The following is a 57671-nucleotide window of genomic DNA, read 5'->3' on the forward strand; positions in this document are numbered from 1 at the left end:
TATATGCACTTGGTTCGTCCGGTGACGATAGCAAGAGGGACACACCTGTACCCATGCCGAACACAGAAGTTAAGCCTCTTAACGCCGATGGTACTTGGTTGGTAACGACCTGGGAGAGTAGGAAATTGCCGGGCAGAAGATTTTTCTTCTGAATTAGATTGAATAGAATGCTTATCGACCGGATGGCCGGTAAGTTCTTCTTTATTCACTTGTGTATTCTTAGGTAGCTCAATGGTGGAGCAACCGGCTGTTAACCGGTAGGTTGTGGGTTCGAGTCCCACCCTGAGAGCCATAAGCCGGGGTGGCGGAACTGGCAGACGCACAGGACTTAAAATCCTGCGGTCGTTGAGATCGTACCGGTTCGATTCCGGTCCTCGGCACCACCATGGATAGTGTGTCCATCAGCAATATGTATCGCGGGATGGAGCAGTCTGGTAGCTCGTCGGGCTCATAACCCGAAGGTCGTAGGTTCAAATCCTGCTCCCGCTACCATTATTTTTTTGAGGCGATTCGCATTGGTTTCAAAGCGAAGGACCATATTATGGCGGTGTAGCTCAGTTGGCTAGAGCATACGGTTCATACCCGTAGTGTCAGCAGTTCAAATCTGTTCACCGCTACCAAATGGCCCCGTGGTCAAGCGGTTAAGACACCGCCCTTTCACGGCGGTTACCCGGGTTCGAATCCCGGCGGGGTCACCATATAAGGGCGCATAGCTCAGTTGGGAGAGCATCTGCCTTACAAGCAGGGGGTCATAGGTTCGAGCCCTATTGCGCCCACCAACCTGGCCTGGTAGTTCAGTTGGTTAGAATGCCAGCCTGTCACGCTGGAGGTCGTCGGTTCGAGTCCGATCCAGGTCGCCATTTTTACTTAAAGCATACAATCACATAGGGAGGAGTTCCCGAGTTGGCCAAAGGGGACGGACTGTAAATCCGTTAGCTCAGCTTTCAGTGGTTCGAATCCACTCTCCTCCACCATTTGCGGAAGTGGCTCAGTGGTAGAGCATCGCCTTGCCAAGGCGAGGGTCGCGAGTTCGAATCTCGTCTTCCGCTCCACTTGTACCGCTAGCTCAGCTGGATAGAGCGTCTGGCTACGGACCAGAAGGTCGAGGGTTCGAATCCTTTGCGGTACGCCAAAGCAAGTTTACTTTTGTAAGCTTAGCAAAATACGCATTTGTTGCGTTTTTAGATTTAAATAACTTACTTTATATCCGAATTCTTTTAACCTCTAACTATTGGAGTATGAAAAGAGGGTGATATGAAGAAAAGTCAATTTAAACTAGACACGTTACAGATGCGTTTTTTGTTGTCTAAAAAAGTGAATGGCATTAAAGAAATTACTCTGGAAGGCTATCGCAAAATATTCATGAACTTTGAACACCAAACTGAAAGGCCTATGGATTATGATAATCTTCTAGAGCAAACAGCGGACTTCTTCTATAAGATCAATTGGTATTCTGATATGGCGTTCAATAACCAACGAGCACACTTGAATTGTTATTTTAATTTTCTTGTTGAGGAAGAAATACTGGAAGCAAATCCAATCAAGGAACTTAAGATCACAAGACGAAAAGAAGATGATCAACCGAAGCCTACCTGTATTGAAGAACTGGAAGCCTTGTTGGCGGTTATACCCACTTACAGTTATGTAGGCAAGCGAGATAGAACAATGATTCTGCTAATGGCAGATACAGGGATAAGACCGGCGGAAGTGGTACGCCTTAAGGTGAGTCATGTAGACTTGCAGAAGGGATATATCTTCCTCACAAAAGACATTACAAAAACGAAAAAAGATAGGATCACGCCTATATCCAATGAAGTGAAGAACAGCCTTGTCGATCTTCGGGAAATCGTCTTAAGTCAATGGGAGAACAAAGACCATCTATTCTTAACGGAAGACGGCGAAGAAATGGAAACCCACGTCCTAAGAAATAACATGAAGCGATATTCAAAGTTAGCAGGCGTAAAGGTAACACCTTATCAACTACGCCACTTCTTCGGAACAGAATACCTTCGCCATGAAGGGAATCTTCTCTATCTTCAAAAGGTCATGGGGCATAGCAATCTAAACACGACAAAAAAATATATTCAGATCGATGAAAATGACCTGTTACGTTCGCACAAGACCGCTTCGCCTATAAAAGGGCTTATACGGAAGAAGAATACAGATAATCAACGCTTGAGGATTAGAAATAAGGATAATATCACTATATAAGGCTACACAATCAAATATAAGGCGTTATAGATAAATAGGAATAGAATTCCATCTATAAAAGATTAAAACGCCTTAAAATGGACGTGAGAGCCTCAAATAAGAAGAAGTAACAAAAAAAGAAGCATGAAAGGTAGGAATTGGAATGAATTATAGAGAATTTGAAGAGTGTATGGAATTTTGCGGCTGTGAAACAACCTTCGAAGAGGACACCATTACCGTTAGCGAAGGTGGAGATGTAAGTATTTTAGCAGAGATTGATACGTCGTCGGGTTCACCGGCACAAGTACAATTCAACATTGATAACCTTCGGGATTATTACTATTCACAAGTCAATACAGACGGCGAGCGGAAACAAGATTGGCATATACCCGTTCACCAATTCGCAAACTTAGTATTTACTTTTGTTCTTACGAATCAAGATGCTAAATACGATCCGCCAATTGATTGTGAAGAAGTGGAACCGTTCTTTGATTATGAAGATATTGATTTAGAAGATTTTTTAACGGACTATTAAGGAAGAAGCCCTAACGCTTATGTTAGGGCTTTTAATTTAGATCATGATAGCGACCGGGAAAAACGGGAAAACAAGCACAAAAAACGAATCAATGTTCTTATATTACGATTCTATTACAAATATAAACGGCTTAACCATGCGGGTTATAGAAGCTAAGAAATTTGAAAAAGGTTGTTAACGCTTGCCCAAATGGGTATAATATAAGTGAAAAGAGAATAAGAGATAGTGATGTTCACAAAAATAGATCAAATTAGGAAGGTGATGTTACTAAAGTTACTTAGAAAATAGTGCGAGCCATAAGCAACCCAACTGATTCATAAAGGCGAAGCCTACATATTGTTCCACTACAAGGCAAGCCGGATAGACGAAACATAAAGCAGAAAATAACCTGCTTAGGCGATGAACATCATTCGATACTCAACTTCTTTTTTCGATGAACCATAACAAATTCATAAGGCTATTGTGCTAAACAGCAATAGCCTTTTTCTATTTTTAGGCAAGTGTAACTATCAATAAAAATTTAAAACGCCTTAAATTAGATCCTAGAGCCTTAGAATAGATATAGAACTAGAACAATAAAGTTAGGAGAGAAATTATTGGCGATTCAAAACGTAAAAGACTATAAGGGATTAAAGGAAAACATGAACCGTATAGGGCTTCGAAGCAAGGTAGAAGATAGAGGAAGAAAAGTCGTTATTTATTACTTCGATAAGGAAATGAACGAAAATAAAGCGGTCGTTCTTATCCACTTAGCAAGTGAAAAATACTATCCGATGTGCTTCAATATTGATTCTTATGTGGCGTATAGAAAACGATACGCCGAAGCAAAACCGAAGAAATTTAAAAATAGAACAGTACAAGATGATGTGGAAACACTTTATAGAAGCATAGCCACCTATTACCTTAACGCAAAGAAGCTTGTAGATAATCAAAAGGAGAAATAAAAATAGATAAGGAACAAAAGAAAATGAATTGTGGAATTGATTTTGAATATGTGAATGTATTTGTGGATCAGTACTTAAAACTATACGATCAAATGAACCGAATCGGGCTGGACATAAAAACAGAAAATAACGGGAATCGTGTAGTGATTTATCAAAAGAGCAAGAGCAAGAAAACAGATATAGCCATAACTACTATTCACTTAGATGATACGAAACGAGAGGTGGAATTTCACTTCACGCCTTGTCTTCATCGTATGGGGAAGAAGCCCAACCATAAGCGAAACACAAAAAAAGATTGGCGATTCAATATTCAAATCTTAGTGGATAGTGCTTATTACTTTTATGCTAGTATTAAGGACATGAACCGGCGAAAAGAATTAGGTTCGAATCCAATTTCGAGACGATACGATGAGATTTAAAGGCGATTGAGATTTTGATATAATGGTGATTATTCAGGGAAGGAAATTCCTTCCCTGTTTCACTATTAGAGAACGGAATTGCATTTTAGCCTTTATAACGGAGCGGGGAATATGAGTAGAAGAAACACGAAACAATCAGATAATCGCCTTTTTGTTGATGGGGAGCGGTTATTCAAAAAGGTAATGTTCCTTGAAGATAAGGGATTTAAAAATATTTTAGTAACAGCCCCATTAGAAAGCGGAAAAACCAGTTTCGTGTATGACTACTTATTGGGTGCGGGAAAGAAGGTAGCCATTCTTTCGAACCGTTCATTGCTAAAAGACCAAAACAAAAAATATGTGAAACGTACTCAAGCACAAAAAAATAAAAATGAAAGCAATAACCGAGAGATTATAGACAACACATTGATATATTGTTATCAAATAATTGGGAATATTTTATTCGAAACTGATAAAGATAAAAGACGAAAATTCAAAAATAACTTCAAGAAGCGCACGGGATTATCACAACAATTAGTTGATGAGTATTTCCGAAGAACGGAAGAATTCGTAGAGAAAGATATTAAAGAAGTGGATTATCTGATTTTAGATGAAGCCCACTATTTTACAAGTGATTCTGAATTTAATGACAACACTGAAAAAGAATTTGAGTACCTTTTTAGTCATTGTAACGGGGTAAAAGTATTCATGACTGCTACACCCGAAGCGTTTATTGAAGCCGTTAGAGCGTATGAAGAAAAAAACAAGATTGAACATTTTGAGAGAATGAAGGAAGTTGATTTACTAAAACAATTGACACCGGGTATTCAAGACTTAATAGATAATTGCGACAGTGAATACATGACGATACCGGAAGAAAATGATAATATTATTCAACACGTAAACAATCACTTAATATTTAACTACATTCATGAAAAGGATAAGGATAAATTTATTAGCGAACAAGTAAAGTTAAGCAATCCATACAATAAGATGATATACTTCGCCAACAATAAACGATATGCCTTGATTGTTAAGGGAATGGCAGATGGTAAATCCTTATTAGATAAGAAATACAAAGGGGGTGCCTTTCTATGTAGCCTCTATGATACAGACGGGTTCAGTAGATTTATTGACCATGAAGAAAGGGAACGCATTGTAGATAATGAAAAATTCAATAAAGATGTACTGGTTACGACCAAAGTATTAGATAATGGCATTAACATTCGTGATAGGCAGGTAAAGCGTGTAATCATAGATTATGTGAATTACGATTCGGTGGTTCAAATGATCGGGCGAATAAGAACAAAAAACAGAACAGATAAAGAGAAATTAGAGATTACATTAATTGTGCCGGAATTAGGAGACATTAAAAATAAAATCAGAGATTCACAAAGGGCAATAAACGGCGAAGAAGCTAAAAAAAATAATAGCGGCGAAGATTCCGAGCCGAATCTGTTTAGAATTGAGCAGTGTAGATACACAAAAAAAGCCTATGAAGAATTGTTGAAATTTGATAGCTTAGATGGTGAGAATATATTTAACTATCACTTCGGGCACATTTATACACTGCTAACACATTCAGATAATACTGTTCTTCTTCCGCCGGTAAGGGGTTTAGATAAAGTAGAAGAAGAATTTAAAAGGGAAGAAGACCGAATCGAAAGTGAAAAGCGAATTCAAGCAGTACTAAGGGAACAAGAAAATGAAGAAGAGCGAAAACTATTAGCACAAAGAATTCAATCTTGCTTCGCCAAATATGGGAATAGGGAATTACTAAAAGATGAATTTGATATGTTGGCGAAAGACTTGAATTTTAAAAATAAAGACGGTTCCATTTCAAAAACTGCTAATAAGATTAACGATCACTTAGCAGAACATGGTTATAGGGTAGAATCAAGAATTTCTAGAGAAAAAAATACTAGAGATAAAAAGACATACAGAATCGTCAAACGATGTTAAACATTTAACTATGGTGTATGTTTCATGGTTTTCGCCTTATATATACGCATATCATGAAATGCACACCATTTATGCGTTAACTTAATTTTAAATTAAATTAAGGCGATAGAGGGCAGAAAAGCCCCTATTCGCCGTTTTAATTTTATAAAATCGTACAAAGATCGGTGTATTCGCTTCTTTTAAAGAGTAGCAAGATTCTTAACAGAATGCTTTCATTTTCTGAATTGGGCGAATACCTGACGAGGAACGATATTCCCCTCATGAGAAAATTAGAAAAAATTTTCGAATGATTAAATTGTCTTTATTAAGTTTAGTCTATTCCCAAAGTATGTAGGTTCATCAGAGAGTTGATATGACAAGAAGAATGATGGATTTGTTCTTATATCCTGATGGTTCTTCCTGCTTGGGGCTTCCTAAGTTGTAATGGTTCATCTCGTTAAGTTATTTTTTTAGAATTTATCTTTAAATTTATTTTTACAAGAATAGCAGATTAAGAGAGGTTATTCTTAGCCATATATAGAGAACCTATTTACTTGATAGGTTATTAACAATAATCTATTGCTAAACTTTAAAAGATCAAGTCAAACAAATGGCATGAAGTAGGCGTATAGGTTAAGTAATACAGAAAAAGAAATAGATTATATAGTTGACAAAAATATAACATAGAGAAAGTGAATGCTTAAAAGATTAGTCTATGATTGATAGGCATTGAATATGAAGTGAATAAATAGAACGTATGTTCTAAAGGCATTTATTTTTTTCTTAACCACAAACCTTTTATGACTGCTTAACATACAACATTCAAATTCATTTGTGCTAAACATAGAAGTTAGGTCGTGTATGGTGGAAGCATATTTAGTGAAGTACCGGCGAAGGGTAGTAGTGTTGAGGTTAATAGGTTTAATAGGGTAGTGTCAAAACAACACCACCTTGAAGACCAAAGTTCTAAGTTGCTAAGGTGAATCTGCTTACCATGTTTGAATAAGGTAGTTCAGAACGAACCTACTCTATCAAACGTTAGTTCTAAGTCATGATATAGCAACTGAAATAGAATATTACTTTACAGAGCCGTTTTCATTTGTCAAAGTTTCGTAAAACAGGCATAAAAAAGTTAGTGTATAGGCAACCTTGGTGGAGATGAGGAGACAACCCTATTCTTTTTTCTTCGCCAATTTTATGGAAGAGGTTAGGGGGCATATTAGCAATCATCAAAACTTTTCAAAGATTAGTTAACTACCCCCCTTCTAATTCGTTGTGGTGCTAACAGTATGAATCAGATATGAAAGTAGGGGATAATATACTACGACAAATCATAGAGCGTATGAATAGAGAGTGTATAGCTTTCCCCGCCTATCATTTTCTTGTTGCTAATAAATAAGAACGAATAGAATGATCCATAGATTGTAGGTTCAAAACAGAATGGAAATATGATCCATCTTTTTTTGTTGCTAAAGGTTTATCGACCATACATAGAAGGAACAAACGGAAGATATCTATTCATGACCATTTAAAAATATCTGTTTATAAAAGTACACAAAAATAAACAAGGCGAAACAAACGGAAACAATGTTTATAAACATATCAAAAATAATTTACAAATGTTTATAAAAAAGACTGGACATATAAAAACACTTCGGCTAAAATAGAATCACCAAATCAAAAGGGGGTTCTATTATGGCAGATAGTTACACTTACGGTTATGCGAGAGTATCGACGAAAGAACAAAATGCAGATAGGCAAGTAAAAGCGATTTATGATTATTGCAATCAAAAGGGAATTTCCATTGACGAACGCCATATGATTGTTGACAAAGCAAGCGGAAAAGACTTCAAGCGAGAAAACTATTCTGCACTTCGGAACACCATGCTACGTTCCGGCGATACGCTTATTGTGAAGGAACTTGACCGCTTAGGGCGTAACAAGGAAGAAATCAAAAGGGAACTGGAACACTTCAAAGAGCAAGGCATAAGGGTGAAGATACTTAACATTCCAACAACGCTGGTAGACTTAGAGGGCGAACAATCTTCTCAATGGGTCATGGAGATGGTGAATAACATTCTAATCGAAGTATTAGGTGCTATTGCCGAAGAAGAACGATTGAAGATAAGGCAACGCCAAAGGGAAGGAATCGACCTTGCCAAAGCGAAAGGGGTAGAGTTGGGTAGACCGAAGATGAACTATTCCACGCTAACGGATCAACAAAGAGATATTATAGAAGCGAACTATCCAAAGTGGAAAGAGAAGGAAATTACCGCTACAAGGTTTATGGAACTTGTAGGACTAAAGCGTAACACCTTCTATAAGATCATGAAGGAATACGGGGAAGAAGTGTTGTAATTTGAATAGGCTTATGGTATCTTAAGTTAAGGTTCAAAATGAATTCAGATATAAATAAATACAAATCAATGGCGACGGGCTATACGATCAAACGAGAGTTGATGAGGCTTCAAAGATTGAATCTTAAGTGCGTTAGGGTTCGAATCCTTTGCGGTACGCCAAAGCAAGTTTACTTTTGTAAGCTTGCTTTTTTATTGCTTTCATAGAATAATAAAATTGCTGTAAATGATTTTAGAAAGCCGTCGATTGCGCTGCCGATTTCTATGTCGTCAACGTGTAAGAGTTCCGTTGCGGGACCGCTATAAAGGGATTGAGATTAAGAATGATCTCCCGACAAGTAATTTTTTGATCGTAAGGAGGATGGGATGGACGCATCCGTTTTGTTTATCGCTTTACTCGCCATCGCGTTTTTTGCCGTGATTATTTCTTACAATTTAAAACGTCCTTCGGTTCCGGCACATGAAAACAATAGTCCCATTCAACGGCCGACGTCGTCTCCCACGGATAGGGAGCGGATCATTCAGTCATTAGGACTCAATGCCTCCGATGAAGGTGTCGACGAAGTCATCGAAGCGGCGCGCAAAGTTTACAACGACGTATACGACTGCGTCATGACCGCCAACACCGGCGAAGAGGTCGCCGGTTTTTTGGCCCGCCTGATCATAACCAATCCCTATTTGATTCAAAAAAGTCAATTCCAAGCCATACTGGATTTAGAAGTGCTCATGGATAAGGGCGCCGTACACAATGAAGACGGTTCCCTGTGGAATTTGGAGCTTTTAAAAAAAGTATTGGACAGCATGGCCGATTTTTTTCTTGAAAAGGTGGATTCTCATTTCTTTGCCTCCGAGGAGTCTAAGGAGTCCGCGGATTTCGGTGTGAAATTCGGCTTTTTGGAGACGCTGGTAAAAGGAGCCGGGGGAGTGCAGGGATCGGATGCGCCTTCTGAGGCGACGTCAGCTTTTTTAAATGCGAAAGCAGACGAGGAAGAGGCCCGCATCATCGAAGAGGAATATTTTGAATGGTGGCTCGTCCATTGGATAATCGAAGAAGAGGAACGCCGTCGCGAATCACAGCCCGATCGAAGCATCTTTACGCACAAGGAAACCCACGAATCATCCTTCGATGAACAGGATCTTCTGTACGACGAAGCCTATGACGGAGGCGGCGACGTGGAAGAGGTTTACGACGATTACGACAATTATTGGGATCGCTACGATGCGGGGGATGTAGACGATTTGGATTTAGACGATTAATGCCTTATGATGGAATGCTTCGATGCTTATCGGAGCATTTTTTTGGTAAAAACCATCGAATCGTTGACAAAATCAGAGGAAAAGCATATTCTATAAGAAGTGACAAGGTGTCATTAAGGAGGTTATGATGGCGAGAGCGACATTTGAAAATTTAGAGGCGTCGAAAAAAGAGCGACTGCAGAAAGAGCTGCAGACATTTTTTGAAGAGACGCCGATGAAGTCCATAAATGTAACGAATATTGTAAAGGCGCTGGGCATTGCCCGCGGATCATTTTACCAGTATTTCGACGATTTGGACGATTGCTATTTCACCGTGTTGAGAGAGGCCACGGGGCAGGTGCACCACGTGTTCTTCGATTTGTTGGAGAAGAATCATCACGATCCGGAAGCCACCCTCTGGGCCTATCAGGATTTTTTGCTGGAAACTCTTTATGATCACAATTTAAGAAATTTGTATCGGCCACAGTTTTTGGCATTCGAAAAGGCGTCCCTTTCTCACGGAAAGGCTTATATAAAAACGCACTACGGCAAGAGTGAAGCCAATTTGATTTTTTACATGATGGCGGTTTTTCACGAATTGATCAAAGACAGCATGACGGAAGATTATTCGAAGGAAGAATTTAAAGAAACGTCGACGCAGTACATCGAGTATTTGTTGGGAGGTATCGGGGATGAAAGAATTTGAGCTGTTTTTCGACAGCATGTATTTAATTTTCGTCATATTTATCGGCATCCGCCTCTTGCTTTTAAGAAAGGAAAACACCGGCCTCGTCGGGGCCATGGCCATGCTGCTGGGCTTAGGCGACGCCTTCCACTTGATTCCAAGAATCGTCGCCAATGTGGAAGTTAACGGGTTTGAAGTGAACGCGACCGGACTTTTTATCGGCACGCGGGTCTCGGCCATGACCATGTCATTATTTTATCTCTTGTTTTATTACTACATTCGTCGGGAAATGAAGGCGTCCAATCGCACCCTGGACCTGGCCATGCCGGCGCTCTTTCTCATTCGCGTCGTTACGGTGATTTTATCCTTCAACCGGTCCCAAACCATGGACTTGATCTCAAACATTCCCTTCGTGATCATGGGCCTGGTGGATATCGTGCTTCTTTTTAACAGACGAGAAAACACGAACTTAGGCAAGCTTTACCTCTACGTATTCTTCAGCTTCCTCTTCTACGTTCCCGTGGTTTTATTTAAAGAAACCATGCCCACCATCGGCATGTTAATGATGCCGAAGACGGTCATGTACGTCCTCATTGTTTGGAAACTCTACTGTAATTTAAAAGGCGAGTTTAATAGAGACGATCTGCTGCAATTTGCCCTGGCCTATTTATTCTTCGGAATTTTCGCCGGCGCTTTTTATCGGGAAATCGGCAAGATCTATCCCGTGGTCACGAAAATGGCCTTCCTGCACGTCCACTTAATCGTCTTGGGATTCGTCCTCTTAACCATAGCCTATCTGCTTCTTCGGGACCGGGCCTTTGAAAATGCCCGCCTGAAAAAACTGCTCACCATTTACAACTTCGGCATGTTCTTTTCATTCAGCTCCATGTTCCTTCACGGCCTCATCGACAGCTACACCGTCGGCGCCTTCGCGCGAATCGGCATGGTAGCCGTATCGGGTGTGGGGCACATTTTGCTCACCGTAGCTCTCATTTGGGCGGTTGCATCGGGATTGAAATTCGTAGAAGCATAAGACGAATCGGCACAAGAAATTGTGTCGATTTTTTTGTGGGGATTTTCACTTTGGGCAAATCAGCTGAAAACGAATCCTTCGCCGTCTCCGCTTTTTTCCATGCTATAATAAAACTCGGAATCGATACGAACGGATTGAACGCAGCGACTGTAGATTCGTGAAAATCGGGTATAAATTTCATGAGGTGTTTTTTATGAAAAAGACGAATGCGCTCAGGCATTTAGATGCCGAAGGTATCCCTTACGAAACCTTTGAATACGACGCAGATGCCGAGGTAGACGGCGTAAAAATCGCCGAGTTAAATCATTTGCCCGTTGAGGCTGTATTTAAGACATTAATCACCGAGGGAAAAGACAAGGAACATTTCGTCTTCGTCATTCCCGTGGCCGAGGAATTGGATTTAAAAAAGGCGGCCAAAGTGTGCGGAGAGAAAAAAATCGAGATGCTGCACGTAAAAGATCTCTTGCCCCTTACAGGCTATGTGCGCGGTGGTTGCTCGCCGGTCGGGATGAAGAAATTATTTCCCACTTATATTCACGAAACCGCCATTCTATACGACGCGATTTACGTAAGCGCCGGAAAAAAAGGTCTGCAAATGCGCGTGAATCCCGAGGAATTAGGCGAGCTGACGCGTGCCGAATTTGCAGATATTACGAAAGAAGGTTGAATGATGATTCACGATGGATTTAATCAATGGAGAAAACTCGAGACCCTCTGTGACGAAGACCGTAAAAAGCTTCTGAACATGACCGACGAGGAAATGAAGGACAGTTTTTACCAAGAACTTGCCTTCGGAACGGCCGGCCTTCGAGGGAAGATCGGCCCGGGCACCAACCGCATGAACGAGCAGGTCATCGCCCGCGCCACTCGGGGATTGGCCGGTGTCATCGAAAAGCGCGGACAAAAGGCCATGGACCGCGGCGTCGCCATCGCTTGGGACGTGCGGGAAAGAAGTGAGCGCTTTATGGAAGTTGCCGCATCGATGCTGGCCTCCTGCGGCATTCAAGTGCATATTTTCTCGGGGATTCGGCCAACGCCCATGCTGTCCTTTGCCGTAAGGGAGCTTAGGACGCAGGCCGGCATTGTGGTAACGGCCAGCCATAACCCGAAGGAATACAACGGCTACAAGGTCTATTGGAAGGAAGGCTCTCAAATTCGCGACGACATCGCCGATGAAATCTCGCGGGAGATCGCCAAATTCGATTACAGCGTGTGGCCGGAAAAATCCTTCGACGAATACAAAGACGAAGGCTTTATCCACATCATCGACGAAGCCTTGGAAGAAAAATACTACGCCCTCACCTTGGCAAAGGCCGTGGAAGAGGACATCAAAAAAGACATTTCCATCGTCTACACGCCCCTAAACGGCACGGGAAATTTGCCTGTTCGTCGGGTATTCAAGGCGCGGGGTTTCGACATCATTCATTTGGTCGAGGAGCAAACGGAGCCGGACAGCAGCTTTAAATCCGTGGGCTACCCAAATCCGGAAGATTTCAAGGCCTTCGAAAAGGCGTTGGCCCTGGGAAAAGAAGTGGATGCGGATATTTTAATCGCCACGGATCCGGATTGCGACCGCGTGGCCTTGGTGGCAAAGGACGCATCCGGTGAATTTATTCCCTTTACGGGCAATCAGACCGGAGCCCTTCTCTTGGAATATATTTTGTCCCGACGCGAAGTGAAAGGCGATTTGCCGGCAAACGGCGCCGTGGTCAAAAGCATCGTCACCGGAGACATCGGTCGCAGAATCTGCGATCACTTCGGCGTCGCCATGTTCGACGCGTTGACGGGCTTTAAAAACATCTGCGCCCTGGCCAACGAGTGGGACGATACCGGTGCCTATGAATTTTTATTCGGCTACGAAGAAAGCATCGGCTACGTCTACGGCGATCACGTCCGCGACAAAGACGCCGTGGTCACTTCCATGATGGTGGCGGAAATGGCGGCCTATTACCTGAGCATAGACAAGCGCCTGCCGGAGGTCCTTGGGGAAATCTTTAAGGCCTACGGCTACCAAGGCGAAAAACTTCTTTCCGTCGTGAAAGAAGGGCAGGAAGGTCAGGCTTTGATTCAGGGAATCATGGCGGATTTGCGGGAAAACCCCATTTCCTCCGTGGAAAGCCTGAAGGTCGAAAAAGTCGTGGACTATGCCGAGGGCGTGGAAGGCATCGGCACGAGCAATGTGCTGGAATACCATCTGGACGACGGCAGCTGCTTCTTTGTGCGGCCTTCCGGCACGGAACCGAAGATCAAACTGTATATTTACACCAACGACAAAGACGAAGAAAAAGCGAAGGAAAAAATCGAATGGATCGAGTCTGCCGTACTCCGTCGATTTGATCTGAAATGATTCTCTTAGTCGACACCAATCCTCTCTTAGAGCAGCGCTTGAAAGGCGAAAGTTTTCCGAAAGGTGCGCGCGCCCGCGCGACAGAAAAGCAGACCACACCGGCCGGATACGGCGCCCACATGGCGCGGCTCGCGAGAAGCATCAACGAAGATGCGCGGCTTATGGCATTTCTCGGCGGCGACGCCGGGGAGCGCTATAAAAAGCTCATGGAAGCCGAAGGCATCCCCGTAGTGGCGAAGACGATTCGCGACGAAACCGTGGAACGCCTGATTTTAGAGGAAAAAAATCGAAAGACCACCATCGAAACCAAAGCGCCGCGACTCACGCGAGAAGACATGGTGGATTTCTACGACCGCTTTTTAAACGAAGCGGCGGCAGCGGATGCGGTGGTTCTCGCCGAATCTTCGGATGATGACGGAGCCGACGAAATGAAGTTGCCCCTGGTTCGCTATGCCCGCAGACTATCGAAGCCTGTGATTATCATCGCCAATGAAGAGGACGATGTGGAGGAAGTGAAGGAAGCGAAGCCCTTCGGCATCGTCGTCGATCGGGACGTTTTGGCGGCGAAGTTGAACAAGCCCATTCACTTTTTAGGCGAGATCGTCTCGGCCCTGGACGTGCTTTACGGCGGCGAGATCCCCCTGATTCTCGTAACGGGAAGCGAGCGCGGCTCCATACTCTGCGCCCGTGGAAGCTATTATTTCGCGAAAAACGAAGAAAAGGGCGGAGCCTTCGATGCCCACTACGCCGCCGCGGCACTGGCCGCAGGCATCGTGCGTAAATACGACGCTCCCACGGTGTTGAAATTGGCCCACGGGGCGGCATCCACCGAAGGCGACGCGGATTTCGCCGATTTAAAAGGACGCATGAATAAAATAGATGTACAACAAATGGAGGTTTAAAATGAATTTTTGCTTGGATCGAAATAAGGTATTATTTTTATTTATAGATATTCAGGATTCCCTGGCTTCCGCCATTCACGATATTGATAAGGTGAAGAAGTATGCTGACGTCTTGGCCGAAGGGGCCGAAATCATGAACATTCCCGCCGTCTTTACCACCCAATACAAACGGGGACTCGGCGAATTCAACGAAGCTATTCGCGGAAAAGTCTCCGGTGGCGAAGATTTCGACAAAAAAGCCTTCTCTTGCATGTTGGACGAGGAAATCGCCGCCTACATTGAGGAAAAGAAACCGGAACAAGTGGTGGTTTGCGGTATCGAAACCCATATTTGCGTGCTCATGACCGTGCGCGATTTAATCGCCAAGGGCATCGACGTTTACGTCGCCCACGACGCCGTGGGATCCAGAGTGAAGGAAAACGCCCTTTATGCCCTCGAAGAAATGCGGCAAATGGGCGCCTCCGTTCGCTCCACGGAAACCATTCTCTTCGATCTGAACAGCGTCTCCGGTACCGACGAATTTAAAGCGGTACAAAAATTAATCAAGTAATGCGCTTTCTGCACACTGCGGATCTGCATTTAGGACGAAGTTTTCCCTACGAAAGAGAAGAAGACCGCGCCACCGGCCGGAAGGATCGCTTTCGCACCTTTGAGCGCATTTTAAAGCTGGGGATTCAGGAGCAGGTGGACTATCTTTTTCTCGTCGGCGACATTTTCGAACAGGACAAGGTGACTGCCGCCGAGGTGGATTACGTCTTGGCCTGCTTGGATCACGCGCCTTTCACCACCTTGCTTCTGTTGGGCAATCACGATTACAAGCTTTACGACGATGTGGCGGCCCGTTTGCCGGAAAATGTGCGATTGTTTTCCAACGAAACCATGGATCGTTACGAAGATTCCTCGCGGGGCGTGGTCTTTTACGGCACGAGCTGGACCCGGGCGAGCTACAATAAAATCCTGCAGTTTGACGGGGAGTCCGGCGACGAAGGCCTTCACCGCGTCCTCCTCCATCACGGCAACTGGAGCGGCGGCGACGGGTATTTTCCCGTGGACGCGAATCTCCTCCACGCCTTCGACTACGTGGCCTTGGGCCATGTGCACAAGCCGACCATGTACGAGAACAAGCTGCAGATGTGCGGTACGCCGGAGCCTTTGGACCACACGGACCGAGGCAATTTGGGCGTGGTATTAGGGGAGCTCGACGAGGTACTTACCACGCGCTACGTGCCCGTGGCGGCGCGCAGCCTGAAGCAGAAGAATTACCTGCGAAGGGACGCATCGGATGACGAGGCCATCGTGGCCGATGCCAAGGCACTGGTGCGATCCGGAGATTTCATTTACAGCTTTTACCTCGCCGGCGCGTACAGCGGCATATTGGAGAGGGAGCTTCGGAGGCTTTTCGACGAGAAGGGTATTTTGTATGAGCTTCATTGGGAAAAAGATCTGCCGAGAATTATTGAGCGCATGGAAAGAGAACACGAAGGCGATCTGCTCGGCGCCTTTCTGGCGCGGGCGAAGGCCTATGACGGCGACGAAGAGACGCGACTCGCCTTGTGTGATTTAGGTTTGCGCGCCCTTTTGGGGGATGACTATGATTCATAAACTCTATATGCGGGACTTCGGCTGCTTTCACGACACGACGGTTTCTTTTAAAGAGGGCTATCAATGCCTTCCCGGCCCCAACGAATCGGGAAAGACCACGACGGCGGCCTGCATTCAGGCGATTTTATACGGCTTTTCCAAAGACAGCCCGGCCCGAAAGCTCTACACCACGGCCTACGAGGATTACTTTCCCTTGGAAGGACGGGATTTTTCCGCCGCCATGGAACTGGAGGTAGAGGGCAAGCGCTACGTCATCGAGCGAAACTTCATCAAGGAAAAGGAATCGCTGAAAATCTACGACGTGGCGGCCAATCGGCTCTTGCCGGATGATGAAGCCCTCTACACCTTCTCCGGCATCGCCCAACCGGGCGCCCTGTTTTGGCAGCTCTCCCAAGGGGATTTTCTGCGCTTCTTCGCCATGGACGATTTGCAGTCCACGGGATCGGAGGCAATTTTTAAGCGCATTCAGGAAATGAAGAATTTTCTGCGCTCAAACAGCACTGCCCTGGATGTAGAAGGGGCCTTCGACTATTTGGCGAAGGAGAAAAAAGCATTGGGCACGGAACGGGCGAAAAAATCCCCCATTGGAGACAATCGGGAGCGGCTCAAGGGGATGGAGGCGACCTTGGCCGATTACCGGGCGAAGTCCAGGCATTTGAACGAGGATGAGACGGAGCGCGAGGCCCTTCTCGAAGAACTTCGCGTCTTAAAAGGGCGGCAAAAACAGGCTCGGGACAAAGCCGTGCTCTTGCCCCGGCTGGCCGTCGCTACGGAAGAAGTGGAGGCTTGGGACCGGGCTTTGGTTGAAAACGAGGCGAAGATCGAGCGCTATGAAAGAAAGCGGGGCAAGGGTCTCTCAAGAGGCGTTTACTACAAGCTCGCCGGCATCGCGGCCTTTTTGGCAGCGGCCTTGGCCGTGTTTTTCATGACGAGGGACCGCGCGGATTTGGCTTCCCTGTCTGCTCTTGCAGGGGGAGTGGCATTTGTCGTCGCCCTGATCTTCTTTATCTTGCGGCGGCTGACTTTAAAAAATATTCAGCGCTACCACCGGGCCTTTTACGAACGGGATCAACTCCTCGAAAAGAAGAATGCCCGCTTCAACTGGTTTGACGCCTTGGTGGAAGAGGACATTACCATGGAAAATCTCGCCGAGGCCATGAAACGGCGCGCGCGGGAGCTGGAGAAGGCGCCTCTTGAAACGGGCATCGACGAAAAAATAGAAGCCCTGCAGCGGCAAGTGGGCCAAGCCGATGCACGCCGAGAAGAAAAAGATGCTCTGGAGCGAAAAATGCAACAGACGACAAAGGCCTACGAAGACGAGCGCGCCCGCGGCGAAGCGCTGAGTAAAAAGCTGGCGCTTGTTGAAGCCTGCGAAAGCATCCTCAGGGAGCTGGACGACGCGGGAAGAGACGATTTCAATCGAGCCGTTTTAGAGGACGGGTCCCGCTACATGGAAGATCTTTCCGACGGGCGCTACAAAAAAATCGCCCTCTCAGGCGACGGATTCGTCCTTCAAAAATCAGACGGCCGCTGGCTGAAAGAAACACAACTGAGCAGATCCACGGCGGATCTCTTGGTTCTTTCCCTGCGCCTGGCCGCCGTGGAAAAGATGGATCCTTCCATCCCCATGGTCTTCGACGATGGCTTCGTCTACTTGGACGAAGAGAGAAAAGGGCGACTGAAAGATGTATTACAAAAACTGAACCGGCAGGTGATCGAATTTACCACGCCGAAAAGAGAAAGGAGTACCGATTGATCTGGGCGATTGGCGATCTGCATTTGGATCATAAAAAAGAAAAGCCCATGGATGTATTCGGAAAGAAATGGGAAAATCACGAGGAGAAAATTTTCTCCTCCTGGGAAAATTCCGTCGCCGAAGACGATCGGGTCTTGGTCGTCGGCGACATTTCATGGGCCCTGAAACTGGAAGAGGGGGAAGAGGACCTGCGGCGCATCGACGCTCTGCCCGGAAAAAAATTCCTAATTAAGGGCAATCACGATTACTGGTGGTCTTCCATGAACAAATTAAAGGGCTTGGATTTAAAGACCGTGGAGTTTTTACACAACACAGGTGCCGTAGACGGAAACGTGGCCTTTTGCGGCAGCCGCGGCTGGACCGACATCGACGCCACGGGATTCGACGAGCAGGACGAGAAAATCTATAAGCGGGAATTGAATCGCCTGCAGCTCAGCATCGACGATATGGAGAAGAAGGCGAAAGATTCGGTCATCTCCAAGCGAATCGCCCTTTTGCACTACCCGCCTTTTAACGCAAAGGGCGAACCCAACGACTTCGCCGATCTTTTGAGCGCCGCGGGCATCGACATCTGCATCTACGGCCATCTGCATAGCTTCGGCCACAAATTTATCGTTGAAGGAGAAATCAACGGCGTCCGCTACTACTGCGTCTCGTCGGACTACATCGACTTCGAACCGCGAAAGATCGAGGTGTAGGATGGAGCGGGAAATCGAAGTAAAAATACTTCACGTGGATTTAAAGGCCATGGAAGAAAAACTGATTAGGGAAGGCGCCGTAAAAATCGGCGAGGAACATCAGACCAATTACCTCATCGACTCGACGTCAGGGCCCATCCCCGCCGAGCGGGGCTACCTGCGCATTCGTCGGATTAAAAAAGACGACGAAGAGGAGATTCAGTGCACCTTTAAAGAAAAAAAGACGGAAGCGGGCGTTCGGGTCTACGACGAGCACACGGTGCATATCGACAGTGCGGAAGAGATGCTCGCCGTCTTTGCCCTTTTGGGCTACGACGAGGTGGAGGTGGCAAAGAAGCATCGCATCAGCTATGCCTATAAAAATTGCCGACTGGATCTGGACCTGTGGGATCCCGAAAGTTTCCCCGAACCCTATATGGAAATCGAAGGCCCGGACAGAGATGCCATCGAGGCGGTGATTGAGGCCTTAAACATCGACCGTAGTCAGGTGAGCACGAAATCCATCGCCGAGTTAAAAAAATCTCGGAATAAATAGTACAACATATATGGCGAGTATGCTATAATAAATGCCGAGGAGGAATTCTATGACAGGTTTTAAGTACATTCGTTTTTTTCATGAAATCCGCAAAGACAACGTGGACATCGTCGGCGGCAAGGGAGCCAATCTCGGTGAAATGACCAATTTCGGTCTGGACGTACCCCCGGGATTCTGCGTCACATCGAAAGGCTACGACGCCTTTATCGAATACGCCGGCCTCGATGAAAAAGTTCGTTTTTTAATGCAAGATTTAGATGTGGACGACGTGGACATGCTTACAGCAGCATCCAACGACATTCGCAGAAACATCGAACAGGGCGAAATCGATCCGGCTCTGGAAGAAGAAATCATTTTAGCTTATAAAGAATTCAGTCGTTCCATCGACTTGAGAGATCCCCAAGTGGCCGTTCGTTCCTCGGCTACGGCGGAAGACTTGCCCGACGCATCCTTCGCCGGCCAACAAGATACTTATCTGCACATTGCAGGGGAAGAAGAATTAGTACAACACGTACGGAAATGCTGGGCATCTCTGTGGACGCCCCGGGCCATTTACTACAGAGAAAAACAAAAATACGACCACTTCGCCGTATCCTTGGCCGTCGTCGTACAAAAAATGGTCAATTCCGAAAAATCCGGCGTTATGTTTACGGCCAACCCCATTAACAACAGTCGCGACGAAATGATGATTAACGCCAGCTACGGCTTAGGCGAAGCCGTCGTCAGCGGCACCGTCACCCCCGACGAATACGTCATCAAGAAGAGCGACAAGTCGATCCTGGAAAAAGTCATCGCCGACAAGAAGAAAATCGTCGTACAAAACGATTCGGGCATCGGCACCCACGAAGCCGATGTGGAAGATATTTTAGGCGCCGGCGCCGTGAAGGAAGAATGTCTGACGAAAGAAGAGCTGAACACCTTAATCGACGCAGGGCTGAAAATCGAAAGCCTCTACGGCAGCGTGCAAGACATCGAATGGGGCATGGACAGAGACACCAAGGGCCTCTACATTTTACAATCTCGACCCATTACCACACTGGGCGATGCCCCGAGCGCATCGGACAATTCGAAAGAGGAAGGCATGAATCAAGCACCTGAAAAATTAAATCCCCTGGTTCGCGGCTTGGCTGCATCGCCGGGCATCGGACGCGGCAAAGTGAAGAAGATCAAAGACGTCAGTGAAATTAACTTGGTCAAAGAAGGGGACATCCTCGTCACGGCCATGACCAATCCGGACATGGTACCTGCCATGCGTACCGCCGCCGCCGTCGTCACCGACGAAGGGGGCAGAACCTGTCACGCCGCTATCGTTAGCCGGGAATTGGGTATTCCCTGCGTCGTCGGCAGCAACAACGCCACGTCTGTTTTGGAAGAAGGCCAATTCATCACCGTCGATGCCACACGCGGCGTCGTTTACGAAGGCGATGTATTGAAAGACAAGGAAAAGAAGAGCGATGAAGGCGCCGAAAGCACAGGCGCAGGCCTGGGCATTTCCGCCGAAGAACTTCGCAAAATCGTCGCGCCCACCACGGCGACGAAGATCTACATGAACCTCGGCGAACCGGCTCTCATCGAAAAATACAAGAACCTGCCCTTCGACGGCATTGGCCTCATGCGCACGGAATTTATTTTCACCAATAAAATCGGCGCACACCCCATGTACCTGGCAAAAACCGACCAAGGCGACATTCTCATCGACCAATTGGCCGAAGGCATCGCCGAAGTTGCCGGAGCCATCTACCCGAGACAAGTTGTCGTTCGCATGAGCGACTTCCGTACCAACGAATTCCGCGGCCTCAAGGGCGGCGACGAAGTGGAACCCCACGAAGAAAACCCCATGATCGGATGGCGTGGCGTCAGCCGCTACATTTCGCCGGAATACGAAAAAGGCTTCCGTCTGGAATGTAAGGCCATGCGCAAAGTGCGCGAAGACTTCGGTCTGGACAATGTGGTCGCCATGTTGCCCTTCGTCCGTACGCCGGAAGAATTGGTTACCGTCAAAGAAATTATGGCGGAAGAAGGCCTGAAACAATCCAAGAACTTTAAGATCTGGATTATGGCGGAAGTGCCCTCCGTGGTCTTCCAAGCCGAAGAATTTGCGAAATTGGTCGACGGCTTCTCCATCGGCTCCAACGACTTGACCCAACTCACCATGGGCGCCGACCGCGACAGCGGCATCTTGAACCGCATGGGCTACTTCGACGAACGCAACGAAGCCGTGAAGCGCGCCATTAAGATCTTGGTCGATGCGGCCAACAAAGAAGGCATTACCTGCTCCATCTGCGGCCAAGGCCCGAGCCAATACCCTGAATTTGCAGAATTCCTCGTAGAATGCGGCATTACCTCCATGTCCGTTAACCCGGACACCGTCGACTATACCCGTCGTTTAGTCGCCGGCGTAGAACAAAAAATGATTCTGCGCAAATTAAGAGAACAAAAATAACAACATTTCTGAAAAATCCGTCTTTTGAAGGCGGATTTTTTGGTGCAAAGAAACAGGTCCTCGAATAAAAAGGCAAATAAAAAAAGCTCGAGTGGGTGCTCGAACTTTTGATTTTAGAATGAAGTTTAAGGGTGGAATTTGAAATTACAGATCAACGTGAAAGAGCTTCGCGTAGTCGCGGAGGCCGGTTTCGATTTCCTTTAGGGAAAAATCGCCCTTTCGCAATTCTTTTTCGTCGACGCGAAGCAGGGATTCGTAGAAGAGAATGCCCGTGGCGAGATCCGCTTCGCCTTCGTCGAAGGCGTCGAAGAGGGCGTCTTCCGCTTCGCCGTACTTGCCTTCAAGGGCGAGGGCATAGAGTTTTTTCGAAATGGAAGAAGACTGCGTCTCGGTTTTTTTCTCGTCGCTGAAACCCATGGGATAGGCAAGGCCCAAGAGAAATTGGATCAGCTCCTTGATTTGCTGCATGAGAAAGTCGTTTTTTATCATAATATGCTCCCTTTATCTCCGATATCTGCATGGGGAAAACCCGCTGATTTATTTTTCGAGGTCCGCTTCCCGTCGCGAAAGCTTTTCGATGACCGCTTCGCAGAGGGATTCTTGCGTTGCTTTTTCTCCCGTCACAATATTTTCCTCTTTTATGCTGGATTTGACAAGGCTTCCCTTCGTCGTCTCGCCGATGGCAAAGCAGCTTGGAGGAATAGAGGAGAGGCCGTAGGCGGCGATGAAGTGCTTCACGGCGGAAGGAGATAAAAAGACGACTGCATCATAGGCCTCGGGAAGGGGGTGGATGTCTGTGGGTGCCACGCTGCGGTAAATAATGCGATCCGTAGTGCAGGCGATTTCTCGAAGCGTATCCCCTAAATAGGGGTCGCTTCCGGCGGCGTGGGGGTAGTAGATGCGGTTCGATGCATTCACGCGGTTTTTTAAAAATTCCGCTAAATGGCGGCCGTCATAGGTATCCGGATGGCCGTCGGCGCGGAGGCCGTAGCGGGCAAGGGCGCGGGCGGTTTTTTCGCCTACGACGTAAATGGAAGTGCCTGCGAGATCTCGAATATCGCGGTTTTTGAGGAAGGCATCGAAGAAGAAATCCACGGCGTTTTTCGACGTAAAGACCAAGGCATCGTAGGAAAAATCCGCGAGATCTTTTTCGAGCAACGAATGATTCACAGCTTCGGTTTCGATCATGGGGCGGAGAAAAACCCGGGCCCCCACATCCCGCAGGTCCTCGGCCATGGCGTGCTGATCTTCCCCGGTTAAAATAATTTTGCGCCCGGTCAAGGGCAAGTGATTCATCGGCTGCAAATCTTCGTGAAGATCCACTACATCCCCCACGACGATGAGCCCCGGGCTCGTTATGTGCTCGGGCAGGCCGCAGGCGGCGACTTTTTCGAGGCTGCTGTAAAAGGATGTTACCTCGCCGTCGTCGGAAGCCTTCAGCACGGCGAAGGGCGTGCTCGGCTCTTTTCCTCCCGAAAGAAGATCCACCGCGATTTTTTGGGCATTTCTCAGCCCCATGTAAAAGACCAGGGTTCCGGGCACGGCTGCGTAAGTGGAAAAATCATTTTCACCTGTGGCGCGGTGGCCCGTAATAAAGGACACAGAGGTGGCCACATCCCGCTGCGTAACGGGAATGCCCGCCATGGCGGGAACGGCGACGCCGGAGGTGATCCCCGAAATCACCCGAAAGGGAATGGACCGCTCGGAAAGATAGAGGGCCTCCTCGCCGCCGCGGCCGAAGACGTAGGGATCGCCGCCCTTCAGGCGAATCACCCGCTTGCCGGCGCGGTAATAGTTTTCGAGAAGCGTCTGAATATCCTCCTGGGCCATGGTATGCTTCTCTGCGGCTTTTCCGACATAGATCTTTTCCGCATTGGGAGCGAAATCCAATATCGTCGGATCCATGAGGCGGTCATAGACGATGACATCGGCGCGACCGAGGGCTTTAAAAAGGGCGAGAGTGATATTGTCGCGGCCACCGATGCCGGCGCCGGCTAAAATCACGGGATACTTACTCATGGCCTTTCACCTTTCTCACCAATTCAAGGACATCGTTCGAGGCTTTTTCTTTCGTCGTGGTCACCGTGGCATAGATCAAAGGATCCTCGGCGGTTTCTGCGAAGCAGCCGTGGAGAAGGATTTCGCCTTCCCTCTCTTCGATATGAATGCCGATGGGAGATGCGCAGGAGGCACTTAAAGCCCGTTGAAAAGCGCGCTCCACCTTCATGCGAAAGGCGGCGCGGGAATCGGAAGCTTGGGTAAAGACCTTCAAAAGATCCCGCCGGTCCTCGGCGAGCTCGATGCCCAAAAGGCCCTGAGAGGGCGAGGGGATAAAGCGCGTGGGGTCCAGCTCTGCGGTCACCTTGTGGGCAAGCCCCGCCCGCAAAAGGCCGGCGTAGGCGAGAAGGGTGCCGTCGGCCAGGCCGCTTTCCACTTTATTGATGCGGGTTTCCACATTGCCGCGAATGGGCACGATCTTTACGTCCGGGTAGAAGTGCTTCAGCTGGGCGATGCGCCGATTGCTTCCCGTGGCGACCACCATGGAAGCCAAGTCCTCTTCCCTGAACTTGTCGCCCGTTCCTACGAACACATCCACGTCCGCCGGGGCCGCAGGCGGCGGGGCCAGGGTAAAGCCCGGTGCGATTTTTGAAGGCATGTCCTTTAATGAGTGAACGGCAATATCCACCGCCCCCTCCCGAAGGGCACCTTCTAATTCGCCGACGAAGACGCCGTTTTTGCCCACCTTGTGGATGGGAAGGTGTTGGATGCGGTCGCCTTTTGTGGAAATGATCTCGAGCTCCGCGTCCAGGCCCGCCTCCTTAAGAATCTCCACCACTGCCGTGGCTTGAATCTTCGCCAGATTACTGCCCCTCGTTCCTACTTTAAGTTTCATCCAATGACTCCCCGTAATTTTTACTAATTATCTCATCGTTCCATAATTCTTCCATAATTTCCGAAATGTGCGCGCTCTTTCGCTCCACCAAAAGCCTTCGTATGCGGTTCATTTCAAAAAGCTTTTCTTCGTCGTAATTCGAAAGAAATTCCTCCATATCCACCTTCACATACTTGCTCACCGTGGGATTGTCCGCGGAAATGCTCACTGCGAGGGGCCCGCGGCGGAGCACCGAGGCCATGTGAAAATCCGAGGTCTCGGGATCCGAGGTAGAAAGAACCGGCACCGATGCCGCCTTGGCGCGGCGAAGAAGGGCGGCATTTAAGGCTTCGTCGTCTGTGGCGACGATGAAATAGTCGTAGGCGAAAAAGCGGAAATCGCCGTCGACCTTTTTTTCCTTCAGAAAAATTCGCTCCGGATAAGCGTCGGCTAAAGCTATTAGATCGTCGCAAAAGGCGGGAGCTAAACAGTAAAAGAGAAAAGAGGAGTCGACGAGCCCCTGAATCTTTATGGCCGCCGCCTTCCCGCCGCCGACGACGAGCATTTTTTTATCTTGCGTGTCTACCATGAGAGGAAAATATCGCATAAGCCCTCCTAATTGATCAATGCATACTCTCTCTATTATAGCAAAGGAAAGGAGAAACGCCCGCCTATATGAAACAAAAACGTAACAGCGAGGCGCGATTGCCATGTTATAATAGGGACAGGTAGGATTTTTTATAAGAATTCTAGGAGGAAACTATGAAGAAAAACAAGGCAAAAGCAGTGGCCACTCTGGCCTTAGCAGGCGCATTATTGACGACACCTTTTGCGGCACAAGCTGCAAACTTTAAAGACGTCGGCGTAGGTCACTGGGCATACAGCTATATTTCGAAATTAAGTGATTTGAGAATCATTAAAGGCTACGACGACGGCACCTTTAAGCCGTTGCGTAATGTCAGCTATTTGGAAATTCTGGAACTCCTTAAAGGCGTTCAAAATCCAACGAGTACTGAAATGACCTCGGCCATCGCAACGTACGGCTACATCGCCGATGCTTACAAAGTACCGAATTGGGCAAAGCCCGCGGTTTGCATCGCCCTTCAAAACAATGTCATCACCGAAGGCAATTTAAAAGCGGCATACAAACTGAATTACATTAACAATGTACGAAACGCCGATCAATTCCCCAGTCGTGAACTGGCCTTGGTTTACTACGCCAAAGCCCTGCGCATTGAACCGAAGAAAGACACGTCCAATATTAAAGTCACCGACATCGACTCCATCGGCAAAACGTCGAAAGAGCTCATCGGCGACGTGGATGTAAAGGGCCTCTTGGCATCCATGATCGATGCGGGCATCTTCAATGCATTCGGTACCGGCGCTGAATTTAAGGGGAACCTGCCTCTGCAAAGAGACCAAATGGCGAAGATTACGGACACGAGCTACGAATACAAATCCGTCAAATCCTTTGAAGGGGAAGTCGTGGCCATCGTTAAAAATAACGACGTTCCCGCCCTGACCATTAAAGACAAAGACGGAAAGACGCAGGCTTTCGTTCTCTCGAAGGACACCGTCATTACCATTAACGGCAAGAGCGCCAAGGCCGAAGACCTAAATGCAGGCAGCAAGGTAAAAGTAAAAGCCTTCCCCCAAAGCGGCAGCATCGCTCCCTATCAAGCGGTATCCGTCGATGTAATCAGCACCGAGTTGAGCGGCGTCGGAATGGTGGAAAGCGCGAAATTCGATGAAATCAAAATCGCTTATTCCACGAAGAAAGATGCGCCCATAGACGAAAGCTTTAAGGCGGAAAAGACCGAAACCTTTAAATTGGATAAGGACGCCACGATCACCAGCTTCGGCAAGAAGTTTGACTTAAAATCCCTCAGCTCGAGAGATATGGTCGTCTTCAAGGCCCAAGACGGCGTAGTGAAGGAATTGGAAGTTATCCCCAATAATGGCACGGTGGACGGCGAATTTGTCAGCTATACCTACAACGGTTACGGCGAAACCTCTACCTTGGTGTTAAAGCTTGCAAATAAAAAGGAAATCTCCTTTACAGCGAAGGGCGACGATGCTGCGAAGTTATCTGAAGTGACCAAGGGATTAAACAAGGGCTATCCCCTTACCTTGACCACACATTACCTGCAAATTAAAAAAGCCGGCGTTACGGAAGGTAAATTAGAAGGCTTTTTGGTGGATGTCAGCAATAAAACCTACGGCAACGGTACCATTGAAATTCAAAAACAGGATGGTAATAAAGAAACCAAGTTATTGGCTGAAAAAATTGACTTCAAGGGATTGAAAGATAAGCAATCCTCGTCGATCAATGCTTACGATTTACCGGGAAAGTTGATGAATAAAAAAGTCTACTTGGAATTGCAAGTCAAGGGCGAAAATGTCGTCGCAGTTACAGTTAAGTCTGAATTGCTCAAAGAAGACAAAACCGTCAATGTTAAAGAAGTGAAGCGAGTCAATGAGGGCTTCACTTGGAATGGTGGCCCCGTTATCGCTTCGACCGGCAAAACTTACGGCGAATACGAGTTTACCTTAGAAGACGGAGCAACGGACTTCAAGGACAAGAAATTCAGAGGTCTTGTAGAAATTGACGAATTTGACAAGATGAGAGGCACCAACTCGTTAACGGTTGTCTACGATCTTTACAAAGATGAAACGGAAGGCGGTACAATCACGAACCTGCGCGTAATGGGTGGAAGTTCTATCCTCCCCATATATAGAGATAGATAGTGAGTACCTTTCCACTCATACAAAAGGCCCTATGGTTTGTCTCCATAGGGTCTTTTTTGATATAATGAGGTGTTAGTATGGGAGGTAGTTATGGATCCGTTTTTGCGAACGCGTTGGTTGATCGGCTCGGATGCCGTGGATCATCTGCAGAAATCTTGCGTCGCCGTTTTCGGCGTCGGCGGCGTCGGCGGCTTTTGCATCGAGGCATTGGCGCGGGCCGGCGTCGGTCGATTGGACATCGTGGATTACGACCGGGTGGATGTGACGAATATCAATCGCCAGATCATCGCCACCACAGAAACCGTGGGCGAGCTGAAAGTGGATGTTATGAAGGCGCGCATCGCATCCATCGTGCCGGAGACGGAGGTGCGCACCCATCCCATGATGTTTAGCGAAGCCACCGCAGAGAAAATCGACTTCAGGGACTACGACTACGTGGTGGATGCCGTGGACCAGGTGACGGCGAAGCTTTTAATTATCGAAAAGGCCAAGGCCTGTGGCGTACCCGTCCTATCGGCCATGGGCGCGGGAAACAAACTGCATCCGGAAGCCCTCGAGCTCGCCATGCTTTCGGAAACGAAAGTCTGTCCCCTGGCGCGGGTCATGCGCAGGGAAGTGAAGAAGCGGGGCCTCGGCGACATTCCCGTGGTCTATTCTACGGAAGAGCCTAAAAAGATCGAGGGCATGGAAGAACGTTCGCCGGCCAGTATTTCCTTCGTGCCTTCCGCGGCGGGGCTGATTGCGGCGTCGAAGGTGATCCGAGATTTAGTTCAAAGTGAGAAAGAGGATAGTCTTGTTAGAAAATTACAATGATCGTCAGAAAGAAGCCATACTCCACACAGAGGGGCCTCTCTTGGTGCTCGCCGGAGCCGGCAGCGGCAAGACCCGCGTGGTCACGGGAAAAATCGCCTATTTGATCGAAGAGATGGGCGTCTCCCCCTACCGCATTCTCGCCATTACTTTTACGAACAAGGCGGCGAAAGAAATGAAGGAGCGGGTGGCCAAGCAATTGGGCCGCACCATCGAAGGCATGTGGATCAGCACATTCCACTCCATGTGCGTGCGCATTCTTCGCGGCGACATTCATTACCTGGGCTACGACAAAAACTTCGCCATTTACGACAGCGCCGATCAAAAGACCCTCATTAAGGAGTGCATGAAGGAATTAAACATCAGCAAGGAAATGTTTAAGCCCTACGGCCTCTTGAGCCAAATTTCCTCCTGGAAAAACGAAGGCACAGATGCGGATGCCGCCATGAAGGAAAATTTCGGCGATTTCTACGGACGGCAAACGGCGGAGGTCTACCGCCTCTACGAAAAGAAGAAGCGGGAGAATAACGCCCTGGATTTCGACGATCTCTTGGTAAAGACCGTGGAGCTCTTTCAACTGAAGGCCGACGTATTGGCCTATTACCAACAGAAATTCGAATACATTTTCGTGGACGAATACCAAGACACGAACCACATTCAATACTTACTGGTCAAAATGCTCTCGGCCAAGGCGAAAAACCTCACCGTCGTCGGCGATAACGACCAATCCATCTATCGCTGGCGGGGCGCGGACATCGGCAATATTCTTTCCTTCGAGAAAGATTTTCCCGGCGCGAAGACCATTTTACTGGAGCAAAACTACCGTTCCACCACGCCGATTTTGGACTGCGCCAACGCCCTCATCGCCAACAATCCCACGTTGAAAGAAAAGAATTTGTGGACGGCGAAAAGCGGCGGCGATCCCGTAGTCTACCGGGAATTCTACCACAGCTCCGAAGAGGAATTGGCCGTGGTGCAAAAGATGCAGCACTTAAATTACAAGGGCACGGCCTACGGGGACATGGCGATACTGTATCGCACCAACGCCCAGTCGCGGGGCTTTGAGGAAGCCCTTATGCGGGAAGGTATTCCCTACCGCGTCGTGGGCGGCCTACGCTTTTACGACCGAAGGGAAATCAAGGATGTCATCGCCTATTTGGCGGCGGTAAACAATCCGAAAGACGACATCAATATCAGCCGCATCGTGAATGTGCCGAAAAGGGGTATAGGTGATACGACTTTAGAGAAGCTTCGCGCCTTTTCGGCCGAGCGTGGCATGAGCCTCTTCGCCCTCATGGAAGAGTTGGAGTCTTATCCGGAATTGAAAATTCGCGCACAGAAAAACATTCGCGAATTTGTGAATTTAATCCACCTTCTGCAAAACAAGGCGGCGGAGCTCAGCCTGGCGGAGTTGGTGGAAGCGATTTTATTTGAAAGCGGCTATGCCGACGAGCTGAAGCGGGAGGATACGGTGGAATCCCGTACCCGATTGGAAAACGTGGAGGAATTTATCTCCGCGGCGGCGGAATTCGAAGAATCCAATCCGGAAATGAGCCTTACCGATTACCTGGGCAACCTCAGTTTGATTTCCGATAAAAATGAATTGGACGACGAATCCCATGCCGTCAAGCTCATGACCATTCACGGCGCCAAGGGCTTGGAATTTCCCGTGGTCTTCGTGGTGGGCCTTGAAGAGCGACTGTTCCCCACCTCGCGAAGCTACGACGACGAGGAAAGCATGGAGGAGGAACGCAGGCTCATGTACGTGGCGGTGACCCGGGCGGAAGAGAAGCTATTCCTATCTTCGGCCAAGTCCCGCACCCTCTACGGCAAGCGCAACAGCGCCATGAGAAGTCGCTTTGTGGAAGAGATCAAAGAGAATATTACCGTCCACGAAGAAGAGCCGCGGAAGAAGGATTTAAAAAGTCGCCACGACATTTACACCGGGGCGGCAGTGGTTGAGCAAAAGCCCGTGAAAAAACCGGAACCTCTCCCTGAATTAAGCGTCGGCGACACGATCGTTCACAAGAAATGGGGCGAAGGGATGCTCGTGCAGTTAAAAGGCGACGAAGGCGTCATTTCCTTTGAGGGCAAGGGGCTGAAGACCTTGAACCTGAAGGTGGCGCCCATTCGAAAGAAGGAATAAGATGGAGAAGATGCGAGGGATCATCGACCAACTAAATACTTGGGCCCATGCCTACTACACCTTGGACACGCCTTTGGTGGACGACAAAACCTACGACGCCCTCTACGACAAGCTCGTGGCTATGGAGAAGGAGACAGGGGAAGTGGCGAGCGATTCTCCCACTCGTCGTGTCGGCGGGGATCTCTTGGAAGGCTTTGAAAAGTTTACCCACGAAAAGCCCCTCTATTCCCTGGACAAGGCCCAAAGCTATGAGCGGCTCAAGGCCTGGTGCGATCGCATGCATGCAGCCGGGGCCGACGACAAGGGCTATATGGCGGAGCTGAAGTTCGACGGGCTCACCATTTCCCTGACCTACGACGACGGCAAGCTCACCCGCGCCGTCACCCGTGGCAACGGCACCGTGGGCGAAGTGATTACGGAGCAGGTGGTCACCATATCCACCGTGCCCTTAAGCATTCCCTTTACGGGCCATTTGGTGGTGCAGGGCGAGGGGCTTATGCCTTATAAGAGTCTTAAAAAATACAACGAAACGGCAGCGGAACCCTTAAAAAATCCGAGAAACGGTGCCGCCGGCGCCCTGAGAAATCTCGATCCCAAGGAAACCAGGCGGCGCAGGCTCACGGCCTACTTATATAATCTCACCGATGCCGAAGGCATCGTTTTCAAAACGGACGAAGAGATAAAGGCCTTTTTAAAAGAGCAGGGCTTTCTCGTCCATCCCATGACCCGCCGCTGCGAAGATTTTCACGGGATTTTAGATTACATCGACGAAGTGGAAAACGCCCGCGACCGGCTGGACGTCATGATCGACGGCATCGTCCTTAAAATCAACGACGTCACCCAGCGCGAATCCTTGGGCTACACGGTGAAATTTCCCCGCTGGGCCATCGCCTATAAATTCGAGGCGAAGGAAGTGGTCACGAAACTTCTCGACGTGGAATGGAATGTAGGCCGCACGGGGAAGGTGACACCCACAGCCATCTTGGCGCCCGTGGATATCGACGGCGTGACCATTCAGCGGGCCACGCTGAATAATTATGACGACATTCTGAGAAAAGATGTGCGAATCGGCGGCGAGGTGCTTTTAAGGCGAAGCAATGACGTCATTCCCGAAATTTTAGAGGGAATCGGCGAAGAAGGTGATAGAATAGAGATGATCACCAAATGTCCCGCCTGCGCCACGGAGCTGGTGCAAAAAGGCGTGCACAGCTTCTGCCCGAATACCATCGGTTGCGAGCCCCAATTGGTGGCGCGGATCGATCACTTCGCCTCCCGAGATGCGATGGACATTACGGGGCTCAGCGAAAAGACAGCGGCAAAATTAATCGCCGCAGGTCTGTTGCACGAGATTCCAGATATTTACGCACTGAAGAGGGAAGAGCTCATGGGCCTCGAGGGCTTCGGCGAAAAAAAGGCGGACAATCTTTTAAACGCCATCGAGGAATCAAAAAAAATCAGTTTCAAGCGCTTTATCTATGCCTTGGGCATCGGTCAGGTAGGCATTAAGACCGCCGGCGATCTGGCGGATCACTTCGCCGATTTCGACGCCCTGGCAAAGGCCGAAGAAGCAGAGCTTGTGACCATCGAAGAGATCGGCCCGGAGACGGCGAGAGAGATTCGCCTCTTCTTTACCGATCCCGTTATCGGCGGCTACGTCCACGATTTAATGGATGCGGGGATCGAGCTGATCTACGAGCAATCGAAAAAATCCGGCGTCCTCGACGGCATAACCGTGGTGCTTACGGGCACATTGTCCAGGCCGAGAAGCGAAGTAAAAGCGGCCCTGGAAGCGGAAGGCGCGAAGGTAACCGGATCCGTGTCGAAAAATACCGATCTCGTTCTCGCAGGGGATGCGGCGGGATCGAAAGCGGAAAAAGCGGAAAAATTAGGCGTACCCGTCTTATCGGAAGAAGCCTTTAATAGAAAGTGGGGAGACCTCCTATGAAAAAAGACGAAATCAGACATATTGCGGAAATATCCAAACTTTACTTCACCGACGAAGAGTTGGAAGCCATGGAAAAAGAATTTTCCGACACCATGGATTTGATGGATACGATCAAACAGGCGAAAGTACACTGTTCGCCCACCTTCCATACGAACGTTTTGCCCAATCGCCTGCGGGAGGACGAAATTCGTCCATCTCTGGATCGGGAAGACGCCACAGGCAATGCCGTGGCCGTGAAGTACGGCTACTTCGAAATCATTAAATTTGTGGAATAAGGAGGCCTCATGAATCTGACCCAATTAAGCGGCTTGGAAACCAGACAACTTTTCCTCGACGGGAAAATCACCTGTACGGAATTGGTAGAAGCCTATTTAGAAAACATCAAGCGGGACGAAGAGGATTTAAACGTCTTTATTACCCTCACCGACGAAATCGCCCTTGAAAAGGCCAAGGAACTGGACGAAAAGCGAGAAAAAGGCGAAGAACTCGGCAAAATGGCCGGCATGGTCGTCACCCTGAAAGACAATATCGCCATGAAAGACGTCCTCATGACCTGCGCCTCGAAAATGCTCGCGGACTTCGTTTCGCCCTACGACGCCGTGGTTACCACGAAGTTAAAAGCGGCGGATGCCATTATTATCGGCAAGGTCAACTTGGATGAATTCGCCATGGGCTCCTCCACGAAGACATCGTACTTCGGCACGACGAAAAATCCCGTGGACCGAACCCGCGTATCCGGCGGTTCCTCCGGCGGAAGCGCGGCAGCTGTGGCGGCAAACTTCTGCTCCATCAGCTTGGGAACCGACACCGGCGGATCCGTGCGTCAACCGGCGTCCTTCTGCGGCGTCGTGGGCATGAAGCCTTCCCACGGGAGCATTTCCCGCTACGGCGTGTCTTCCATGGCCAACACCTTCGATCAAGTGGGCGTCTTGGCCCACACCGTCGACGATGTGGAATACGTCCTGGAAATTTTGGAAGGCTCCGACTTGCGCGACGCCACCTGCATCGGCAATGATTCTCTGAACGCCGAAGCCGTAAAAGCGGCGAAGCCTTTAAGCCAATTAAAAGTCGCCATTCCCGACACCTTTAAGACCTTCGAAGTGGAAGAGCCCGTGAGAGACGCCTTCCAACGCACCGTGGACTTTATGCGGGATCAGGGCGCTGAAGTGGAATACGTCCACATCGCCAGCTTGGATCTGGCCATCGCCGTGTACCATATTTTGGTCAACGGCGAAATCGCACCAAACATGAGTCGTTTCGACGGCATCTTATACGGCTTTATCGCCGACGATTACGACAATATCGACGAGCTCTACATCAAAACCCGCAGCGAAGGCTTCGGCGACGAAGTGAAGCGCCGGATTATGATCGGCTCCTATATTATGAGCATGGATCACTCCAAGGAATACTTCGAGCAATCCCTGGAAATGCGTCACTGCATGATGAGTGAATTCAACGAAGTATTTGAAACCCACGACGTGATCCTCTGTCCCACGTCGCCGACGGTGGCGTTGCCCATCGACAAAAACATGACGCCGGTACAAATCTACATGCTGGATTTGTTTACCGTTCCCGTCAACCTTATCGGTACCGGCGGCATTAGCGTGCCCGCATCGACGAAAGACGGACTTCCCGTAGGGATTCAAATCATTCCGAAAAAGAGCCACGACAATCAAGCCATTGCCACGGCGAAAGAATTGGAGGGAAATATCTAATGGGTTACAAGACAATCGTGGGATTGGAAATCCACGTCGAATTATCCACAAAGACCAAAGCCTTCTGCGGCTGTGAAAATGCCTACGGCAGAGAGCCCAACACCTGCACCTGCCCGGTATGCTTGGGCCTTCCCGGCGCCACCCCTGTGTTGAACAAGGGCGCCGTGGAGCGGGCCATTGAAATCGCCACGGCCTTTCACATGCGTATCAATCATAAATCCACCTTCTCCAGAAAGAATTACTTCTATCCCGACTTAACCAAGGGCTATCAAATTACCCAAACGGACGAGGCCGTGGCCAACGACGGTTACATTGAAATCGAAACCGATGACGGTCCGAAAAAGATCGGCATCCATCAAATTCAACTGGAAGAAGACACGGGCAAGAGTCTCCACACGGAAAACGGCACCACCCTCATGGACTACAACCGCTGCGGCGTGCCCTTGGTGGAAATCGTCTCCGATCCGGACATGGCGTCGGGCCTGGAAGCGCGCCTGTTCTTGGAAAAGCTGAGAAATACCCTGCGCTATCTGGAAGTCAGCGACGTGAAGATGGAAGAAGGCTCCCTGCGCTGCGACGTGAATGTCAATATTAAGAACACGGAAACCGGGGAGCGAAGCGCCATTTCCGAAGTGAAGAATCTGAACTCCTTCCGCGCCGTTGAAAAGGCCATCGACTACGAAGTGGCCCGCCAAATCGAGCTCATGGAAAAGGGCGAGACGGAACTTCGCGCCACCCGCCGCTGGGACGACGCGGAAAACAAAACCGTGGTTATGCGCGTAAAATACACGGCCAGCGACTATCGCTTCGCCCCGGAAGGAGACTTGGGCCCGCTGTTTATCGACGACGAATGGATCGAAAAGGTGCGCGCAGGCATGGCGGAGCTTCCCGATGTGAAGATCGCCCGCTTTATGGACACCTACGGCTTGAAAGAATACGACGCGAAAGTTATTTGCGGTTCGAAAAAAGTTGCCGACTTCTATGAAGAAGTGGCGAAGCACTTTACGGACTACGACATGCTTTCCAATTGGTTTATGACGGAATTTCTGCGCCGTGTGGAAGTCTCCGACGAGGGGGAAATGAATGTTCCCTTCGAAGGAAAAGATTTCGCCTACCTGCTCGAGCAAATTAAATCCGGCAAGATCAACAACAATGCCGGGAAGAAAGTCTTCCGCAAAATGTGCGAAGAAGGCAAGAAGCCCAAGGCAATCATCGAGGAAGAGGGTCTCGTACAAATCGGCGACGCGTCTGAAATCGAAGCCATGGTCAAGGAAGTCTTGGAAGAGAATCCCGAGTCCGTGGAACAATTTAAGGCGGGCAAGGACCGCGTCGTCGGCTTCCTCGTGGGCCAAGTGATGAAGAAAAGTCGCGGCAAGGCCAATCCTCAAATGGCCAACGAAATGCTCGTGAAATTTCTTAAGCAATAAAAAGGGGAATGTTCAGTGGAACGTGTGATCACCTCGGCCATCACCGATTACGGGTACCTGGCCGTCTTCGCATTGATTTTTATTGAAAATGTGTTTCCGCCCATTCCATCGGAAGTGATTTTGCTCCTCGGCGGCTTCTTCGTCGGGCGGGGCAATCTCGCCTTTCTTCCCACCACCTTGGCGGCCACGGCGGGATCCCTTTTAGGCGCTTACATTCTCTACGGAATCGGGCGCCTGGTTCCCACGGAAAAAATTTACGACTCCGCCGAGCACGGTTGGATGGGAAGGCTGGGCTTTAAGAAAAAAGAAATCATGGGCGTGGTAAACACGTTCGAGCACAAGGGGAAGGCCCTCGTCCTCGTCGGCCGCTGCGTGCCCGTGGTTCGTAGCCTGATTTCCATTCCCGCCGGCATGGTATCCATGCGGCTTTCCGTGTTTTCCTTACTTACGGCGGCGGGTTCCTTCGTATGGAACTGCGTGCTCACTTTTCTCGGCTACAAAACCGGCGAAAATTGGCACGTGATCCTCACCTATTTGGATTACTATAAATACGCCATCGTGGCTCTCTTGGCGGTATTGGCCGTGGGCTACTTGATTTGGCATTTTAAACAAAAGGATGCAGAATGAAATATAAACGCATGGAAGAAGCGATTTTTCTTAACAGGGAAAATCGCTTCATTGCTATGGTAGAAAAAAACGGGGAAAGGATTCGGGTTCACGTGCCCAATACCGGGCGATGTCGTGAGCTATTCGTTCCCGGTGCAAACGTGCTTCTCGAGGGGGCTGATCCTGCGAAGAAGCGAAAGACGCCATACAGTCTGGTCACCGTTTATAAGGGAGAAAATCCCATAAACATCGACTCACAGGCCCCCAATCAATTGGCGGCGGAGTATTTCGACGGCGCGCCTTATCTAAAGGGCTTCGGGAAAATCACGTCCTATGAGCGGGAAGTAAAGCACGACGACAGTCGCTTCGACTTTTATCTCAAAGGAACAGAGGGCGAGGGCTTTTTGGAAGTGAAGGGCGTCACCTTGGAAGAAGACGGCCTGGCGAAATTTCCCGACGCGCCCACGGTGCGCGGCGCGAAGCACATCCGAGAACTCGGCGAGATGGCCGAGGCGGGCGGATGCTGTGGCGTCTTGTTTGTGGTGCAGATGAAAGGCATATGGGGCTTTACACCTAACGAAGAGACGGACCCTGAATTTACCGCGGCACTAAGAAAAGCGGAAGCAAAGGGGCTTCATATTTTCGTCGCGGATACAATCGTCGACGGGGCGGAGATGGCCATGGACAAAGCCGTGCCTTACTTCAGAAAAATGCCTCTCGCTCTCGTGAAGGCAAGAGAAGAAGATTTGCCTCGCGTCGTAAACCTGATCGACGAGGCTCGAGTCGCCTTAAAGGCCGACGGCGTGGATCAATGGCAGGGAAAGGATCCCATGCCGGAAGATCTCTCGGAAAATATTAAAGCCGGCTGTTGCTATTTCTTTAAAGACGATGACGTCGTCGGCATGGCCGTGTTAAAAGAAGGGGCGGACCCAACGTACGATCAAATCGACGGCAAGTGGCTTACGGAAGGCGATTACCTCACTGTCCATCAATTCGTCGTCGCCGAAAACAAAAGGGGTGAGGGCATGAGCCGGCGCATGATGGAGCGGATTTTCGCCGATGCAAAGTTAAAGAAGATTCCCGCCATTCGCATCGACACCCACGCCGATAATTTCCGGATGCGGGGTTTAATCGAGTCCGCGGGCTTTACCTATTGCGGTGTCATTACCGTGGCCGACGGCACCGAGCGGGTGGCCTACGAGCAGGTGATATGATGAAGCGCATGTTATTATCCGCAGGCCATTCCGGTGCGGGAAAGACCTCCATCACCATGGGGATCATCGGCGCCCTCATTCGCCGGGGAATGACGGTAGCATCGGCGAAGATCGGGCCCGATTACATCGACCCTATGTATCATCGGGCGCTCGGGGCCTACGGCGTGAACCTGGATCGTCATTTGATGGATGACGATTACATTCTTCACCTTATGGCGCAGTTGGAGAAAAAGGACGTCATTGTCATGGAAGGGGCCATGGGCTACTACGACGGCATGGCCACCACGACAGCTTGTTCGGCGGCGGAGATGGCGAATTTCACCAAGACGCCGACGATTTTCATCGCATCGGGACGAGGAAAAGGCGCGAGCCTCGGCGCGGAGCTTCAGGGATTTTTAAATTATGGGGAAAATACCATTTCAGGCGTAATTTTAAATCACACGAAGCCCGCCATGGCCTCTTACTACGAAAAAATCATTAAAGAAGCCACGGGACTTCCCCTCTTCGGCAGCATTCCCGATTTGGATCGGGATTTGCCCGAGCGCCACTTGGGCCTGCACCGACCGGAGGAGATCGAAAACTTTCGCGCATTCGCCGAAAATTGGGCGGATGTCGTGGAAAACTATGTGGATTTAGATAAGCTCCTCGCCGCCTGTGCGGCAAAGTCCGTATGTCGTGAAATGGCGATGAATCCTTTGCGAAAAAAAATTCCCGTGGCCATTGCAAAAGACGAAGCCTTTTTCTTTTATTACGAAGACGTCCTCGACGATCTCGCCGAGCGCGGCGTGGAATGGATTCCCTTTTCGCCCCTCGCGGATCCTCTGCCGAAAGGGATCTGCGGCGTCTATTTGGGCGGCGGCTATCCGGAGCTTCACAAAGAAGCCTTGGCGAAAAATAAAACCCTTGCCTGGGATTTAAAATCTTTCGTCGAAAGTGGCGGCGTCATCGTAGCCGAGAGCGGCGGCTTTATGAGCCTTCTTGAAAAAATCGACGGCAGCGAAGCCTTCGGACTTTTTCACGGCGAGGCGAAGATGACCGATCGCCTGCAGCACTTCGGCTATCAAGTGATCACGGCGGAAGAAGACGGTCTTCTGTTGAAGGCAGGCGAGTCGGCTCCCGTCCACGAATTTCATTACAGCGCCGCCGATGAGGAGGGGGAAGACCTTCTCATCCAAAAGCCGAGCGGCAGGGGAGAGAGGCGAACGGCCTACCATGGGAAAAATGTTTATGCAGGTTATCCGCAACTTCACTTAAGCGGCAACGAGAGACTTAGAGAGAATTTTCTTGAGGCATTAAAGGAGGCGACACCGTGGCAGGGTTAATGGTATTGGGAACGGCGTCCAACGCGGGGAAGAGTGCCATGGTGGCGGCGCTCCTTCGCATTTACGCCAACAGAGGCTACCGGGTGGCGCCCTTTAAGGCACAGAACATGGCACTGAACAGCGGCATCACCGACGACGGATCGGAAATCGGGCGGGCGCAAATCGTGCAGGCGGAGGCGGCGCGGATACCCGCCGACGTGCGCATGAATCCGATCCTCTTAAAGCCCACGGCGCCGGGAGTGAGCCAGGTCATCGTAAATGGCCGCGTCTACAAAAATCTCGAGACCCGCGCCTACTACGCCGAAAAGAAGAAGCTATTTCCCAAGGCCCTGGCGGCCTACGAATCCTTGGCCGATGAATTTGACTTCGTCTTGTGCGAAGGAGCGGGGAGCGCATCGGAGATCAATTTAAAAAGCGTGGACATGGTAAACATGGGCTTCGCCAAGGCGGCGGACATTCCCGCCATTCTCATCGCCGACATCGATCGAGGTGGCATGTTCGCCTCTGTGGTAGGGACATGGGAGCTTTTCGATGACGACGAGCGAAGAAGGCTCAAGGGCATCGTCGTGAACCGCTTCCGTGGCGACGTGTCCATACTGGAGCCGGGCCTCAAAATTTTAGAGGAGCGCACCGGCGTTCCCGTCCTCGGCGTCGTGCCCTATGCCGACGTGCGATTGGAGGCGGAAGATTCCCTGGCCATGGAATTCCACGAGACGGATCGTGCATCCGTGGACATCGCCGTCATTCGCCTTCCCCACATCTCCAATGTCACCGACGTGGCGCCTTTTCAAATGATGGCCGATGTTTCCGTTCGCGCCATTACGCGAGTGGGAGAATTCGGCGAGCCGGATCTCTTGATCATCCCCGGGACGAAAAACACCATGGCCGACTTAAAATGGCTGAAAGAAACGGGGATCTATGCCCGAATTTTGCGCCACGCCGAAAAAGGAGGCATTATCTTTTCCATTTGCGGCGGCTTTCAAATGATGGGAGACACCCTTTCCGATCCGGAGGGAGTGGAAAGCGGCGGCACCATGGAGGGGCTCAAGCTCTTTCCCATGGACACCATCTTTTCAAAAGAAAAGAAGCAGTGCCGCGTGGAAACGACGATTTCCCCTTCCGAGGGCCTGCTGAAAAATCTGAGCGGAAAAAAAGTGGCGGGCTATGAAATTCATATGGGGCAAAGCGAGATAAAAGAGGCGGGCGAAATAAAAAGACTGACAGAAACCGGCGGCGTGGTAAAAAACGGCCGCCTCTACGGCACCTACATTCACGGTTTTTTCGACGCTCCTCACATCGCCGAAGAGATCGTGGCCGCACTAAAGAAGGAAAAAAATCTGCCGCCGAAAGTAGCGATGGACTACGCCGCCTTTAAAGACAGCCAGATCGAAAAATTGGCATCCGTGGTGGAAGAGGCACTGGATATGAAGAAGCTGGACGAAATTTTGGGCTTGTTGTAAAGGGAGGCGACCATTGAAGATACTGATGATCGAAGACGACGAGACCATCGTCTACGGCGTGAAAACTTATCTGGCTCGGTACGACATGGAAGTGGTGGCGGCGGGTCGATTGGGCGATGTGGGCGAAGAGCAAATTCGCTCCGCCGATCTGCTCATTCTCGATGTAAATCTTCCCGACGGATCGGGTTTCGATTTCTTAAATTGGGTCCGTTCCTTTTCTAAACTGCCCATTCTCATGCTTACGGTAAAAGGCGACGAGGACTATGTCGTGAAAGGCTTATCTCAAGGGGCCGATGAATACGTGGCGAAGCCATTTTCCCTTCCCGTATTGAAGGCGCGAATTGACAATCTTTTTAAGCGCCTCGGACCGGAAGAAGAGTCCATGGAATTTAAAGAGTTGATCTTAGACAGGCAATCGAAGATGGCGATTTTGCGGGGCAAAGCCGTGGACTTGAATAGGCAGGAATTTGATCTGCTGGCCATGCTATTGGCAAATCGAGGCAGACAATTGTTGCGAAGCCAATTAATCGACGAGGTGTGGGGCTTTGGCGACGAAGTTAACGATAATACACTCACCGTCGCCGTGAAGCGCCTTCGCAAGAAGCTGGGACCTTACGGCCATTTTATAAAAACTGTGCGGGGCATGGGCTATTTTTGGGAGGATGGCGATGACTAAAAGACAGACCCTATTGATCCTATCGCTAAATCTCGTCCTTTCCATGGTTGTAGTTGCTTTCTTTCCACGCTTCGATTGGTTGACCGTCGCGCTATTTTTTATGATTAACGGAGGGCTCTACTTTGCCATCGATTGCTTTGAAGGGAATGCTTCCATGGAAGTTGAAGAGAAAATCGACGACATGATCCGCCTCCTACATAGTTCGGATCCGGAGTCTCGAGTCGATGAGGCCGAAGAAGACGATTTTTCTAAGCTGAGAGATGAAATCGTGAAGATGACATCAGAAAATAAGCGCATCGCTCAAGAGGCTGAGAACCGTCGCGTTCAACTGACGGAGTATACGGAAGATATCGCCCATCAAATCAAGACGCCAATTACAGGCACCTTGCTTATGCTGGATCTCATCGACGATGCATCGGACAAAGAGGCCCTTGAACGTATGGGCCGATCCATGGAGCGCCTCTTGGGCCTTTCCGATGCGCTACTTAAATTGGCGGCGGTGGACAGTGATGTGGTGGCGATGAAAAAAGAAGCGGTCGACGGCATGGAGCTGGCGACAACCGTGGCGGAAGGATTGGAAAATGCCTTCGCAAGAGAAAAGATCCCTTGCACTATTTATGGCGAATCAGTGGCTCTCTATTGTGATAAGAAATGGACCTACGAAGCCCTGTTTAATCTCGCGAAGAACGGCATGGAAGCGTCCAAAGAAAGAGGCATCGCCATGACTTTTATAAAAACCAATGTCTACAAATCCATTGTCGTCGAAGATTTCGGCGAAGGCATGGATCGGGACACCTTGGAACAAGCATTTCGGCGCTTTTATAAAAAAGATCCCAACACATCCGGCTTTGGAATCGGCCTCCCCATGGCAAGGGCGATTATGAAAAGACAAGGCGGCGATCTCCTCTATACAAAAGGCAAGGAATCAAATCGATTTGAGTTGCGCTTTTACGAATAGACGAGGCGCAGGTACTCGGTCACCGACCGGTCACTTTCACTTGATATCGTAGGCTCAGAAAAGGAGGAAGCCTATGCCTATTGTAAAAACAGTGAATCTTACGAAGACCTACGGTCGGTCGGTGGAAGTCCGCGCTCTGGACGGCGTGAATTTTCAGTTGGAAAAAGGAGACTTGGTGGCGATCATCGGCGACAGCGGATCGGGAAAGTCCACCTTGCTCCACCTTTTGGCGGGCATCGACAGGCCTACCGGCGGCGAAATTTTCATTCAGGATAAAAACATTACGACCCTTAGCAACGAGGAAATGACCATTTTCCGTCGCAGGAACATCGGAGTCATCTACCAATTTTTCAATCTGATCCCAAATATAACGGCGCGGAAAAATATCTTGCTCCCCCTGCTTCTGGACGGAAGAAAGGAAGATGAAGCTTATTTTAAAGAGATTATTTCGATTCTCGGGATCGAAGATAAATTGGATCGCTATCCGAAACAACTTTCCGGCGGCGAGCAACAGCGAGTGGCCATTGCCCGAAGCTTAATCACGAGGCCCGCCCTGATTTTAGCGGATGAGCCCACGGGGAACTTGGATCGCCGCAATTCCGAAGAAATCACCGCCCTTTTCCGATTGGTCAACGAGCGCACCGGCTCCACCATGGCCATCGTGACCCACGATGAAAAGGTGGCCAACAGCTGCCAAAAAGTATTCCGCATGATCGACGGAAAACTCTTCCCTTCGGAGGTGTAGACGATGAAAATCATTAGTGAATTAGCTGCCTCCGTGGTCAATGCCGGCAAAAAAGACGCCCTGGCGGTAAAAACCAGCATACTACTTGCCGTGATTTTACTGGGGACCATTCTGTTTATCACTACCTCTTTAAGAAAAGCGGAAGTTGATTTTGCCGTCGCCGATCAAGGTGATTACCACGCGTCCATTGCCGAGGTCGACGCCTCTTTTTACGATGATTTAAAAAAGAATCCGGCCATCGAGAAAATTGCCTTTGATCGCATCGTAAAAACGGACCGAAACGCCGTGATTTACGAACGGGAAGATTGTTTCTCTCAATTAAAAAGCTTTGAACCCGTCGAGGGCAGGCGGCCGGAAAGAGACGACGAATTGTTAGTGCCTGATTCATTTTTGAAGCAAAATCGAGATCTGCATCTGAACAGCACATTGGAGGCGGAAGGGAAGACTTATCGGATCGTAGGCGTTTACGAGAACCCCGAATTATCGTTTGATGAGTATTATTTGATCGGTCGCGTATCAGATGTGTCGAAAGACGCACTTTATGACGGTTCGAGTGTCGTAGAGGCCTATATATGGTACAAAAACCCACGAGATACCTACACTCTGACGCGGGAGATTTTACAGAAGCGAAGCATCGATCCGAAAGTGGCGGAAAGTCAGGGGCGATTGGGTTACAACATCCCTCTCTTGAATTATAAATTGATCTATCCCAATGGAATTATTCCGCCGAAAAATGTGCTATCTCGTGCACTGGAAATGTATATTCCCATGAGTCTGTTGGTACTCTTATTTGCCTTTATTATTTACGGCGCTTTTAACGTGTGGAACAGTCGGGATCAGCGGGAGATCGCCCTGTTAAAAAGTGTGGGCATGACGGAGAAACAAGTAAAGGAAATGATCCGCAGGCGCGCTTTTCTTTTGGCGAGGGGACCGATTCTGCTGGGCACGGCTCTGTCCTATGGCGTGGCCAACGGACTCTTGTATTTAATGTGGCGCAACAATGCCAAGAGCATCCATGCTATGGCCGACATATTAAGCGAGCGAATTAAGGCGCCGGATTTTCAAGCGGTGAGCATTTCGCCCTTTGTGGTTTTGGCTATTTTAGTTTTATCTGCGGCGACGGTTTATCTATCCGCCATGGTGCCGGCGAAGCGCTGCGGGAAATTAAATATTATCGAGGGACTAAACGGCCTGTCGGAAAAAGACGGGCGGCTGGGTCCGTCGAAATTAAGGGGAAAAATCGAAAGAACTTTGGCCAAAGATTGTTACGTTTCTTACAAGAGAACCTACCGCACGATCCGTTTGTCCACGGCGCTTTCGGCCGTGATTCTCACCGTGGTCATGGTATCCGGCGCCTATTCAGGGCTCACTGAAGCCTACGACAAATTTCGCAGTCCCTATTCCTTTTCCTCGGTTATTTACACCCCGGGATCGATGGATCCCCAAATGACCGAGGACCTAAAAGCTCTAAAAGGCGCGGATGAATGGCATGTATATCGCAAGCAAGATTTTAAGTGCTTTGTCGGAGACAACGGAGCGTTCTTTTCAGATCCTATGAAACAGGCGTTAAAAGATGGCAAGAAGTCAAAGGATTTGTATGCCAGGATGTACGGACTTACCGACGAGGATTACGAGAAGCTTTTGGCAGCGAATGGATACGATAACGATACGGCGTATTTGCTCTTAAATAGAACCGCCGCCGACGACGGAAGTCCCTATGCCTTTCGAAATTACATTCCCGTCACCGATGGAAGCGGGGCCGTAAAGCTGCGCTACGCCGCGGAAGGTAAGGTAATGGCCATCGGCATCGGCGGCGTGATCGACGAGATGCCCTTCGCCATCGAGCCCATGACGGCTCGAGAAGTCTCCCTGTTTACGCGACATTCCACCATGGAGGCATTTTTCCAAAAGGAAGGACACGATCCGTCGGATCCGGTGAACTATTACAATATAAAAATGCGAGCGGACAAAAACGTGGACAAGGTATCTGAAGATTTTGAGAGAGTCATCGCATCTTATATTCCGAAGACCGACCACTCCACCTTAACTCAAGCCATGAGTCGGGCTTTGGATAATGAGGCGGAGAGGAATGTGCGCGTACTGAACGGAGGCATTCAAGGGATTCTCATCCTCATTGCCTTGACCAATGCTTACAATAGTTTTATCGGCAACTTGCGGGCCAGAAAGAGAGAGTTTGAACTGCTTATGACGGCGGGCATGACGGAAAGGCAAATGAAGTCCATGGTTTACAGAGAAGGCGGCATGCTCTTTTTGCGCTTACTTGCCCTTTATGGCATCTTGCTTCCCGTAGTCATCTTAGGACGATCGGCGAGGAGCAAATTCGCCATTGCATTCGCAGCGAAAAATCTTTTCTTCACGACGAACTATCTGCCCATTGTTTTGGTCTTCGTCGTCATGGGCATCGGGATTAGCCTTTCTATAAGAAAGGGTTTAGAGCAAGTATTCGTTGAAGACTTAAATTGAATTGCGCTCAAAAAAGGACTTCTCAGGTTGGGAAGTCCTTTTTGCATGAAAAAATCGGCACAAGAAGCCTTGTGCCGATTCGTTATTTTTATTCGACGGTTACGGATTTCGCCAGGTTTCTCGGTTTGTCCACGTCGTTGCTCAAGAGAACGCTCACTTTGTAGGCGAGGATTTGTTGGGGCAAGACGGCGAGAATGGGGGCGTAGAGATCGGAGATGGCGGGGATGCGAATGAGATCGTCGGCCACTTCGTCGATGTGGGCACTGACGTCGTCGGTAATGACGATGTTGTAAGCGCCTCTGGCCTTCACTTCTTTAATATTGGAAATGCTTTTTTCCACGAGAAGGGATTGGGTGATAATGGTGACGATGGGGAGGCCCTCTTCCACGAGGGCGATGCTGCCGTGTTTTAATTCCCCGGCGGGCATGGATTGGGCGTGGATGTAGGAGATTTCCTTGAGCTTTAAGGCGCCTTCCTTTGCGCTCAGGTAGTCGATACCGCGGCCCAGGTAGAAGATGGCCGGGTGAGAAGCGAGGCGTTTGGCAATGGGATCCAAATCATCCACATGCTCCAAAATGGATTCGATTTTTTCCGGAACGCCGGAGAGCTCTTCGATGGCAACCTTCACCGCTTCTTCGTCGTAGGTGCCCAGCTTGTAGCCGAAGTCCAGGGCCAAGAGATAAAGGCTCAAGAGCTGAGTGGAGTAGGCCTTGGTGCTGGCCACGGAAATTTCGGGGCCGGCGTCGCAGTAAATGACTTTGTCGCTTTCCCGGTCGATACTGGAGCCCAACACATTGGTAATGGCGAGGACCTTCGCGCCCCGTTGCTTCGCTTCCCGAAGCACGGCCAAGGTGTCGCCGGTTTCGCCGGATTGGCTCACGACGATAAGCAGGCTGTTTTCGTTTAAGAAGGGCATATTGTAACGGAATTCCGATGCGATTTCCGCCGTAATTTCCTTTTGCATGGCCTCTTCCAAGGCGCGTTTGCCCACTTGGGAAGCGTGGAAGGCCGTGCCGCAGGCCGTCATAAAGACGTGGTCGAAGGCTTCGATTTCATCTTTCGTAAAGGATTGTTCGCCGAAGCTCACAAAGCCCTCATCGACTTTGCGGAGTAAACAGTCGCGAATGGCCTTGGGCTGTTCGAAGATTTCTTTCATCATGTAGTGATCGAAACCTTCTTTGCCGGCACTTTCCATGCTCCATTCCACGGTTTTCACTTCTTTGTCGATGACCTCGCCGTGGTTGTAGATGGTGTAGTTGCCCTTTTCGATAACCACGAGATCGTCATTGTCTAAATAGATGACATCGCGAGTGTAGGCCAAGAGGGCGGGGATGTCCGATGCGGCAAAAATGCCGTCGTCGGCGATGCCCAAGATCAAGGGCGATTCTCTGCGAGTGACGATTAAAGTTTCCGGATCGTCGGAGGAGAGAACGGCCAGGCTGAAGGTGCCGCGCAGTTCTTTCGTGGCTTCTTGCACGGCGGATTTCAAATCTCCGTGAAGTTTCGATGCGATTAAATTGGCCACCACTTCCGTATCCGTTTCGGAGTAGAAGGTGAAGCCTTCTTCCATAAGGCGGTTTTTAATGGCCTGGAAATTTTCGATAATGCCGTTGTGTACCACGGCCACCTTGTGGTCGCTGGACACGTGGGGGTGGGCATTCATTTCGCTGGGAACGCCGTGGGTGGCCCAGCGGGTATGGCCGATGCCGTTGTGGCCTACGAGGGGATGGGCGCGAAGTTTTTCTTCCAGTGCGTCCAAGCGGCCGGCGGCCTTCGTTACTTTCAAGAGGCCATGGTCGATCATGGCGATGCCGGCGCTGTCGTAGCCGCGGTATTCTAATTTTTCAAGTCCCTGAAGAATGCGTTCTTCAGCATTTTCCTTGCCGTTAAAGGCAACAATTCCACACATAATATCCTCCTAATCTCGGGAGCTGCCGTATTGATTTTGTGCCAAGATTGCTCCGGGTTTTGTACAATACTCAGGTTGCAGACCTATGAAGCATCCGCCGAAAATTCGATCACTTCATTCCTCGTCCACCTAAATGGTGCTGGCGCTTAGTATCTTCTCCCGTTTAAATAAATTGCGTACGTATTTCATTATACCATAGCTTTCGCAATTAATAGAATAGCAACAATCTTGACGGAAACACAGGGGATTGTTATGATAAAGAGCAGTAAAAGGCAAACAGCCACGATCATTAGGAGGTAAATTAATGACAGAAGAAAATAAAGTATTGGCGTCCATCGGCAATGTGGACATTCACGAATCCGATGTGGATGCCTATTTAAAGAGCATGAATCCCCAAATGGCCATTCAATTCCAAGGGGATGAAGGAAAGAAACACATCTTAGACGAATTGGTGCGCCAAGAGCTCTTGCTTATGGATGCCATGGACAAGAAGATGGATGAAGACGAAGAATTTAAAAAGGTCTTTGCCGACACGAAGAAGTCTCTTTTAAAATCCTACAACTTCAGCAAGACCATCGAAGGCGTTGAAGTGTCGGAAGAAGACATGAAAAAATTCTACGAAGAAAACAAGCGCTTCTTCAAGAACCCTGAATCCGTTCACGCCGCACACATTTTAGTCGACGAAGAAGAAAAGGCCGCCGACCTTGCCAAGCAAGCCCGCGATGGCGCAGACTTCGGCGAATTAGCGAAAGAACACTCTTCCTGCCCCTCCAATCAAAACGGCGGAGACTTAGGTACCTTCGGACGCGGCCAAATGGTGCCGGAATTCGACGAAAAGGTCTTCGACATGAAAGACGGCGAAATTTCCGATCCCGTAAAGACCCAATTCGGCTACCACGTCATTAAGCGCATCGAAGGTAATCCGGAAGAAGAAAAGAGCTTCGACGAAGTGCGCGGCGAAATCCAAATGGAACTCACCCGCCAAAAACAACAAGAACGCTACTTGGAAAAAGTGGCCGAACTCGAAAAGAAATACAAAGTCGAATACAAATAAAATGAGCGGCTCCGGCCGCTTTTTTATTTACAAGTATTGAAATTAAGCCATTTCCGTGCCAGAGAGCCGCTTTTTTGATCGGGGAGAAGGATCGTTTTCCTGCACGATTCTGTGATATACTGGTTCTATGTCAGGGGGAAGATATGGAACTGGATTTATTCAACTTTATTGACCGCTCCATCGAGCTGTTGAACAATAAATACGAGTTTATAGCGGAGCTCGAGCGGGAGCTTGAAAACTTTTTTGAAATGGAATTTAAAGACAACGACAGTTTTCTCGCGGTCAATTCACGAATCAAATCGGCAAATTCTTTAAGAGAAAAAATTATTCGAAACAGCCTCTATATGCGCTACGACGATGCCGCGGAAATGCTCCGGCACATGCAGGATATTATCGGGCTGAGAATCGAATGTCGTTTTACCGACGACGAAGTGGACATTTACCGGGCCATTAAAGATCTGTTTTACATTCCCGTGGGAAACGGCTACTACAGGTCGCCGAGTCACAAACACATTTTGCTGGATATGGAAACGGCCCAGCCCATGATTCAAAAAAACGGCTTCGGCATTTATAAAATCGACGGAATCATTCAAAAGGACGACGAAAAGCTTAATTTCGAATTGCAGATCAAGTCCCTGGTTAATGTATTCTGGGGTGAAATCGACCACAAGGTCTTATATAAAAATTACAACTACATGCTCACGGAAGAATTTTTCCGAGACATTATGCATTCCATTAAGGACAATCTGTCCATGATCGACCGCCAGTTGCGAATCCTATACGAACACGTCAACGACATGGATTCTTCGGCGGTGAAGAGCAATCATCGGCAGCTGAAAAGCCTTTTGTCGAAAATCATTCACGATATTTTCGTGGGCACCATTCGCAAGGAGCTTGGTTTTGTCGTGGACTTTAACGAGACCTCGGACATTATCGTGGAATATTTGGACTACAAATGCCAGGCCCTGTTGGATTACGACGAGGGGGAAAATTTCATTCGCCTGTTGAACCGAATCAACCACATCGACCAAAAGGGCTTTAAAGTTGCCGAGGGCGTCGAATTCGATCGCCGGCCCACCTTTACCACGGCCTTTACCGAGCGGGTAGGCAAAGCGGTGTACGCCGTTATGCAGCGGGAGTTCGGATGGAATCTGTTTTTTAAGATTATCGCCGAAATCGAGCAATCGGAGCCCAGGATCGACTTCGAAGAATTTTTCCGCTATCTGGAAAGTTTGTTAATCGAGACCATAAAAAGGGAAGTGGACAGCAGCGGCTTTACCGAGGAAGAATACGCGTCCGTCATTGACTTTATTTTAAATTGCTATGCTTCCATGGTGGAAAAAGATCCCTCCATGAACCACATGATCAGCAGTTACTATGGCTTGAGCACCCATTCCATTTCTCAGGTATTCAGAAACATTCGGTCCTACGAAGATTTTCAGAATAATAAAGGGCGCATCGAGCGCATGTTAAACTATTAGGAGGTACCATGGCAGAAATTATTTTGGCCGGCGGTTGTTTTTGGGGCGTGGAAGAATATTTTCGGCGCACCGATGGAATCACCGCCACTGTGGTGGGCTATATTAACTCCGACATTCCGAGTCCCACCTACGAAGACCTTTGCTACGGCAAGAGCAAGGCGGCGGAAGGCGTGATCATCGAATTCGATCCCGAGGTCCTATCGCGGGAAAAAATCGTGGATTTATTTTACAAAATCATCGACCCATACAGTTATTTCCGCCAAGGCAATGACGTGGGGCGCCAGTACCGTACCGGGCTCTATTACAGGCCCGGAGACGAGGCCCTGAAGGACTTCTACGAAGAGGATAAACAGAAGCGCCAAAGCCAATCGACGCGCAAGATTTGGGTGGAGGTGGCGCCTCTTGAAAACTTTACGGAAGCCGAGGAATACCACCAACAATATTTAGTGAAAAATCCCGGCGGCTATTGCCATATTCCTTTACCGAATAAAAGCGAAAAGTAATGACGAAGCGGCGCGTTTCGTGTAATATGTAGTATAAAGAAGAGGTGATAGAATGATAAAAGGTTTAACCGGCGATTCACCGGTTCTAAACTTCTTTGCCGCCATAACGGACATTCCCCGTTGCAGCAAAGAAGAAGAAAAAATCAGCGACTTCCTGGTTCAATGGGCCAAGGATCGCGATCTCGAGGTCATTCAAGATAAATGGAAAAACATCGTTATTAAAAAGCCCGCATCGAAAGGCTACGAAAACGAGCTAACCGTAATTTTGCAGGGCCACATGGATATGGTCTGCGAAGCGGTAAAAGGCTACGAACACGACTTTTCAAATGATCCCATCGAAGCCGTGGTGGAAGGCGATCGAATCATCGCGAAGAACACCACACTCGGTGCCGATGACGGCATCGCCGTGGCCATGATGCTCGCCATCTTAGACGGCGACTACGAACACCCGGCTCTTGAATGCTTGGTTACCGTCGAGGAAGAAACGTCCATGGCCGGAGCCCATACCATCGACGGCAAGTATTTCGAAGGTCGCACATTAATCAACATCGACTCGGAAGAAGAAGGCATTATTACCGTCGGTTGTGCCGGCGGCATGGTGTCCGAAATTATCTTCGAAAAAGAATTTAAGGCGCCCGAAAAGGATGCGTTCCTCGCCATCGATCTCGGCGGCTTCCGCGGCGGCCACTCCGGCTCGGATATCGACGACGAAAGGGGCAATCCCATTCTTCTGTTGGCGCGGATCTTGAGAGAAGTCTCCTACGACTACGATTTCGAACTGGCGGATTTCTCCGGCGGTTCGAAGCCCAACGCCATTCCGAGAGATGCCGAAGCCCTTATCGGCGTCGATGCCAAAGATGTGGACGGCATCAAGGCGGCACTGAAGGCATCCGCCGACACGATCTTAAAGGAATTTGTCGCCACGGATCCCAATGGCGTGCTTAAAATCGAAACCGCTTCCGCCGACAAAGTCCTCGCTCAGGAGGTAGCCGACGGCGTTATTAATTACCTTCTCGTCGCGCCCAACGGCGTCAACACCTTCAGCAAGAAAATCGAAGGCTTGGTGGAATCCTCCACCAACATCGGCGTCGCCGCAAGTGACGATGAAAAAATTGTCTTTACCATGCAAATTCGTAGCGATGTGGAAAGCAAGATTCATGAAATCGCCCTGAAAAACCGCATCGCCGGCGAATTAAGCGGCGGCACATTCCGAGAACTTTCCGCCTACGCCCCTTGGGAATACGCGGAAGAATCGCCTCTTCGGGACAAAGCCGTGAAATTATGGAAAGACATGACCGGCAAAGATGCCACGGTGGAAATGATTCACGCCGGTTTGGAATGCGGCATTCTGCAAGATTCCATCGGCAAGATGGACATGATTTCCATTGGCCCCGACATGGACGGCGTCCATGCCCCCGGCGAAAACTTATCGATCGCCTCGACCAATCGGGTATTCGATTACCTTCTGGAACTTTTAAAAATGAAAGGATAAATATGAGCCACGAACACGAACACGATCACGATCACGAACACGAGGAAATGGACGTCATTACGCTGACATTGGAAGATGACAGCGAATTGGACTGCGCCGTCATCGGCATTTTCCCCTTTGAAGAAAAAGACTACATCGCTTTGTTGCCCTTAAAAGGCGACGAAGTGGACGAAGACGCCTCCGTTCTGATTTACGAATACACCGAATTGGAAGACGAAGAATTGGAATTGGTCTTTATCGAAGACGAAGACTATTTCAACCGCGTCGCCGACGAATTCGAAAGCCTCTATGCGGAAGACGTGGAAGATCAAGGAGAATAACATTACGGAGCCATTTCCCTATCGAAGCTTCAGCACCTACGCCAAGGATGCTTTCGGCATGAAAGTATACAAGGTGCCCATTCACTTGAAGGGCAGCTGTCCCAATCGCGACGGCACCGTCGGGGTGGGCGGCTGCATCTTTTGCGGCGAAGAGGGAGGCAGCTTCGAATGGATTCAAGGAAGCGTACGGGAACAGTTTCGAGAAAACAAGGCGCGAATGAAGGCGCGGTACAAGGCCCAAGGCTTTATCCCGTATTTTCAAAATTTTACGGGCACCTACCTTCCTCTGGCCGACTTTAAAGAAAATTTAGAGGCGGTGGCGGAAGAAGACATCGTCGGCGTCTCCGTATCCACGCGGCCGGACTGTGTGGACGACGAATATTTATCGGCGGCGAAGGAAATTTTTCCGGATAAGGTCGTCACCTTCGAATTGGGCCTGCAATCGGCCAATGAAAAGACACTGGAAGCGATCAATCGCGGCCACGGCATCGACGAATTTATCGACGCGTCGAAGCGGATCAAGGAAAAAGGCCTGAGGCTTGCGGTCCATATGATTTTGGATCTGCCTTGGGACAGCCGAGACGACGTGCTCAGAGGCGCCGAATTATTGGCCCGCGTCGGTGCCGACGAGGTGAAGATTCACAATCTTTACGTGGCGAAGCACACCAAACTCGCCGACATGTACACCACCGGCACCTTCGTGCCCCTTCCCATGGAAGAGTTTATGGAGCGGGTGATCTCATTTCTGGAGCATCTGCCTCCGGAGACGGTTATCGGCCGTCTTTTGGGACGTGCGCCGGAAAAAGACGTGTTGTTCGCCAATTGGAATAGAAGCTGGTACTACATTCGCGACGAAATCGTACGGCGAATGATTGAGGAAAATCGGCCGCAAGGTCATTTGTATAGGAAATAGAGAAAGGATGATTACAATGATTCGTTATATCTTAGGAGCAAAAGGTGCAGGAAAAACGAAATGGTTAATCGACCACGCCAATGAAGACCACGAAGGCGGCAACGGCAACATCGCTTTTGTTGAAGTCGACGACGACCACATTTTCAGCTTGGATTACAATGTGCGCTTAATTAACGCCACGGAATACAATCTCACCAATTTAGACGAATTCTACGGCTTTTTAAGCGGCATGTTCGCCATGGACTACGACTTGGAAAAAGTTTACGTCGACGGCATGTACAAGGTCATGGACCTCTCCATCGAAGACTTGAAGGATTTGGCCAATCGCCTGGAAACCTTGGGCATGGAAAACCGCCAAATCTACATTAACGTCAATTACGTGGAAGCGGACTTCCCGGAAGAATTAAAACAATACGCACAAGAAGTTTCTTTGGAAGGTTAACGACTGACAGGGGATTGGAATGAAATCGAACAAGACATTTATCCGAATCGTGGCCGTAATTTTATGCTTAGCAATGGTGTTGCCGGTACTGATCAATGCATTCTTATGATGAGGACTCCATGGCCATGGAGCCGATTTGCGACAAGTGGTTTCAGCACTTTATGGAGAGGCGTAGCGCCTTGATTCGCGCCTATGAGCGCGGCGATTTAAACAAAAAGGAATTTTTGCAGACGAATTTAAAGGACATGCACAGCAGCAATGTGCGCCCCTTTTTTCTCATCGATCGGCTGGAGAAGGGGATCTTTAATTACCAATACTACAACGCCTTGGCCAAAAGCTACCGCATGGAGGCTCGGCGCGTGAAGCGGATGCAGAAGAGCAACCGAGAGTATTGCCGCTCCCTTTCTTTGGCTGAAAAATATTACGGAAAAAAAGATGACACGATCTTGGAAATTTTGGATTTTGTCGATTACAAAAATGTCTACGGCTACTTCGTTCACTGCGACGGAAAGAAATTGCAAGACCGTCTCTTTGAAATCGTCTTTATCGAGTATCCGGAGTATATTTTGCATTCCACGTCCAAACGGGTTTATGAAGACTTAGTCGATCGGGGCGTTTTCATGGAAGAAAAAAAACGCTCCAAAATCGACACCTACATCAACGACAGGTATTAGAACCGAGAAAGGGGCAAGGATTGGATTACAAGCACTTAGAAAAGACGGATCCTGAAATCTATTCGCTGGTACAAAAGGAAACCGAGCGGCAACAAAGTCACATCGAGCTCATCGCCTCGGAAAACTTTGTCTCTTACGCCGTCATGGAGGCTATGGGATCGCCACTGACCAATAAATACGCCGAAGGCCTGCCCGGCGCCCGCTACTACGGCGGCTGCCAAGTGGTGGACGAAGTGGAACAATTGGCCATCGATCGCTTTAAAGCCCTCTACGGTGCCGATCACGCCAATGTACAGCCCCATAGCGGCGCCAATGCCAATATGGCCGTGTACTTGGGTCTCTTAAAGCCCGGCGATCGGATCTTGGGCATGAACTTAAGTCAGGGCGGCCACTTGTCTCACGGAAGCCCGGTGAATATCTCGGGAAAATACTTCGACATCGTGGATTACGGCGTCGATGAAAAGACGGGTCGCATCGACTACGACGCCTTTGAAGCAGCGGTAAAGGAATACAAACCGAAGCTCGTTATCGGCGGCGCGTCGGCCTATCCGAGAAAGATCGACTTTAAGCGCATGGCGGAGGTCGTGAAGGCGAGCGGTGCCTACTTTATGGTGGACATGGCCCACATTGCCGGCCTCGTGGCCACGGGCTATCACGAAAATCCTGTGCCCTACGCCGACGTGGTAACCACCACCACCCATAAGACTCTCAGGGGCCCCAGAGGCGGCGCCATTCTTTGCACGGAAGAATTGCACAAAACCATCGACAAGGCCGTGTTCCCCGGACTGCAAGGCGGCCCCTTGGAACACGTAATCGCGGCAAAAGCCGTGGCCTTCCACGAAGCGGCGCAACCGGATTTCAAGGTGTACTGCAAGCAAATCATCGACAACGCCAAGGCCATGGAAAAAGTGTTCTTGGAACAAGGCGTGGATTTGGTTTCCGGCGGTACGGACAATCACCTGTTGCTCTTGGACCTTCGTTCCCTGAAGTTAACGGGTAAAGAGGCTGAAAAGTTGTTAAACGACAGCGGCCTCGCCACAAATAAAAACATGATCCCCTACGATCCCGAATCGCCCATGGTGACCAGCGGCATTCGCATCGGCACCCCGGCCATGACGACCTTGGGCGCGAAAGAAGAAGACGCGGCCTATGTGGCGCAAATCATGGTGGATCTCTTGAAAAAAGAAATTACGGAAGACCAAGCAAAAGACCGCGTGCGGATTTTTTGCGAAAAATTTCCTCTGTACAAATAAAGCGGGAAGGACTCGAAAGAGTCCTTTTCTATTACGGCCATAGGAGGCGCCATGAACCCTTATGAAATCGACATCGTTCATAAAGCATTAAATACCATTCGCTCTGTCGATCCCGGGTCCATCGGCGAAGAGTTGGAAATCGAAGCCGGCGACCGATTGATCGCCATTAACGACAACGAGGTGAGGGATGTCATCGACTATCGCTACGAATCGGCCAACGAATACATCACCCTCACCATCGAAAAGAAAGACGGCGAACTGATTCTCTACGACATTGAAAAAGACGTGGAGGAGCCTATCGGACTCAATTTCGTCACGCCGCTTTTGGACACGCAAAAGACCTGCTCCAATCGCTGCCTCTTTTGCTTTATCGACCAGATGCCGCCGAATATGCGCGACAGCCTCTACATTAAAGACGACGACTCCAGGCTCTCTTTTCTTCAGGGCAATTACATTACCCTTACCAATATAAAAAAAGAAGATTTCGATCGCATGATCGCCTATGGCCTGAGCCCCATCAATGTGTCGGTGCATACGACCAATCCCGAGCTCCGGGTGGAGCTGTTAAAGAATCCGTCGGCGGGAAAGATTATGGAGGACATGAAGCGCCTGGCCCATGCGGGCATCGTCATGAACGCGCAAATCGTGCTGCTCCCCGGTGTGAACGACGGGGAGGAACTGAAGCGCACCTTGAGGGACTTGGCGTCTCTCATGCCCCAAGTAGCCTCTGTGGCCATGGTGCCCGTGGGGCTATCCAAGTATCGGGACCATTTGCCGAAGCTTTCCCCCTACACGAAGGATCAGGCGCGGGAAGTGATCGCCATCGCCGAGGCCTTTGCGGAGGAGATGCGAAAAATCTGCGGTCGCCATTGGGTCTACGCCTCCGATGAGTTTTACCTCATCGCCGAAAAGGATATGCCCGAGGCGGATTTCTACGACGGCTACCCGCAGTACGAAAACGGCGTGGGGCTTATGCGCTCCTTCTACGAAGAATTCAAAGAAGCCCTGGATCGGGCGGAAGGGACGTATCGTTCCAAAATCACTTTAGCCACGGGAGAGTATGCGGCGCCTTTGTTTGAAGAACTGGCCCATATGATTCACGAAAAATTCCCCGGCATTCAATGCGACGTGGTTACCATAAAGAACGACTTTTTCGGCGACACGGTAAAAGTGGCGGGGCTCTTGACGGCGGAGGACGTAGTCCGTCAATTGAAAGGTAAAATCCACGATGCTATAATGTTACCTATGTCAATGTTTCGAAGCGACCGTGCCATCACTTTGGACGATGTAACGGTGGAAGCTTTGGAAAAAGAATTAGGTGCGAAGATTATAACCGTAAGCAACAACGGTGCGGAATTTTTAGAAAAATGTTTGGAGGTGCGTCCTGTTGAATAGACCGGTCGTCTGTATATTGGGTCGCCCCAATGTGGGCAAAAGTACCTTATTTAATGTGCTGACGCGCTCGAAAATATCCATTACCGAGGATACGCCGGGCGTGACGCGAGACAGAATCTATGCCAAGGCTACGTGGCTCGATCATGAATTTACTTTAATCGATACGGGCGGGCTGGATCCCTCCAGCGACGAGACCTTTATGCCTGAGATCATGGCCCAGGCGGAAGTGGCCGTGGAAAATGCGCAAATCATTTTGTTTGTCGTCGACGGAAAAGAAGGCCTGACTACCGTGGATCGGGAAGTGGCCGCCTACATTCGAAAGAGCGGAAAAGAAGCCCTTCTCGTCGTCAATAAAATGGATGCCAAGGAATCGGAAGACCATCGCTACGATTTTTACGAGTTGGGCTTAGGCGAGCCCTACACAATCAGCGCCGAGCAGTCCCGGGGCATCGGCGATTTGCTGGACGCCACGGTGGCCTCCTTTCCAAAGGTGGAAGAAGATGATTTCCGCGACGAAATTAAAGTGGCCTTTATCGGAAAACCCAATGCGGGAAAATCATCCCTGGTGAACCGCATTTTAGGGGAAGAGCGCTCCATCGTAACGAACATTCCCGGTACGACTCGGGACTCCATTCACTCCTTCTTCGAATACGAAGACACGGACTACGTGCTCATCGACACGGCGGGCCTTCGAAAGCGCAAAAAAATCAACGAAAAAGTGGAACGCTACTCCGTGGTGCGCACTTTAAGAAGCATCGAGCTGGCCGACGTGTGCGTGCTTTTAATCGACGCCACGGAAGGGGTCAGCGAGCAGGATTCGAAGATCGCAGGCTACGCCCACGACAACAACAAGGCCATGATTATCGCCGTGAACAAGTGGGATGCCATCGAAAAAGAAACCCGCACCATGAAGCAATTCGAAGAGGCCATTCGCATGGAGCTGCCCTTTTTAAACTACGCGCCCATGATTTTCATCTCGGCCCTGACAGGTTCTCGCGTGGAAAAATTGTTGAACATGATTCACGTGGTCAATAACAATTACTCCCTCAGGATTCAAACCGGGGTCTTAAACGACATTATGAACCGGGCCGTCTTAATGAATCAGCCCCCTTCGGATAAGGGCAAGCGCGGGAAGCTTTACTACGCGAGCCAAGTCTCGGCCAGACCGCCGAAAATCGTGCTGTCCGTCAACGACAAGGAACTTTTCCACTTCACCTATTTGCGTTATTTGGAAAATCAAATTCGCGCGGCCTATCGCTTCGACGGCGTACCCATTATTATGGAGTTGAGGAATCGATGAAGACGCTCCTCGTATTTTTCGCCTGCTACTTGGTGGGTTCTGTTTCCGGTGCTTATATTTTAAGCCGCGTGTTTTTCCACAAAGACATTCGCGACGAAGGAAGCGGCAATGCCGGCACCACCAATGCCGTGCGGGTCATGGGGAAGAAGCTGGGCTACACCACGTTCGCCATCGACGTATTAAAAGGCGTGGTGGCCATGGCTTT

The 57671-nt window shown here is 49.3% G+C and carries 50 protein-coding genes, 10 tRNA genes and 1 rRNA gene (1 of these 61 running past the window's edge); 56 read left to right on the top strand and 5 right to left on the bottom strand.

What is annotated here, in order from left to right; all coding sequences use genetic code 11:
• Positions 1-17 precede the first annotated feature (17 nt).
• From rrf to ppsA, 29 genes are all read left to right on the top strand, one after another.
• Positions 18-134 (top strand): 5S ribosomal RNA (gene rrf, locus OCV31_RS03395).
• An 83-nt stretch (positions 135-217) separates the two neighbouring features.
• A tRNA-Asn gene (locus tag OCV31_RS03400) sits at positions 218-292 on the top strand.
• A gap of 3 nt (positions 293-295) precedes the next feature.
• Positions 296-383, top strand: a tRNA-Leu gene (locus tag OCV31_RS03405).
• A gap of 32 nt (positions 384-415) precedes the next feature.
• A tRNA-Met gene (locus OCV31_RS03410) sits at positions 416-492 on the top strand.
• A 51-nt stretch (positions 493-543) separates the two neighbouring features.
• Positions 544-620: transfer RNA gene (locus OCV31_RS03415), tRNA-Met, on the top strand.
• A gap of 3 nt (positions 621-623) precedes the next feature.
• Positions 624-698: transfer RNA gene (locus OCV31_RS03420), tRNA-Glu, on the top strand.
• 5 nt (positions 699-703) lie between these two features.
• Positions 704-779, top strand: a tRNA-Val gene (locus tag OCV31_RS03425).
• A gap of 4 nt (positions 780-783) precedes the next feature.
• A tRNA-Asp gene (locus tag OCV31_RS03430) sits at positions 784-860 on the top strand.
• A gap of 28 nt (positions 861-888) precedes the next feature.
• Positions 889-974 (top strand) — tRNA-Tyr (locus OCV31_RS03435).
• Between the two features lie 3 nt (positions 975-977).
• Positions 978-1052, top strand: a tRNA-Gly gene (locus OCV31_RS03440).
• A 3-nt stretch (positions 1053-1055) separates the two neighbouring features.
• A tRNA-Arg gene (locus OCV31_RS03445) sits at positions 1056-1132 on the top strand.
• Positions 1133-1254: 122 nt separating this feature from the next.
• Complete coding sequence (locus tag OCV31_RS03450; protein ID WP_148472643.1) at positions 1255-2211, top strand: tyrosine-type recombinase/integrase; 957 nt, start codon at positions 1255-1257, stop codon at positions 2209-2211.
• A gap of 142 nt (positions 2212-2353) precedes the next feature.
• Positions 2354-2725 (top strand): hypothetical protein, encoded by a 372-nt coding sequence (locus OCV31_RS03455; RefSeq protein ID WP_148472645.1) that lies wholly within the window; start codon positions 2354-2356, stop codon positions 2723-2725.
• A gap of 596 nt (positions 2726-3321) precedes the next feature.
• Positions 3322-3669: a hypothetical protein gene (locus OCV31_RS03460; RefSeq protein WP_148472647.1), complete on the top strand. Its 348-nt coding sequence runs from the start codon at positions 3322-3324 to the stop codon at positions 3667-3669.
• Between the two features lie 23 nt (positions 3670-3692).
• Positions 3693-4088 (top strand): hypothetical protein, encoded by a 396-nt coding sequence (locus OCV31_RS03465; protein ID WP_148472649.1) that lies wholly within the window; start codon positions 3693-3695, stop codon positions 4086-4088.
• A 111-nt stretch (positions 4089-4199) separates the two neighbouring features.
• Positions 4200-6029 (top strand): DEAD/DEAH box helicase, encoded by a 1830-nt coding sequence (locus tag OCV31_RS03470; RefSeq protein WP_148472651.1) that lies wholly within the window; start codon positions 4200-4202, stop codon positions 6027-6029.
• Between the two features lie 1674 nt (positions 6030-7703).
• Positions 7704-8366: a recombinase family protein gene (locus tag OCV31_RS03475; protein ID WP_148472653.1), complete on the top strand. Its 663-nt coding sequence runs from the start codon at positions 7704-7706 to the stop codon at positions 8364-8366.
• A 365-nt stretch (positions 8367-8731) separates the two neighbouring features.
• Positions 8732-9622 (top strand): hypothetical protein, encoded by an 891-nt coding sequence (locus tag OCV31_RS03480; protein ID WP_148472656.1) that lies wholly within the window; start codon positions 8732-8734, stop codon positions 9620-9622.
• Positions 9623-9749: 127 nt separating this feature from the next.
• Positions 9750-10307 carry a TetR/AcrR family transcriptional regulator gene (locus OCV31_RS03485; RefSeq protein WP_148472965.1) on the top strand — a complete coding sequence of 186 codons (558 nt, stop codon included), beginning with the start codon at positions 9750-9752 and terminating at the stop codon, positions 10305-10307.
• On the top strand, positions 10294-11319 hold the full coding sequence (locus OCV31_RS03490) for a DUF2871 family protein (protein ID WP_148472658.1): 1026 nt from the start codon (positions 10294-10296) through the stop codon (positions 11317-11319). The genes OCV31_RS03485 and OCV31_RS03490 overlap by 14 nt, the downstream gene beginning before the upstream one ends.
• Before the next feature lie 193 nt (positions 11320-11512).
• A complete protein-coding gene (gene ybaK, locus OCV31_RS03495) occupies positions 11513-11986 on the top strand; it encodes a Cys-tRNA(Pro) deacylase (RefSeq protein ID WP_108831487.1) in 474 nt (157 codons plus the stop codon).
• Positions 11987-13666 carry a phospho-sugar mutase gene (locus OCV31_RS03500; RefSeq protein WP_148472660.1) on the top strand — a complete coding sequence of 560 codons (1680 nt, stop codon included), beginning with the start codon at positions 11987-11989 and terminating at the stop codon, positions 13664-13666. It abuts the gene before it with no gap.
• On the top strand, positions 13663-14568 hold the full coding sequence (locus tag OCV31_RS03505) for a PfkB family carbohydrate kinase (protein WP_148472662.1): 906 nt from the start codon (positions 13663-13665) through the stop codon (positions 14566-14568). The genes OCV31_RS03500 and OCV31_RS03505 overlap by 4 nt, the downstream gene beginning before the upstream one ends.
• Position 14569: 1 nt before the next feature.
• A complete protein-coding gene (locus tag OCV31_RS03510; protein ID WP_148472664.1) occupies positions 14570-15118 on the top strand; it encodes an isochorismatase family protein in 549 nt (182 codons plus the stop codon).
• On the top strand, positions 15118-16170 hold the full coding sequence (locus tag OCV31_RS03515; protein WP_148472666.1) for a metallophosphoesterase family protein: 1053 nt from the start codon (positions 15118-15120) through the stop codon (positions 16168-16170). Before OCV31_RS03510 ends, OCV31_RS03515 begins: the two co-directional genes overlap by 1 nt.
• Positions 16160-17926: an ATP-binding protein gene (locus tag OCV31_RS03520; RefSeq protein WP_267303786.1), complete on the top strand. Its 1767-nt coding sequence runs from the start codon at positions 16160-16162 to the stop codon at positions 17924-17926. Before OCV31_RS03515 ends, OCV31_RS03520 begins: the two co-directional genes overlap by 11 nt.
• On the top strand, positions 17923-18624 hold the full coding sequence (locus OCV31_RS03525; protein WP_148472671.1) for a metallophosphoesterase: 702 nt from the start codon (positions 17923-17925) through the stop codon (positions 18622-18624). Before OCV31_RS03520 ends, OCV31_RS03525 begins: the two co-directional genes overlap by 4 nt.
• A 1-nt stretch (position 18625) precedes the next feature.
• Positions 18626-19159 (top strand): class IV adenylate cyclase, encoded by a 534-nt coding sequence (locus tag OCV31_RS03530; protein ID WP_148472673.1) that lies wholly within the window; start codon positions 18626-18628, stop codon positions 19157-19159.
• A 49-nt stretch (positions 19160-19208) separates the two neighbouring features.
• Complete coding sequence (gene ppsA / locus OCV31_RS03535) at positions 19209-21602, top strand: phosphoenolpyruvate synthase (protein WP_148472675.1); 2394 nt, start codon at positions 19209-19211, stop codon at positions 21600-21602.
• Between the two features lie 144 nt (positions 21603-21746).
• Here ppsA and OCV31_RS03540 read toward each other — a convergent pair whose 3' ends face one another.
• The 4 genes from OCV31_RS03540 to OCV31_RS03555 are packed head-to-tail and all read right to left on the bottom strand — an operon-like array spanning position 21747 to position 25081.
• Positions 21747-22091: a DUF6483 family protein gene (locus tag OCV31_RS03540; RefSeq protein ID WP_148472677.1), complete on the bottom strand. Its 345-nt coding sequence runs from the start codon at positions 22089-22091 to the stop codon at positions 21747-21749.
• A gap of 48 nt (positions 22092-22139) precedes the next feature.
• Positions 22140-23621: a uroporphyrinogen-III C-methyltransferase gene (gene cobA / locus OCV31_RS03545; RefSeq protein WP_148472679.1), complete on the bottom strand. Its 1482-nt coding sequence runs from the start codon at positions 23619-23621 to the stop codon at positions 22140-22142.
• Positions 23614-24495, bottom strand: a complete 882-nt coding sequence (gene hemC, locus OCV31_RS03550; protein WP_148472681.1) for a hydroxymethylbilane synthase — start codon at positions 24493-24495, stop codon at positions 23614-23616. Before hemC ends, cobA begins: the two co-directional genes overlap by 8 nt.
• Positions 24485-25081, bottom strand: a complete 597-nt coding sequence (locus OCV31_RS03555) for a precorrin-2 dehydrogenase/sirohydrochlorin ferrochelatase family protein (RefSeq protein ID WP_267303787.1) — start codon at positions 25079-25081, stop codon at positions 24485-24487. Before OCV31_RS03555 ends, hemC begins: the two co-directional genes overlap by 11 nt.
• A 155-nt stretch (positions 25082-25236) precedes the next feature.
• Here OCV31_RS03555 and OCV31_RS09705 point away from each other — a divergent pair, with 155 nt between their 5' ends.
• The 15 genes from OCV31_RS09705 (at position 25237) to OCV31_RS03630 (ending at position 44730) form a co-directional block, all read left to right on the top strand.
• The gene (locus tag OCV31_RS09705; protein ID WP_148472685.1) at positions 25237-27222 is read left to right on the top strand and encodes an S-layer homology domain-containing protein; all 1986 of its coding nucleotides are present in this window, start codon (positions 25237-25239) and stop codon (positions 27220-27222) included.
• A gap of 90 nt (positions 27223-27312) precedes the next feature.
• Positions 27313-28035: a tRNA threonylcarbamoyladenosine dehydratase gene (locus tag OCV31_RS03565; RefSeq protein ID WP_148472687.1), complete on the top strand. Its 723-nt coding sequence runs from the start codon at positions 27313-27315 to the stop codon at positions 28033-28035.
• Positions 28016-30178, top strand: coding sequence for an ATP-dependent helicase (locus OCV31_RS03570; RefSeq protein WP_317246787.1), 2163 nt, complete (start codon positions 28016-28018; stop codon positions 30176-30178). Before OCV31_RS03565 ends, OCV31_RS03570 begins: the two co-directional genes overlap by 20 nt.
• A gap of 1 nt (position 30179) precedes the next feature.
• A complete protein-coding gene (gene ligA, locus OCV31_RS03575; RefSeq protein WP_148472689.1) occupies positions 30180-32123 on the top strand; it encodes an NAD-dependent DNA ligase LigA in 1944 nt (647 codons plus the stop codon).
• A complete protein-coding gene (gatC, locus tag OCV31_RS03580; protein ID WP_108831471.1) occupies positions 32120-32398 on the top strand; it encodes an Asp-tRNA(Asn)/Glu-tRNA(Gln) amidotransferase subunit GatC in 279 nt (92 codons plus the stop codon). The genes ligA and gatC overlap by 4 nt, the downstream gene beginning before the upstream one ends.
• A gap of 9 nt (positions 32399-32407) precedes the next feature.
• Positions 32408-33838, top strand: a complete 1431-nt coding sequence (gene gatA, locus OCV31_RS03585) for an Asp-tRNA(Asn)/Glu-tRNA(Gln) amidotransferase subunit GatA (protein WP_148472692.1) — start codon at positions 32408-32410, stop codon at positions 33836-33838.
• Positions 33838-35265 (top strand): Asp-tRNA(Asn)/Glu-tRNA(Gln) amidotransferase subunit GatB, encoded by a 1428-nt coding sequence (gene gatB, locus OCV31_RS03590; protein WP_148472694.1) that lies wholly within the window; start codon positions 33838-33840, stop codon positions 35263-35265. The genes gatA and gatB overlap by 1 nt, the downstream gene beginning before the upstream one ends.
• Before the next feature lie 15 nt (positions 35266-35280).
• A complete protein-coding gene (locus OCV31_RS03595) occupies positions 35281-35892 on the top strand; it encodes a DedA family protein (RefSeq protein ID WP_148472696.1) in 612 nt (203 codons plus the stop codon).
• Positions 35889-37085: a DNA/RNA nuclease SfsA gene (sfsA, locus tag OCV31_RS03600; RefSeq protein ID WP_267303788.1), complete on the top strand. Its 1197-nt coding sequence runs from the start codon at positions 35889-35891 to the stop codon at positions 37083-37085. The genes OCV31_RS03595 and sfsA overlap by 4 nt, the downstream gene beginning before the upstream one ends.
• The gene (locus tag OCV31_RS03605) at positions 37085-38407 is read left to right on the top strand and encodes a cobyrinate a,c-diamide synthase (RefSeq protein WP_267303789.1); all 1323 of its coding nucleotides are present in this window, start codon (positions 37085-37087) and stop codon (positions 38405-38407) included. Before sfsA ends, OCV31_RS03605 begins: the two co-directional genes overlap by 1 nt.
• Positions 38395-39867 (top strand): cobyric acid synthase, encoded by a 1473-nt coding sequence (locus tag OCV31_RS03610; RefSeq protein ID WP_267303790.1) that lies wholly within the window; start codon positions 38395-38397, stop codon positions 39865-39867. The genes OCV31_RS03605 and OCV31_RS03610 overlap by 13 nt, the downstream gene beginning before the upstream one ends.
• A gap of 13 nt (positions 39868-39880) precedes the next feature.
• Entirely contained in the window at positions 39881-40543 is a 663-nt protein-coding gene (locus OCV31_RS03615) for a response regulator transcription factor (protein ID WP_148472700.1), read from the top strand.
• A complete protein-coding gene (locus OCV31_RS03620; protein ID WP_148472701.1) occupies positions 40536-41501 on the top strand; it encodes a sensor histidine kinase in 966 nt (321 codons plus the stop codon). The genes OCV31_RS03615 and OCV31_RS03620 overlap by 8 nt, the downstream gene beginning before the upstream one ends.
• Positions 41502-41574: 73 nt before the next feature.
• Positions 41575-42246, top strand: a complete 672-nt coding sequence (locus tag OCV31_RS03625; protein WP_148472702.1) for an ABC transporter ATP-binding protein — start codon at positions 41575-41577, stop codon at positions 42244-42246.
• Between the two features lie 3 nt (positions 42247-42249).
• Positions 42250-44730, top strand: a complete 2481-nt coding sequence (locus OCV31_RS03630) for an ABC transporter permease (protein ID WP_148472704.1) — start codon at positions 42250-42252, stop codon at positions 44728-44730.
• A gap of 88 nt (positions 44731-44818) precedes the next feature.
• Here OCV31_RS03630 and glmS read toward each other — a convergent pair whose 3' ends face one another.
• Positions 44819-46639, bottom strand: a complete 1821-nt coding sequence (glmS, locus tag OCV31_RS03635; protein ID WP_148472708.1) for a glutamine--fructose-6-phosphate transaminase (isomerizing) — start codon at positions 46637-46639, stop codon at positions 44819-44821.
• Positions 46640-46943: 304 nt separating this feature from the next.
• Between glmS and OCV31_RS03640 the strand changes: the two genes are divergently transcribed.
• From OCV31_RS03640 to plsY, 12 genes are all read left to right on the top strand, one after another.
• Entirely contained in the window at positions 46944-47693 is a 750-nt protein-coding gene (locus tag OCV31_RS03640; RefSeq protein WP_267303791.1) for a peptidylprolyl isomerase, read from the top strand.
• Between the two features lie 143 nt (positions 47694-47836).
• Positions 47837-49174 carry a GTP pyrophosphokinase gene (locus OCV31_RS03645; RefSeq protein ID WP_148472710.1) on the top strand — a complete coding sequence of 446 codons (1338 nt, stop codon included), beginning with the start codon at positions 47837-47839 and terminating at the stop codon, positions 49172-49174.
• A gap of 8 nt (positions 49175-49182) precedes the next feature.
• Positions 49183-49677 carry a peptide-methionine (S)-S-oxide reductase MsrA gene (msrA, locus tag OCV31_RS03650; RefSeq protein WP_148472713.1) on the top strand — a complete coding sequence of 165 codons (495 nt, stop codon included), beginning with the start codon at positions 49183-49185 and terminating at the stop codon, positions 49675-49677.
• Between the two features lie 52 nt (positions 49678-49729).
• Positions 49730-51169: an aminoacyl-histidine dipeptidase gene (locus OCV31_RS03655; protein WP_148472715.1), complete on the top strand. Its 1440-nt coding sequence runs from the start codon at positions 49730-49732 to the stop codon at positions 51167-51169.
• Positions 51170-51171: 2 nt separating this feature from the next.
• Entirely contained in the window at positions 51172-51489 is a 318-nt protein-coding gene (locus OCV31_RS03660) for a DUF1292 domain-containing protein (RefSeq protein ID WP_148472717.1), read from the top strand.
• Entirely contained in the window at positions 51458-52402 is a 945-nt protein-coding gene (locus OCV31_RS03665; RefSeq protein WP_148472719.1) for a TIGR01212 family radical SAM protein, read from the top strand. Before OCV31_RS03660 ends, OCV31_RS03665 begins: the two co-directional genes overlap by 32 nt.
• Positions 52403-52418: 16 nt before the next feature.
• Positions 52419-52844 carry a hypothetical protein gene (locus tag OCV31_RS03670; protein ID WP_148472721.1) on the top strand — a complete coding sequence of 142 codons (426 nt, stop codon included), beginning with the start codon at positions 52419-52421 and terminating at the stop codon, positions 52842-52844.
• 95 nt (positions 52845-52939) lie between these two features.
• Entirely contained in the window at positions 52940-53518 is a 579-nt protein-coding gene (locus OCV31_RS03675; protein WP_148472723.1) for a DUF6648 family protein, read from the top strand.
• 20 nt (positions 53519-53538) lie between these two features.
• Positions 53539-54771 (top strand): serine hydroxymethyltransferase, encoded by a 1233-nt coding sequence (locus OCV31_RS03680; RefSeq protein WP_148472725.1) that lies wholly within the window; start codon positions 53539-53541, stop codon positions 54769-54771.
• Between the two features lie 51 nt (positions 54772-54822).
• On the top strand, positions 54823-56166 hold the full coding sequence (locus OCV31_RS03685) for a DUF512 domain-containing protein (protein WP_148472727.1): 1344 nt from the start codon (positions 54823-54825) through the stop codon (positions 56164-56166).
• The gene (gene der / locus OCV31_RS03690; protein ID WP_108831450.1) at positions 56159-57466 is read left to right on the top strand and encodes a ribosome biogenesis GTPase Der; all 1308 of its coding nucleotides are present in this window, start codon (positions 56159-56161) and stop codon (positions 57464-57466) included. Before OCV31_RS03685 ends, der begins: the two co-directional genes overlap by 8 nt.
• A protein-coding gene (gene plsY, locus OCV31_RS03695; protein ID WP_148472730.1) for a glycerol-3-phosphate 1-O-acyltransferase PlsY crosses the window boundary here: on the top strand, positions 57463-57671 show its 5' portion. It continues 376 nt past the right edge of the window; only the first 209 of its 585 coding nucleotides appear in the window; its start codon is at positions 57463-57465; its stop codon lies beyond the right edge, outside the window. Before der ends, plsY begins: the two co-directional genes overlap by 4 nt.

This window comes from Aedoeadaptatus acetigenes, from assembly GCF_025566985.1.
GTDB classification, from domain to species: domain Bacteria; phylum Bacillota; class Clostridia; order Tissierellales; family Peptoniphilaceae; genus Aedoeadaptatus; species Aedoeadaptatus acetigenes.

Coding starts and splice junctions, on each gene's coding strand:
- OCV31_RS03450 (WP_148472643.1), top strand. CDS start 1,255: ATGAAGAAAAGTCAATTTAAACTAGACACGTTACAGATGCGTTTTTTG.
- OCV31_RS03455 (WP_148472645.1), top strand. CDS start 2,354: ATGAATTATAGAGAATTTGAAGAGTGTATGGAATTTTGCGGCTGTGAA.
- OCV31_RS03465 (WP_148472649.1), top strand. CDS start 3,693: ATGAATTGTGGAATTGATTTTGAATATGTGAATGTATTTGTGGATCAG.
- OCV31_RS03470 (WP_148472651.1), top strand. CDS start 4,200: ATGAGTAGAAGAAACACGAAACAATCAGATAATCGCCTTTTTGTTGAT.
- OCV31_RS03475 (WP_148472653.1), top strand. CDS start 7,704: ATGGCAGATAGTTACACTTACGGTTATGCGAGAGTATCGACGAAAGAA.
- OCV31_RS03480 (WP_148472656.1), top strand. CDS start 8,732: ATGGACGCATCCGTTTTGTTTATCGCTTTACTCGCCATCGCGTTTTTT.
- OCV31_RS03485 (WP_148472965.1), top strand. CDS start 9,750: ATGGCGAGAGCGACATTTGAAAATTTAGAGGCGTCGAAAAAAGAGCGA.
- OCV31_RS03490 (WP_148472658.1), top strand. CDS start 10,294: ATGAAAGAATTTGAGCTGTTTTTCGACAGCATGTATTTAATTTTCGTC.
- ybaK (WP_108831487.1), top strand. CDS start 11,513: ATGAAAAAGACGAATGCGCTCAGGCATTTAGATGCCGAAGGTATCCCT.
- OCV31_RS03500 (WP_148472660.1), top strand. CDS start 11,987: ATGATGATTCACGATGGATTTAATCAATGGAGAAAACTCGAGACCCTC.
- OCV31_RS03505 (WP_148472662.1), top strand. CDS start 13,663: ATGATTCTCTTAGTCGACACCAATCCTCTCTTAGAGCAGCGCTTGAAA.
- OCV31_RS03510 (WP_148472664.1), top strand. CDS start 14,570: ATGAATTTTTGCTTGGATCGAAATAAGGTATTATTTTTATTTATAGAT.
- OCV31_RS03515 (WP_148472666.1), top strand. CDS start 15,118: ATGCGCTTTCTGCACACTGCGGATCTGCATTTAGGACGAAGTTTTCCC.
- OCV31_RS03520 (WP_267303786.1), top strand. CDS start 16,160: ATGATTCATAAACTCTATATGCGGGACTTCGGCTGCTTTCACGACACG.
- OCV31_RS03530 (WP_148472673.1), top strand. CDS start 18,626: ATGGAGCGGGAAATCGAAGTAAAAATACTTCACGTGGATTTAAAGGCC.
- ppsA (WP_148472675.1), top strand. CDS start 19,209: ATGACAGGTTTTAAGTACATTCGTTTTTTTCATGAAATCCGCAAAGAC.
- OCV31_RS03540 (WP_148472677.1), bottom strand. CDS start 22,091: ATGATAAAAAACGACTTTCTCATGCAGCAAATCAAGGAGCTGATCCAA.
- cobA (WP_148472679.1), bottom strand. CDS start 23,621: ATGAGTAAGTATCCCGTGATTTTAGCCGGCGCCGGCATCGGTGGCCGC.
- hemC (WP_148472681.1), bottom strand. CDS start 24,495: ATGAAACTTAAAGTAGGAACGAGGGGCAGTAATCTGGCGAAGATTCAA.
- OCV31_RS03555 (WP_267303787.1), bottom strand. CDS start 25,081: ATGCGATATTTTCCTCTCATGGTAGACACGCAAGATAAAAAAATGCTC.
- OCV31_RS09705 (WP_148472685.1), top strand. CDS start 25,237: ATGAAGAAAAACAAGGCAAAAGCAGTGGCCACTCTGGCCTTAGCAGGC.
- OCV31_RS03565 (WP_148472687.1), top strand. CDS start 27,313: ATGGATCCGTTTTTGCGAACGCGTTGGTTGATCGGCTCGGATGCCGTG.
- ligA (WP_148472689.1), top strand. CDS start 30,180: ATGGAGAAGATGCGAGGGATCATCGACCAACTAAATACTTGGGCCCAT.
- gatC (WP_108831471.1), top strand. CDS start 32,120: ATGAAAAAAGACGAAATCAGACATATTGCGGAAATATCCAAACTTTAC.
- gatA (WP_148472692.1), top strand. CDS start 32,408: ATGAATCTGACCCAATTAAGCGGCTTGGAAACCAGACAACTTTTCCTC.
- gatB (WP_148472694.1), top strand. CDS start 33,838: ATGGGTTACAAGACAATCGTGGGATTGGAAATCCACGTCGAATTATCC.
- sfsA (WP_267303788.1), top strand. CDS start 35,889: ATGAAATATAAACGCATGGAAGAAGCGATTTTTCTTAACAGGGAAAAT.
- OCV31_RS03605 (WP_267303789.1), top strand. CDS start 37,085: ATGAAGCGCATGTTATTATCCGCAGGCCATTCCGGTGCGGGAAAGACC.
- OCV31_RS03620 (WP_148472701.1), top strand. CDS start 40,536: ATGACTAAAAGACAGACCCTATTGATCCTATCGCTAAATCTCGTCCTT.
- OCV31_RS03625 (WP_148472702.1), top strand. CDS start 41,575: ATGCCTATTGTAAAAACAGTGAATCTTACGAAGACCTACGGTCGGTCG.
- OCV31_RS03630 (WP_148472704.1), top strand. CDS start 42,250: ATGAAAATCATTAGTGAATTAGCTGCCTCCGTGGTCAATGCCGGCAAA.
- glmS (WP_148472708.1), bottom strand. CDS start 46,639: ATGTGTGGAATTGTTGCCTTTAACGGCAAGGAAAATGCTGAAGAACGC.
- OCV31_RS03640 (WP_267303791.1), top strand. CDS start 46,944: ATGACAGAAGAAAATAAAGTATTGGCGTCCATCGGCAATGTGGACATT.
- OCV31_RS03645 (WP_148472710.1), top strand. CDS start 47,837: ATGGAACTGGATTTATTCAACTTTATTGACCGCTCCATCGAGCTGTTG.
- msrA (WP_148472713.1), top strand. CDS start 49,183: ATGGCAGAAATTATTTTGGCCGGCGGTTGTTTTTGGGGCGTGGAAGAA.
- OCV31_RS03655 (WP_148472715.1), top strand. CDS start 49,730: ATGATAAAAGGTTTAACCGGCGATTCACCGGTTCTAAACTTCTTTGCC.
- OCV31_RS03660 (WP_148472717.1), top strand. CDS start 51,172: ATGAGCCACGAACACGAACACGATCACGATCACGAACACGAGGAAATG.
- OCV31_RS03665 (WP_148472719.1), top strand. CDS start 51,458: ATGCGGAAGACGTGGAAGATCAAGGAGAATAACATTACGGAGCCATTT.
- OCV31_RS03670 (WP_148472721.1), top strand. CDS start 52,419: ATGATTCGTTATATCTTAGGAGCAAAAGGTGCAGGAAAAACGAAATGG.
- OCV31_RS03675 (WP_148472723.1), top strand. CDS start 52,940: ATGCATTCTTATGATGAGGACTCCATGGCCATGGAGCCGATTTGCGAC.
- OCV31_RS03685 (WP_148472727.1), top strand. CDS start 54,823: ATGAACCCTTATGAAATCGACATCGTTCATAAAGCATTAAATACCATT.